The sequence below is a fragment of the Pseudomonas sp. MWU13-2100 genome, from assembly GCF_023242365.1.
GTDB lineage: Bacteria > Pseudomonadota > Gammaproteobacteria > Pseudomonadales > Pseudomonadaceae > Aquipseudomonas.
The window spans coordinates 1-57,671 of sequence record NZ_JALLIX010000025.1; the positions used below are offsets into that span (position 1 = coordinate 1).

The 57,671-nt window shown below is 63.9% G+C and carries 43 protein-coding genes and 1 pseudogene (1 of these 44 running past the window's edge); 17 read left to right on the forward strand and 27 right to left on the reverse strand.

Annotation, left to right across the window (positions count from 1 at the left end):
• Positions 1–79: 79 nt before the first annotated feature.
• Genes atuD through M5B99_RS17855 form a run of 3 tightly spaced genes read right to left on the reverse strand, consistent with a single transcriptional unit; the run spans position 80 to position 4,715 of the window.
• Complete coding sequence (gene atuD, locus M5B99_RS17845; protein ID WP_248805273.1) at positions 80–1,237, reverse strand: citronellyl-CoA dehydrogenase; 1,158 nt, start codon at positions 1,235–1,237, stop codon at positions 80–82.
• A 24-nt stretch (positions 1,238–1,261) separates the two neighbouring features.
• Entirely contained in the window at positions 1,262–2,878 is a 1,617-nt protein-coding gene (gene atuC / locus M5B99_RS17850; RefSeq protein ID WP_248805274.1) for a geranyl-CoA carboxylase subunit beta, read from the reverse strand.
• Between the two features lie 52 nt (positions 2,879–2,930).
• Positions 2,931–4,715 (reverse strand): acyclic terpene utilization AtuA family protein, encoded by a 1,785-nt coding sequence (locus M5B99_RS17855; protein WP_248805275.1) that lies wholly within the window; start codon positions 4,713–4,715, stop codon positions 2,931–2,933.
• 177 nt (positions 4,716–4,892) lie between these two features.
• Between M5B99_RS17855 and M5B99_RS17860 the strand changes: the two genes are divergently transcribed.
• Positions 4,893–5,516 carry a TetR/AcrR family transcriptional regulator gene (locus M5B99_RS17860; protein ID WP_248805276.1) on the forward strand — a complete coding sequence of 208 codons (624 nt, stop codon included), beginning with the start codon at positions 4,893–4,895 and terminating at the stop codon, positions 5,514–5,516.
• A 98-nt stretch (positions 5,517–5,614) separates the two neighbouring features.
• Entirely contained in the window at positions 5,615–6,424 is an 810-nt protein-coding gene (locus M5B99_RS17865; RefSeq protein ID WP_248805277.1) for a substrate-binding periplasmic protein, read from the forward strand.
• Between the two features lie 120 nt (positions 6,425–6,544).
• Here M5B99_RS17865 and dsbG read toward each other — a convergent pair whose 3' ends face one another.
• Genes dsbG through dsbD form a run of 3 tightly spaced genes read right to left on the reverse strand, consistent with a single transcriptional unit; the run spans position 6,545 to position 9,911 of the window.
• Entirely contained in the window at positions 6,545–7,324 is a 780-nt protein-coding gene (gene dsbG / locus M5B99_RS17870) for a thiol:disulfide interchange protein DsbG (RefSeq protein WP_248805278.1), read from the reverse strand.
• Entirely contained in the window at positions 7,300–8,169 is an 870-nt protein-coding gene (locus M5B99_RS17875) for a TlpA disulfide reductase family protein (protein ID WP_248805279.1), read from the reverse strand. Before M5B99_RS17875 ends, dsbG begins: the two co-directional genes overlap by 25 nt.
• The gene (gene dsbD, locus M5B99_RS17880; RefSeq protein ID WP_248805280.1) at positions 8,169–9,911 is read right to left on the reverse strand and encodes a protein-disulfide reductase DsbD; all 1,743 of its coding nucleotides are present in this window, start codon (positions 9,909–9,911) and stop codon (positions 8,169–8,171) included. Before dsbD ends, M5B99_RS17875 begins: the two co-directional genes overlap by 1 nt.
• 308 nt (positions 9,912–10,219) lie before the next feature.
• Between dsbD and M5B99_RS17885 the strand changes: the two genes are divergently transcribed.
• The 4 genes and pseudogenes from M5B99_RS17885 (at position 10,220) to M5B99_RS17900 (ending at position 13,534) form a co-directional block, all read left to right on the forward strand.
• Entirely contained in the window at positions 10,220–10,900 is a 681-nt protein-coding gene (locus tag M5B99_RS17885) for a response regulator (protein WP_248805281.1), read from the forward strand.
• Positions 10,897–12,222: an ATP-binding protein gene (locus tag M5B99_RS17890; protein ID WP_248805282.1), complete on the forward strand. Its 1,326-nt coding sequence runs from the start codon at positions 10,897–10,899 to the stop codon at positions 12,220–12,222. The genes M5B99_RS17885 and M5B99_RS17890 overlap by 4 nt, the downstream gene beginning before the upstream one ends.
• A gap of 146 nt (positions 12,223–12,368) precedes the next feature.
• Positions 12,369–12,614: pseudogene (locus M5B99_RS17895) on the forward strand (MgtC/SapB family protein); the annotation flags it as partial.
• 296 nt (positions 12,615–12,910) lie between these two features.
• A complete protein-coding gene (locus M5B99_RS17900) occupies positions 12,911–13,534 on the forward strand; it encodes a response regulator transcription factor (RefSeq protein WP_248805283.1) in 624 nt (207 codons plus the stop codon).
• 167 nt (positions 13,535–13,701) lie between these two features.
• Here the strand turns inward: M5B99_RS17900 and dkgB are convergent, their stop codons facing one another.
• Both dkgB and M5B99_RS17910 read right to left on the reverse strand, forming a co-directional pair.
• The gene (dkgB, locus tag M5B99_RS17905; RefSeq protein WP_248805284.1) at positions 13,702–14,505 is read right to left on the reverse strand and encodes a 2,5-didehydrogluconate reductase DkgB; all 804 of its coding nucleotides are present in this window, start codon (positions 14,503–14,505) and stop codon (positions 13,702–13,704) included.
• Between the two features lie 173 nt (positions 14,506–14,678).
• Positions 14,679–15,218 (reverse strand): PaaI family thioesterase, encoded by a 540-nt coding sequence (locus M5B99_RS17910; protein WP_248805285.1) that lies wholly within the window; start codon positions 15,216–15,218, stop codon positions 14,679–14,681.
• Positions 15,219–15,413: 195 nt separating this feature from the next.
• Between M5B99_RS17910 and M5B99_RS17915 the strand changes: the two genes are divergently transcribed.
• Positions 15,414–16,280, forward strand: a complete 867-nt coding sequence (locus M5B99_RS17915; protein ID WP_248805286.1) for a pirin family protein — start codon at positions 15,414–15,416, stop codon at positions 16,278–16,280.
• Positions 16,281–16,403: 123 nt separating this feature from the next.
• Entirely contained in the window at positions 16,404–17,846 is a 1,443-nt protein-coding gene (locus M5B99_RS17920) for a mechanosensitive ion channel domain-containing protein (RefSeq protein ID WP_248805287.1), read from the forward strand.
• Positions 17,847–17,850: 4 nt separating this feature from the next.
• On the opposite strand, the gene M5B99_RS17925 is transcribed toward M5B99_RS17920, so the two are convergent.
• The gene (locus M5B99_RS17925; RefSeq protein WP_248805288.1) at positions 17,851–19,287 is read right to left on the reverse strand and encodes a PLP-dependent aminotransferase family protein; all 1,437 of its coding nucleotides are present in this window, start codon (positions 19,285–19,287) and stop codon (positions 17,851–17,853) included.
• Positions 19,288–19,463: 176 nt separating this feature from the next.
• Between M5B99_RS17925 and M5B99_RS17930 the strand changes: the two genes are divergently transcribed.
• Positions 19,464–19,904, forward strand: a complete 441-nt coding sequence (locus M5B99_RS17930) for a carboxymuconolactone decarboxylase family protein (protein ID WP_248805289.1) — start codon at positions 19,464–19,466, stop codon at positions 19,902–19,904.
• Between the two features lie 219 nt (positions 19,905–20,123).
• Here the strand turns inward: M5B99_RS17930 and M5B99_RS17935 are convergent, their stop codons facing one another.
• Genes M5B99_RS17935 through M5B99_RS17945 form a run of 3 tightly spaced genes read right to left on the reverse strand, consistent with a single transcriptional unit; the run spans position 20,124 to position 23,105 of the window.
• Positions 20,124–20,948, reverse strand: a complete 825-nt coding sequence (locus M5B99_RS17935) for a sulfite exporter TauE/SafE family protein (protein ID WP_248805290.1) — start codon at positions 20,946–20,948, stop codon at positions 20,124–20,126.
• On the reverse strand, positions 20,945–22,204 hold the full coding sequence (locus tag M5B99_RS17940; protein WP_248805291.1) for an FAD/NAD(P)-binding oxidoreductase: 1,260 nt from the start codon (positions 22,202–22,204) through the stop codon (positions 20,945–20,947). Before M5B99_RS17940 ends, M5B99_RS17935 begins: the two co-directional genes overlap by 4 nt.
• A gap of 16 nt (positions 22,205–22,220) precedes the next feature.
• The gene (locus tag M5B99_RS17945; RefSeq protein WP_248805292.1) at positions 22,221–23,105 is read right to left on the reverse strand and encodes an MBL fold metallo-hydrolase; all 885 of its coding nucleotides are present in this window, start codon (positions 23,103–23,105) and stop codon (positions 22,221–22,223) included.
• A gap of 367 nt (positions 23,106–23,472) precedes the next feature.
• Between M5B99_RS17945 and M5B99_RS17950 the strand changes: the two genes are divergently transcribed.
• On the forward strand, positions 23,473–24,792 hold the full coding sequence (locus M5B99_RS17950; RefSeq protein WP_248805293.1) for a sigma-54 interaction domain-containing protein: 1,320 nt from the start codon (positions 23,473–23,475) through the stop codon (positions 24,790–24,792).
• Positions 24,793–24,838: 46 nt separating this feature from the next.
• Here the strand turns inward: M5B99_RS17950 and M5B99_RS17955 are convergent, their stop codons facing one another.
• Positions 24,839–25,825 (reverse strand): threonine/serine dehydratase, encoded by a 987-nt coding sequence (locus tag M5B99_RS17955; protein WP_248805294.1) that lies wholly within the window; start codon positions 25,823–25,825, stop codon positions 24,839–24,841.
• 94 nt (positions 25,826–25,919) lie between these two features.
• On the opposite strand from M5B99_RS17955, the gene M5B99_RS17960 reads away from it, so the two are divergent.
• Positions 25,920–26,792 (forward strand): LysR family transcriptional regulator, encoded by an 873-nt coding sequence (locus M5B99_RS17960; RefSeq protein ID WP_248805295.1) that lies wholly within the window; start codon positions 25,920–25,922, stop codon positions 26,790–26,792.
• A 76-nt stretch (positions 26,793–26,868) separates the two neighbouring features.
• Here M5B99_RS17960 and M5B99_RS17965 read toward each other — a convergent pair whose 3' ends face one another.
• Entirely contained in the window at positions 26,869–28,269 is a 1,401-nt protein-coding gene (locus tag M5B99_RS17965) for a VOC family protein (RefSeq protein ID WP_248805296.1), read from the reverse strand.
• Between the two features lie 353 nt (positions 28,270–28,622).
• On the opposite strand from M5B99_RS17965, the gene M5B99_RS17975 reads away from it, so the two are divergent.
• Positions 28,623–29,522, forward strand: coding sequence for a LysR family transcriptional regulator (locus tag M5B99_RS17975; protein WP_248805297.1), 900 nt, complete (start codon positions 28,623–28,625; stop codon positions 29,520–29,522).
• Positions 29,523–29,640: 118 nt separating this feature from the next.
• On the opposite strand, the gene M5B99_RS17980 is transcribed toward M5B99_RS17975, so the two are convergent.
• The 3 genes from M5B99_RS17980 to M5B99_RS17990 all read right to left on the reverse strand — a co-directional run bounded on the left by M5B99_RS17980 (position 29,641) and on the right by M5B99_RS17990 (position 32,943).
• A complete protein-coding gene (locus M5B99_RS17980) occupies positions 29,641–30,792 on the reverse strand; it encodes an MFS transporter (RefSeq protein WP_248805298.1) in 1,152 nt (383 codons plus the stop codon).
• A 204-nt stretch (positions 30,793–30,996) separates the two neighbouring features.
• The gene (locus M5B99_RS17985) at positions 30,997–32,142 is read right to left on the reverse strand and encodes a M14-type cytosolic carboxypeptidase (RefSeq protein ID WP_248805299.1); all 1,146 of its coding nucleotides are present in this window, start codon (positions 32,140–32,142) and stop codon (positions 30,997–30,999) included.
• Positions 32,143–32,580: 438 nt separating this feature from the next.
• Positions 32,581–32,943, reverse strand: coding sequence for a DUF6124 family protein (locus M5B99_RS17990; RefSeq protein ID WP_248805300.1), 363 nt, complete (start codon positions 32,941–32,943; stop codon positions 32,581–32,583).
• A 129-nt stretch (positions 32,944–33,072) separates the two neighbouring features.
• On the opposite strand from M5B99_RS17990, the gene M5B99_RS17995 reads away from it, so the two are divergent.
• The gene (locus tag M5B99_RS17995; RefSeq protein ID WP_248805301.1) at positions 33,073–33,723 is read left to right on the forward strand and encodes a LexA family protein; all 651 of its coding nucleotides are present in this window, start codon (positions 33,073–33,075) and stop codon (positions 33,721–33,723) included.
• Positions 33,724–33,874: 151 nt separating this feature from the next.
• Here M5B99_RS17995 and M5B99_RS18000 read toward each other — a convergent pair whose 3' ends face one another.
• From M5B99_RS18000 to M5B99_RS18035, 8 genes are all read right to left on the reverse strand, one after another.
• Positions 33,875–35,821: an acetyl/propionyl/methylcrotonyl-CoA carboxylase subunit alpha gene (locus M5B99_RS18000; RefSeq protein ID WP_248805302.1), complete on the reverse strand. Its 1,947-nt coding sequence runs from the start codon at positions 35,819–35,821 to the stop codon at positions 33,875–33,877.
• On the reverse strand, positions 35,821–36,636 hold the full coding sequence (locus M5B99_RS18005) for a gamma-carboxygeranoyl-CoA hydratase (RefSeq protein WP_248805303.1): 816 nt from the start codon (positions 36,634–36,636) through the stop codon (positions 35,821–35,823). The genes M5B99_RS18000 and M5B99_RS18005 overlap by 1 nt, the downstream gene beginning before the upstream one ends.
• Positions 36,637–36,784: 148 nt before the next feature.
• Positions 36,785–38,392, reverse strand: a complete 1,608-nt coding sequence (locus M5B99_RS18010) for a carboxyl transferase domain-containing protein (protein WP_248805304.1) — start codon at positions 38,390–38,392, stop codon at positions 36,785–36,787.
• 11 nt (positions 38,393–38,403) lie between these two features.
• Positions 38,404–39,567, reverse strand: coding sequence for an isovaleryl-CoA dehydrogenase (locus M5B99_RS18015; protein WP_248805305.1), 1,164 nt, complete (start codon positions 39,565–39,567; stop codon positions 38,404–38,406).
• 241 nt (positions 39,568–39,808) lie between these two features.
• Complete coding sequence (locus M5B99_RS18020; RefSeq protein WP_248805306.1) at positions 39,809–44,791, reverse strand: dermonecrotic toxin domain-containing protein; 4,983 nt, start codon at positions 44,789–44,791, stop codon at positions 39,809–39,811.
• A gap of 832 nt (positions 44,792–45,623) precedes the next feature.
• Positions 45,624–46,523 carry a hydroxymethylglutaryl-CoA lyase gene (locus M5B99_RS18025; RefSeq protein ID WP_248805307.1) on the reverse strand — a complete coding sequence of 300 codons (900 nt, stop codon included), beginning with the start codon at positions 46,521–46,523 and terminating at the stop codon, positions 45,624–45,626.
• 156 nt (positions 46,524–46,679) lie between these two features.
• A complete protein-coding gene (locus M5B99_RS18030) occupies positions 46,680–47,072 on the reverse strand; it encodes a MerR family transcriptional regulator (protein ID WP_248805308.1) in 393 nt (130 codons plus the stop codon).
• 218 nt (positions 47,073–47,290) lie between these two features.
• Positions 47,291–48,220: a LysR family transcriptional regulator gene (locus M5B99_RS18035; protein ID WP_248805309.1), complete on the reverse strand. Its 930-nt coding sequence runs from the start codon at positions 48,218–48,220 to the stop codon at positions 47,291–47,293.
• A gap of 151 nt (positions 48,221–48,371) precedes the next feature.
• Between M5B99_RS18035 and M5B99_RS18040 the strand changes: the two genes are divergently transcribed.
• Entirely contained in the window at positions 48,372–49,601 is a 1,230-nt protein-coding gene (locus M5B99_RS18040; protein WP_100943900.1) for an acyl-CoA dehydrogenase, read from the forward strand.
• Positions 49,602–49,717: 116 nt separating this feature from the next.
• On the opposite strand, the gene M5B99_RS18045 is transcribed toward M5B99_RS18040, so the two are convergent.
• Both M5B99_RS18045 and xthA read right to left on the reverse strand, forming a co-directional pair.
• A complete protein-coding gene (locus tag M5B99_RS18045) occupies positions 49,718–51,052 on the reverse strand; it encodes a substrate-binding domain-containing protein (protein WP_248805310.1) in 1,335 nt (444 codons plus the stop codon).
• Between the two features lie 230 nt (positions 51,053–51,282).
• A complete protein-coding gene (xthA, locus tag M5B99_RS18050; RefSeq protein ID WP_248805311.1) occupies positions 51,283–52,095 on the reverse strand; it encodes an exodeoxyribonuclease III in 813 nt (270 codons plus the stop codon).
• 136 nt (positions 52,096–52,231) lie between these two features.
• Between xthA and M5B99_RS18055 the strand changes: the two genes are divergently transcribed.
• From M5B99_RS18055 to M5B99_RS18065, 3 genes are all read left to right on the forward strand, one after another.
• Positions 52,232–52,882 (forward strand): GNAT family N-acetyltransferase, encoded by a 651-nt coding sequence (locus tag M5B99_RS18055; protein WP_248805312.1) that lies wholly within the window; start codon positions 52,232–52,234, stop codon positions 52,880–52,882.
• A 70-nt stretch (positions 52,883–52,952) separates the two neighbouring features.
• A complete protein-coding gene (locus tag M5B99_RS18060; protein WP_248805313.1) occupies positions 52,953–54,680 on the forward strand; it encodes an autotransporter assembly complex protein TamA in 1,728 nt (575 codons plus the stop codon).
• A protein-coding gene (locus M5B99_RS18065) for a translocation/assembly module TamB domain-containing protein (RefSeq protein ID WP_248805314.1) crosses the window boundary here: on the forward strand, positions 54,677–57,671 show its 5' portion. It continues 677 nt past the right edge of the window; only the first 2,995 of its 3,672 coding nucleotides appear in the window; it begins with the start codon at positions 54,677–54,679; its stop codon lies beyond the right edge, outside the window. Before M5B99_RS18060 ends, M5B99_RS18065 begins: the two co-directional genes overlap by 4 nt.

Below are 57,671 nucleotides of genomic sequence, written 5' to 3' on the forward strand. Positions count from 1 at the left end.
CTGTCCGGGCGCTCGAGCGTGATCCGCGACACGCCGCCCTCCAGGGCCGGACGCAAGGCCTGGCACAGCGGCAGGGCGCTCACCGATTTTTCCCCGGCAGACTGCCCATCAGCTTGCAGATGATCCCCAGCATGATTTCGTCGGCACCGCCGCCAATCGACACCAGGCGCATATCGCGATAGGCCCGGGCCACCGGGTTGTCCCACATAAAACCCATGCCACCCCAGTATTGCAGGCAACTGTCGCTGACCTCGCGCCCCAGGCGCCCGGCCTTGAGCTTGGCCATGGAGGCCTGCCGCGTCACGTCCTGCCCGTTGATGTACTGCTCGGTGGCCTGATAGACCAACGCCCGCAGGCATTCGATCTCGGTCGACAACTCCGCCAGGCGGAAATGGATCACCTGGTTGTCGATCAGCGGCGCGCCGAAGGCCTGGCGCTCCTTGCAGTAGGCCAGGGTGCTGTCGACGCACGACTCCAGCCCCTTGATCAGGTTCGCCGCGCCGAACAGCCGTTCCTCCTGGAACTGCAACATCTGCATCATGAACCCCGCGCCTTCCTGGCCGATGCGGTTGCGCTGGGGCACCCGCACATTGTCGAAAAACACCTGGGCGGTTTCCGAACTGCGCATGCCGAGCTTGTCCAGGTGCGGGCCCAGGCTGATCCCGGGGCTGTCCATCGGCACCATGATCAATGACTTGTTCAGATGCGGCTGGTCGTCCGAGGTGTTGGCCAGCAGGCACATGAAGTCGGCGCAGGGCGAATTGGTGATCCACATCTTGCTGCCGTCGATCACATAGTCAGCGCCGTCCTTGCGTGCGCGGGTCTTGAGCCCGGCGACATCGGAGCCGGCACCGACCTCGGAGACGCCGATACAGCCGACCTGTTCGCCACGGATCGCCGGCCGCAGGAACTGCTCGCGCAGTTCATCGGAACCGAAGCGCGCCAGGGCCGGAGTGCACATATCGGTCTGTACGCCGATGGACATGGGGATCCCGCCGCACCGGATGCAGCCGAACTCTTCGGCGGCGACGATGGAATAGCTGTAGTCCAGGCCCAGGCCGCCGAAGGACTCCGGCTTGGAGATGCCGAGCAGGCCCAGCTCGGCGGCCTTGCGGAAAATCTCGTGGATGGGAAAACGTCCGGCTTTCTCCCACTCGTCGACATGCGGGTTGATTTCGTGTTCGACAAACTGGCGCACGGTGCGCCGCAGGGCTTCATGTTCCTGGGTGAAGATCATTTCCTTGTGCTCCGTGATCGTTGATCAGAACCGCGCCACGCCAAAGCTGTTGGGTTGTAGCTGACGCACCTCGGCTTCCTGGCAGATATCCAGCAAATACCCCAGCAGCGTGCGGCTATCGCGGGGATCGACCAGGCCGTCGTCCCACAGGTTGGCCGTGCCGTAGAGCGCGGTGGACTGGCTGTCGAGCTTCTGTGCGGTCATCTGCTCCAGCCCGTCGAGCATCTTTGCGTCGGGCACCAGGCCGTCCTTGAGCTGCCGCGCCTCGGTGACGATGCGCAGCACCTTGCCGGCCTGGGCGCCGCCCATCACCGCGGTGCGGCTGCCGGGCCAGGCGAAGATAAACCGCGGGTCCAGGCCGCGGCCGCACATGGCGTAGTTGCCGGCGCCATAGGAGCCGCCGACCACCAGGGTCAGTTTCGGTACCCGGGCATTGGCCACCGCCTGGATCATCTTCGCCCCGTGCTTGATCACCCCCTGTTGCTCGGCTTCGGTGCCGACCATGAAGCCGGTGGTGTTATGCAGGAACACCAGCGGCGTGCGGCTCTGGTCGCAGAGCTGGATAAACTGCGCCGCCTTGCTCGCACCCTTGGGCGTGATCGGGCCGTTGTTGCCGATCACGCCGCAGGGCCGACCCTGGATCTGCAGATGGCCGCAGATCGTCTGGGCGTCGAACTCGGTCTTGAATTCGAGGAAGTTCGAGCCGTCGGCCAGGCGGGCGACGATCTCGCGCACGTCATAGGGCTTTTTCGGGTCGTCGGGGATCAGTCCGAGCAACTCGTCGATGGGGTAGAGCGGTTCGCTCCAGGTCTTGGCCGGCGTGATCGGCAGCCGATCGTTCCAGGGCAACTGGGCGATGATTTCCCGGGCGATGCGCACGCCGTCGGCATCGTTTTGCGCCAGGTACTCGGCGGTGCCGGCCACCTGGGCGTGCATCTGCGCGCCGCCGAGCTCCTCATCGGTCGCCACTTCGCCGGTCGCCGCCTTGAGCAACGGCGGACCAGCGAGGAACAAGCGGGCCTTGCCGCGCACCGCTACCACGTAATCCGAGAGTCCCGGTTGATAGGCGCCGCCCGCCGTCGCCGAGCCATGGACCACGGTGATCTGCGGCAGGCCCATCGCCGACATTCGCGCCTGATTGGCAAAGCAGCGTGCACCTTCGACGAAAATCTCCGCCGCGTAATTGAGGTTGGCGCCGCCGCTCTCGGCCAGGGTGATTACCGGCAGTTTGTTTTCCAGGGCGATCTGTTGCAGGCGCAGGGTTTTTTTCAGGCCGCTGGGGGAAATGGTCCCGCCCTTGATCGCGCTGTTGTTGACCACTACCAGCACGCGCACGCCGCAGACATGGCCGATACCGGCGATCAGGCCGCCACCGGCCAGGCTGCCGTCCTTGTCGTCGTGCAGCTTGTAGCCGGCCAGGCTGGCCAGTTCGAGAAACGGCGCGCCGGGGTCGAGCAGCAGGTTCAAGCGTTCCCGGGGCAGCAACTGACCGCGGCCGGTGAATTTCTCCCGCGCGCTTTCGGCCTTGTCCAGCAGGTTCTGTTCCAACTGGCGGATCTGCCCGAGGCCGGCGAGCATGGCCAGGCGGTGACGGGCGAAATCCTCGCCATGGCTGTCGAGCCGGGATTCGATCACGGGCATATGGGGCTCCTTGACGCTTGATCGAACAGGGATGCGCAGGACACGGCAGCCCTCAAGCCAGTCGATCGGCAATATGTTGTGGCACGGGGATCTGGATTTCCAGCAGTTGCTGGGCGAAGGCCTTGCCCTGGGGATCGATGCGCAAGCTGGCGATACCGCCGCCGCCCAGGGCGTTTTCCAGTAGAAAGTTCAGGCTGTGGCTGCCGGGCAGGTACCAGCGTTCGACACGGCCATGGAGCGGGTCGAGGACATGGCCCATCCAGTCCACCACGACTGCCGTGGTCAATGCTTCGGCGATCCACGGCAGGTATTCGGGGTGTCGCGCCATGACCCCGATATTGCTGTGATTGCCCTTGTCGCCGGAGCGCGCCACCGCCAGTTTCACCAGCGCTACATTGGCTTCGGCGCGGCCCTCCGGCCTGGGCGGTTGCAGGTCCTCGGCAACGGCTTGCAGGGCGGTCGCGGCGGGCAGGGCGACGGCATGTACCTGCCCGTCGAGATGCACGCTCAACGCGCAGGCACTTTTATCGATCAGGAAGGAAAACAGCCGGATCAATGGCGAAACCGCCGGCCGTCCGCCGAGGATCCCGGTCAACCCCGGGGCCATGCCGGTGGCGGCCTGGGCGATCTCCCGGGAAAACAGCTGCAGCGCCTGGCGTTCGGGATGACGCACCGCCAGCTTGATCACCACTTCGCGGCTGTCCTGGCGGCGGCCATGGGGGCCGTAGGTGGCTTCGCTGCCGAGCAGTTCGCTGCTGACTTCGCTGTAGGGCGGCCAGCCACGGGCGCGGAGCATTTCCGTGGTCTTGTCGAGGATCGCCTGGCTGACCCGGCGAGCCTTGGCCACCGCGTCGATCCCGGCCATCAGGCAGTTGGCGGTGCAGCGGAAGCCGTCGGGATAGGTGGCGCAGACCTTGTACTGCGCGGTCGGTGCCGAACCCCTGGCGCCGCTGACACTGACGTGATTGGCGGCCTGCTGCACCAGGCGAACCCGGGTGAAATCGCAAATGACATCCGGCAGCAGATAGGCCCTGGGATCGCCGATTTCGTAGAGCAGTTGCTCGCCCACGGTCAGCGGCGTCACCAGGCCGCCGGAACCCTCGGGCTTGCTGACAATGAAGTGGCTGTCGGCGCTGACGTCGACGATGGGAAAACCGATGTGTTCGTAGTCCGGCACCTCGCGCCAGTCGGTGAAGTTACCGCCGCTGCACTGGGCGCCGCATTCGATGATGTGGCCGGCGAGGGCGGCCTGGGCCAGCTTGTCATAGTCCTGCCAGGACCAGCCGAACTCGTGCACCAGGGCCGCACTGACCAGCGCGCTGTCGACCACCCGCCCGGTGATCAGCACATCCGCGCCCAGGCTCAGCCCATGGACGATGCCCGGCGCGCCGAGATAGGCGTTGGTCGACACACAATGTGCGGGCAACGCCGCGCCGTTGAACATCTCCTGGATGCCGTTGGCGGCCAGTTGCTGAACTTGCGGTTGCAGATCGTCGCCCAGCAACACGGCGATCTTCAACGGTATCCCGGCCGCCGTGCAGGCCGCTTGCAGGGCCGCGGCGCAGGCCTGCGGATTGATCCCGCCGGCATTGCTGATCACGCGGATATTCTGCCGGGCGATCTCACCGAGCAAGGGTCGCAGGACCTCGACGAAATCCGTTGCATAACCGGCGGCGGGGGCTTTCATCCGTGCTGCGGCCATGATCGACAGGGTCACTTCCGCCAAATAGTCGAACACCAGGTAGTCCAGGCGTCCGCCTTCGACCAACTGCGCCGCCGCGCTGCTGGTATCGCCCCAGAACGCACTGGCGCAGCCGACACGAATCCTTGCCTTCATCTGAGCCTCCTGCGCAAGTCGTATGGGTGAGACTACCAAGCAAGCGCTTGGTTTGTAAGTCCCGCTGGTCTGTTCAGCCCAAGCGCTTGCTTGGTTGTCCTGGTAGGCTTAAATTGCGCGCAACCTCCCTCCTGCGGTGGGCCGGGGGGGATGCAGTAGAGTCATGAGGAAAATGCCGTGAATGAGCAACAAGCGCTGCGTGTCATGCGCGACCTGGTCAGCGCCGGGCAACTGACCGACCCGGCCAGCGCCCGCGGAAAATTGCTGCAGACCGCGGCCCACCTGTTTCGCAGCCAGGGTTTCGACCGCACCACGGTGCGCGACCTGGCCAGCGCCATCGGCATTCAGTCCGGCAGCCTGTTCCATCACTTCAAAAGCAAGGACGAAATCCTGCGCGCGGTGATGGAGGAGACTATCGTCTACAACACCGCCCTGATGCGTGCGTCGCTGGCCGAAGCCGGCAGCCTGCGCGAGCGGGTGCTGGCGCTGATCCGCTGTGAATTGCAATCGATCATGGGCGGCACCGGTGAAGCCATGGCGGTGCTGGTCTACGAATGGCGCTCGTTGTCCGCGCAAGGGCAGGCCAAGGTCCTGGCCTTGCGCGATCTTTACGAGCAGATCTGGCTCCAGGTGCTGGGTGAAGCCCGCGATGCCGGCTATATCAAGGGCGATGTGTTCATCACCCGACGCTTCCTGACCGGTGCCTTGTCCTGGACCACCACCTGGTTTCGACCCCAGGGCAGCCTGACGTTGGATCAATTGGCCGAAGAGGCTTTGCTGTTGATTCTCAAAGACTCGTGATGTTGCTGTGCAAGTCATTAATTAACAGGTGAAAAGTTGTCTAAGTTGGGAAAAACGCCTAGTTTGATGCAACGATTTTTTTCCTGAGGTGTGTGCCTTTGAACGTCCCGCCTGTGCGCACGGTTTCCCGGATTCTGTTGTTGGCGCTCTCGGCACTGCTGGTCTTGCCGGTATCGGCGGCCCAGTTGGTTCGGATCGGCGCCGCGCATTTCCCGCCCTACACCATCCGACCCGAGCAGGGCGCCGATACCGGCCTGTTGCCGCAGTTGGCCGAGGCCTTGAACAAACTGCAGAGCGACTACCAGTTCATCCTGGTGCCGACCTCGATTCCGCGCCGCTTCGGTGATCTGCAGCAGGGGCGGACCGACATGGCGATCTTCGAGAATCCAGCCTGGGGCTGGCAGGATATTCCGCATACAGCGGTCGACATGGGGCTGGAGGATGCCGAGGTGTTTGTCGCCCAGCGTGAGCCGGATCGCGACGAAAGCTACTTTGCCGACCTCAAGGGCAAGCGCCTGGCCCTGTTCAGCGGTTACCACTACGAGTTCGCCAACTTCAACGCCGAGCCCAAGTTCCTCGCCGACACCTACAACGCCACGCTGACCTACTCCCATGACGCCAATCTGCTGATGGTCCTGCGCGGGCGGGCCGATATCGCCCTGGTGACCCGTTCCTACCTGTTCGATTACCTGCTGCGCAACCCGGATGTGGCCAAGGAACTGCTGATCTCCGAGCGGGTCGACCAGGTCTATCACCACTACGCGATCCTGCGTCCGCAAGCGCCCATCAGTGGCGAGGTGTTCGGCAAGCTGTTGCAGCGCCTGCATGACAGCGGCGAGCTGCTGAAGATATTCCAGCCTTATCGCATCAGCGTGATGCCGGTGGCCGCCGCCGCGCCGGGTCAATGACCTCTCTGTAGGAGCCTGGTCGGCGAAGGCCAATGCACGGCTTGCCGGCCCTATCGCTGGCAAGCCGATTCCTGCAGGTGTTTCAGCGTCAGGCCCCGCGTCTGGTTCCTGTGCGCCGAGTCACTTCGGCCCGAGAATCTTCAGCAGCTTGTCCGGTGACGGCGCGCCTTGCTGCTGTTGCAGGTCGCCATTTTCATCAAGATAGAAAATCGCCGGGGTGGCCGACAGTTCCAGGTCTTCCATCAGCTTCATATTGGCATCGAGCTTGGCCTGGATAGGTGCCGGGATCGTGTCCAGCGGCTTGAGCTTGCTGCCTTTGCCGGCCTTTTCATGATCGTGCAGGGCCAGTTGCGGGTCCTTGGCGGTAAACAGCGCGGCCGCCTTGGCCGCGCTGTCCGCGCGGATGATCCCGACCATGATGTGGCGCAATTGCACCTTGCCGGAATCGACCCACGGCCGCGCCTGTTCCCAGAACATGTTGCAATATGGGCAGTTCGGATCACTGAACAGATAGACGGTGCGCGGTGCATCCTGCTTGCCGTCCTCGATCCAGTTGCTCTTCTCCATCTGTCCCCAGACCTGCTTGGCCATCGGCGCATACACCAGCTTATGCAACGGCGCCTGGCTCAGGTCATTGCCGTCGGCGTCGTACAGGTTGCCGGCGATCACATGCTTGCCATCGGCGGTCAGGTATAGCGCCATGCCCCGGTTCTGGTACTGGGCGGCATAGCCGCGCAGGCCTCCCGGCGCGTCGAAGCTGCCGACGATCTTCGCGCCCTTGGCTTCGATGCTCTTGATCGGTGCGGGGAGTTCTTCGGCCTGCAATACAGGCGCTTGCAGCAGCAAGGCGCCCAGCGCGGTGCTCAGGCTCAGGTTCAGCAGGTGGCGGTTGAAGCGCATAGCGGTTTCCTTGCTGTGGTCGGTATGGCTGACGTGGATTTGGGCGGACCGAAGTTTTCCAGGGCCCGAGCCAGGCTGGCCTCGGACAATTCGCCCAGGTGAGTACCGAGCAGGCGGCCTTCGGCGTTGTACAAAAGGGTGGTGGGCAAGGCCATGGAACCGACGCTCTGGGCCAGCTTGCCGTTGCCGTCGAACAGCACGTTGTTCAGGTTCAGGCCCTGGGTCATCAGGAAGGTACTGACGCTCTGCATGCTTTCGGCCTGGTTGACGAACAGGAAGGTCACGTCCTGGCGTTCATGCTGGGCTTTTTGCAGCACCGGCATTTCCCGCCGGCATGGCGGGCACCAGGTGGCCCAGAGGTTGATCACCAGCGGGCCGCCCTGGTAGCCGCTCAATTGCACCGCCTGGCCCTGGGCATTGCGCAGGGTGATTTCCGGCAGGCGGGTGCCTTGTTCATAGAGGGTCATCGACAGGCTGGCCAGCAGCCAGAACGCCAGGCCGCTGCCCAGGCCGAAGCCCAGTGGCCGGCGCAGGGCCGGCCGCCGCAGGTAGAAGAACGCGGCGCCCAGCAGCAGAGTCAGCAACCCCGGCCAGGCGAGGAAGCCGCCGTCGCGGATATCGAGGGTCTGCAACGGGTCGTCGCGAAAATACGCCCAGTAGGCGATCACGAAACTGATCCGCGCTACCAGCATGGCCAGCATGAACAGGCCGAACAGCACCGACTCCGGGTTTTCCCCGCCTCTTTTCGCCACCCGCCAGCCCACCAGCGTCGCCAGGGCGAGGGCGAGCAGCAACAGCAGGTGGTTGATCGACAGGGCGAAGGTGCCGAGGGTCAGGGTGAGCATCAGCGAGCGTCCCGTGTGCTGTTCCAGTTCTGGAGAAAAGCCTTGGCGTCGACTTCGCCGGTGATCCGACTGGCCCGGCGTTCCTCGCCGTCCGGTGCGAGCCACAGCAGGGTCGGCGGCCCCGGCACTTCATAGCGGGCGAGCAGTTCGCGGCTGGCGGCGTTGTCGTTGGTCACATCCAGGCGCAGCAGCCGTACATCGCCCAGGGCGGTTTGCACCTCGGCTTGGGCGAACACCTGTTTCTCCATGATCTTGCAGGACACGCACCAGTCGGCGTAATAGTCCACCAGCACCCATTGGCCCCGGGCCTTGGCCGTGTCCAGTTCGCGTTGCAGGGCGGCCGGGTCATTGAGGGTGACAAAGGCATCGTGGGGCGTTATCGCGCCGTTGGCCGCCCCGGTATAGACGTGCAACGGTCGCCACAGCTCGGTGCTGCCACCCGCTGCCCCGACCACCATCAGCGAACCCCAGAGGCCGAGCAGGACGCCGATGCAGGTGCTCAGCAAGGCGGTGGGGCCCGGCTGGCGGGTCTGTTGCCAGATGCAACTGCAGGCGATGATCAGCAGCAATGCGCCCCACAGGCCGAGCCACAGGGATTCGCTGACCACCGGGCGGATCATCAGTATCGCGGTCCCGAGGAACAGGAAGCCGAACACCGCCTTGACCCTGTCCATCCAGGATCCCGGCTTGGGCAGGAAACGGTTGCCCACGGTCACCAGCAGCAACAGCGGCAAGCCCATGCCGATGCCCATGGTGAACAGTATCAGGCCACCTTCGACGATTTTGCCGGTCTTGGCGATATAGAGCAGGGCCCCGGCCAGGGGCGCGGTCATGCATGGGCCGACCAGCAGGCCGGAAAGCGCGCCGAGCACCCCGGCACCCACCAGGCTGCCGCCGCGACGGCCGCTACCGGCGTTTTCCAGGCGATCACGCAGGGCCGCCGGCAATTGCAGTTCGAAGAAACCGAACATCGGCAGGGCCAGCAGTACGAACAGCGCGGCGAAGCTGCCCAGCAGCCAGGGTTGTTGCAGCAACGCCTGCAAGTTGCCGCCGAGCAGGGCCGCGAGCATGCCCAGGGCGGCATACACCAGCGCCATGCAGATCACATAGCTGCCGGCCAGGGCAAAGCCACGCCGTGGGCTGGCGCCACTGCCCACCACCAGGCCGGCGAGGATCGGCAGCATCGGCAACATGCACGGGGTGAACGCCAGCAGCAGGCCGATGCTAAAGAAGAGCAGCAAACTCCAGCCCAGGGCACTGTGTTGCAGGCTGGCGGCCAGGGATTGGTCCTGAGCCTGAGCCTGGCCCGGCGCCGTGGACACCGGGGCCTTGCCGCCCAGATCGACGATCTTGCTCTGTGGCGGGTAACACAGGCCGGCGTCGGCGCAGCCTTGCCAGCCGACATTGACCTTGCCGGTGGCGCCGGCCGGGATCAGCAGTTCGAGCTCGCTGCGATGGACCTGCTGGTCGCCGAAGAACTCGTCGCTGTGGTGCTCGCCCTCGGGCAGCGCGGGCCGCTGGGCCGGGTCGAGGCCGTCGAGTTTCAGGCGTTTCTGATAAAGGTAGTAGCCGTCGGCGATCTGCCAATAAAGCCGGGTATCCCCGGAGGGCAGGGTTTCGGCGCTGAAGGCAAACGCCTTGTCGACGGGCAGGAATTCCGGCTTTTTTACCGCGAACGGATCGTTACCGGCCTGGGCCAGGCCTGCGAAAAGGACAAAAACAAAGGTCAACAACCAACGCATAGAAAAGCCTTAGAAACGTGGCAAGTGAGGCCAGCCTGCAAGCAGGCGATTAACCGATCATTAACCCGATATTATCCGGGTTGTGCACGGACTTTGTAGGCACCGGCTTGCCCCCGACTTGCAACTGCGCTCAACGCGGTCGGAGTGGGGGCCGGCAAGCCGGCTCCCACAGGTTGTATGGCGCTTACAAAATTGGCGCATGGCAGCTCGCCGCCGCTCCCGGTGATTAACCATTCCGGGGGCGTTGGCGGCATAATCGCCGCTTAATCCATTTGCGTTCCAATCGACACATTTGCGCAGGTATCCCCATGCATGTACTGGTTTGCGAAGACGACGAGCTGATTGCCAGCGGCATCAAGGCCGGCCTGACCGCCCAGGGCATGACCGTCGAGCATGTCGCCAGCGCCGCGGCCGCGCGGGCCATGTTGCGCGCCGCGGAATTCGACGTGATGGTACTTGACCTTGGCCTGCCGGATGAAGACGGCCTGAAACTGTTGGCGCAATTGCGCCAGAAGGGCCTGGAGATACCGGTGCTGATCCTCACGGCACGCGACTCGGTCACCGACCGGGTCGACGGCCTGCAGGCCGGTGCCGACGACTACCTGCTCAAGCCCTTCGACCTGCGTGAACTCTTCGCCCGCCTGCAAACCCTGTTGCGGCGCGTGGCCGGGCGCAGCGTCAACCTGATCGAGCACGGCGCCCTGAGCTATGACCCGAGCAGTCGCGTGACCCTGCTCGGCGGCCAGCCGGTGGACCTCTCGCGCCGCGAACAGGCGCTGTTGCAGGCGCTGCTGCACAACCGCGGCCGGGTGCTCTCCAGCGAGCAACTGAAAGACAGTGTCTACGGCTTCAGCGACGAACTGGAAAGCAACGCCTTGAACGTGCATATCCACCATCTGCGGCGCAAGCTGGGCAACGGCATTGTCGAGACCGTTCGCGGCCTGGGCTATCGACTGGGCCCGGCGGGTAACGAGGACAGCGCGTCATGATGAGCCTGCGTTTGCGCCTGAGCCTGACCATCGGCGCGGCGTTCATCCTGATCTGGGCCCTGGCCGCGACCTGGATGCTCAGCGACCTGCGGCACCAGATGATGTTCTCCCTCGACCAGCGCCTGGTAGCTTCGGCGCGCATGGTCGCCGGGTTGCTGGAGCAATTGCCGCCGATTTCGAGCAAGGGCGACGGTACCCATTTCAGCGCCGAACAACTTAATATTCCCGGCGGCATGGCCTGCCAGGTCAGTTCCCTGCGCGGCGAGATCCTTGCCCGCAGCCACAACAACCCGGAACAGGCGCTGGAGGACCGGGCCGCCGGTTTCCATGACCAGATGATCGACGGCGCGCCCTGGCGCAGCTTCACCCTGGTGCGCGGCGACGTGCACATCACCACCGCCGACCGCCAGGTGGAGCGCGAGGCGTTGAACCTCTCAGTGCTGCTGGCGGCCTCGGTGCCGGTCGGCGTGGCCCTGCTGGGTTGCCTGTGCCTGCTTTGGCTGGGGATCGGCCAGGGCCTGGCGCCGCTCAATCGCATGCGTGACGCCTTGATGCGCCGTAGCGCCGACTCCCTGGAACCCTTGCAGGTGCAGCCGTTGCCGCGCGAATTGCAGCCGCTGCTGGACACCCAGAACCAGCTGTTCCAGCGCATCGGCAAGACCATCGAGCGCGAGCGCCGCCTGACCGGCGATGCCGCCCACGAACTGCGCAGCCCGCTGACCGCGATCAAGACCCACCTGCAAGTGGCGCGCATGACCGAAGGCGCGGCCCGTGACCAGTCCCTGGCTCACGCCGAGGCCGGTGCCGACCGTCTGCACCGGACCCTCGAGCAGTTGCTGCTGCTGGCGCGGGTCGAAGGCAGCCTGTCGTTCGACGACGGCGTGCAGTGCAATGCCGAACAAGTGGCGCGGCTGGCGATCCAGGATTCGGCCAATGGCAACCGTGACCGCATCGCCTTGCACCTTGCGCCAAACTTCTCCGCGGCCCCGCTGGAAATGCCCTCGACCCTGTCCATCGCCGCCTTGCGCAACCTGTTGGACAACGCCCTGCGCCATACTCCGGGCGATGCCCCGGTGGAGCTGAATGTGGAAACCATCGGTAACCGCGTGCGCTTCCAGGTCCGCGACCACGGCCCGGGCATCGCCCCGGACGATCTGCAGCACCTGACCGAGCGTTTCTGGCGCAACAGCACGAGCAGCGGTTGCGGCCTGGGGCTGGCGATTGTCAACGCCATCGTCCAGCGTTGCGGCTGCGTGCTGCATTTCGACAGCCGTCCCGACGGGCTGCGGGTCGAGCTGACCATGCCGCTGCAGGCGGTCTGAACCTTCTCTGCTGAAAAACTCCTGATGCAAAGCATCGCCCGGGTGTGAATCCTGGCGGCGCAGGTGCGTTTGCGGAACACGAAGCACTGCCCTGTGCGGATGGGGCAGTGGGAAACGAGCTGAGCCGCAGGGGCTGACATCATTGCGTTCGCCTGATTGTCCGGCGGGCCCAGCAGAAGACCGCACTGTCGTTGCTGGAAAAGGAACTGGAACGCAGCAACTACCCGGCCAGCGACGTCGAGGTACGACCCTTCGGTGACGAAGAAGTGGAAATCGAGGCAACCCTGGCAATCACCTCGGTGGACGGCGACGAACTCGATGCGCTGGTAGCGCGGTTGTCGACCTCGAGCATGGTGCAGCAGGCGTTCTGGAGCCCGAGTACCACCGATTGACCAAGCCCTCGCCGGCACCCACGCAGGGGGATCAGTGCAAGCTACCTGGAAATGACGAGTATCTTGGGATTTTCCCTACAGATGCTCCCGAGACCTCCCGCTAAAGTGCGGACCTCGTTCAGCCCTCATCCCCTGAGCGTGACATCCATGGGTCGGAATGACCGCACTTCTACTGTCCAGCCACAGCAGGAATTGAGAGTTTTCCTATACTGTATTTCGCTATTTTCCTGCCTTTTTTTCGATGCAAGCACGTTCACGTCTCAAGCAGTGGCTGGCGTACTTCTTGAGGATTTGTAATGCGCACAGCCCTGATAGTTGACGATCACCCGTTCATTCGCATGGCCATCAAGGTCTTGCTGGAAAAGGAGGGGTTCAGGACGGTCGCCGAGGCCGATAACGGCGTCGATGCGGTGCAGTTTGCCCGGGAGTTGTCGCCGAGCCTGATTGTCATGGACCTCAATATCCCGCGGCTCGATGGCCTGGAAGCGATCAAGCGGCTCACCGACCTGCACCTGCCGAGCAAGCTGGTGGTGCTCACCGAACAGGCGCCTGAGTTCTATTCCGAGCGCTGCATGCGGGCCGGGGCCATGGGGTACATCTCCAAGACGGCCGAATTGATCGAGCTGCGCCTGGCGATCCAGGCGGTCATGCTCAACAAGAGTTTTTTTCCGCGGCTGGAGGGGCGCGCCCAAGGCCAGGGTTCCAGCGTGTCGGAGCCGGTGCTGATCGACAGCCTGAGCAACCGCGAGCTGAGCATCCTGCGCTACCTCGCCCGGGGGATGAAGAACAAGGACATCAGCGAATTGATGCTGCTCAGTGACAAGACGGTCAGCACCTACAAGACCCGTTTGATCGACAAGCTCAATCTGAAGTCGGTGGTGGCGCTGGCGGAGTTCGCCAAGCGCAACCAGTTGATCTGAACCGCCCATTCTGGCCGGAATGCATTTTTGAAGGCACCGCCTAACTTGTGGGAGCGGAGCTTGCCCGCGAAGAGGCCGTCGATATCGCTAAAAGCTTCGCGGCGGTGCGGCGATCCGACAAGCTCCGCTCCCACGGGTTTCCGGCTCCGGGGGCGGCGGGCACCGGCTCAATCCCACTGCGGTGCCAGACCCGCCGGGCTGGTCAGGCGATGGGCGCGTTCGAGGCCGGCGATCTTCAGCATATCTTCATCATTCAAATGCAGGTCCCGGGCCTTGAGATTGCTCGCCAGGTTCTCGCGTCGGGTCGACGACGGGATCACCGCATACCCCGACTGCATGGCCCAGGCCAGGGTCACTTGTGCCGGGGTCGCCTGGTGCTGCTCGGCGATCTGGCGGATGATCGGGTCCTTCAACACTTCACCATAGGCCAGGGTCATATAGGACGTGACCCGGATATCCAGGGCCTGGGCCGCCGCCACAACCTTGCGGTTCTGCAGGTAGGGGTGCAATTCGATCTGGTTGGTGGCGATCTGATCGGCACCGACGGCGGCAACCGCTTGCCGCATCAGGTCGACGGTGAAGTTGGAAATCCCGATCTCACGGGTCAGGCCCGACTGCTTGGCCTCCAGCAACGCGCCCATGAATTCGGCGACCGGCACCTGGTCCTGCGGCGATGGCCAGTGGATCAGGGTCAGGTCCAGGTGGTCGCTACGCAGTTTGCGCAGGCTTTCCTTGAGGCTGGGGATCAAGGCGTCCTTGCCGAGGTTGGCGATCCAGATCTTGCTGGTGATAAACAGCTGGTCACGGGGGATGCCGCTGGCGGCAATGGCCTGGCCGACCTCAGCCTCGTTTTCGTAGATCTGCGCGGTATCGATGACCCGGTAGCCCAGTTCGAGGCCGGTGCTGACCGAATCGATGACAACCTGGCCTTGCAGGCGGAAGGTACCAAGGCCAAAGGTGGGAACGGACATGGGGGGACTCCTGAGGTGACAGTGGGAATGAGCGGGAGTATCCCCAGCCCTATCTTTGAGAAAAAGTAGGGGTGGGGAAAAGGACTCTTTACCAGTGCGCACGAATCTGCGGAGTGTCAGGTCAGGACTCCAAGGCTTCGAGCAATGCCGCGTAGCACCCGGGTGGCGCTTGCTCAGCCTCTTGGTTGGAGAATCATGCAGGTGGTCGACCCGGTGGCATAAAGCCTTCCATCGACGTCATAGATCCGTCCTTCGGCCAGGGCGGTGGAGCGCCCGAGGTGGACGATCTGGCCCTCGGCGCGGATCGGTCCGCTGCTGCCGGTCAGGGCCCGCACATAGCTGATGCGCAGGTCCAGGGTGGTATAGCCCTGGCCCTTTTGCAGGCGGGTGTGAATGGCGCAGCCCATGCACGAGTCGAGCAGGGTTGCGGCGTAACCGCCATGGACGCTGCCCAGCGGGTTGTAGTGGCGGGTGTCCGGGGTGCCCTGGAACACGAAGCGGCCCTCGGCCCATTCGATGGGGATAAAGTCCAGCAAGCTGCCGATCGGCGGCGAGGGCAGTTCGCCGTTGCCGATGCCGTTGAAGAACTCGGCCGGCGTCAGTTGACTGACCTCGGCCAGGGTCAGGCTGCCGGGGCCTCGCAGGCGTTCGCGCATGGCCTGTTCCTCGGCGATCCATTGGGCGAGCGTGACGTCGCGGTTCGGGGTCTGCATGGGCGCCTCCTGATGAATACAAAAAAATTACGCTTGTAATATTTTAATCAATATTATGTCCAAAATATAAATTAATCCAGCACCCTGCGAACGGAGCGCTGATCGTCCCAGCAGTGGAACGATCAAGCCGTTTTTTGCCGTCTAGCGGCAAAAACCGCTTGAATCTAAGCTGTGCCCATGATTATGGAGGTACCCATGAAAAAGATTCTTGGTGTCTACACCAGCCCCAGGGGCCATTGGGTCGGCGACGGCTTCCCGGTGCGCACGCTGTTTTCCTACGACAACCTGGGCCGGCACATCAGCCCGTTCCTGCTGCTGGACCACGCCGGGCCTGCCGAATTCACCCCGACCACCCAGCGTCGTGGCGTCGGCCAGCATCCTCATCGCGGCTTTGAAACCGTGACCATCGTCTATGACGGTGAAGTGGAGCACCGCGACTCCACCGGTGCCGGCGGCGTGATCGGCCCGGGCGACGTGCAATGGATGACCGCCGCGGCGGGGATCATCCACGAGGAGTTTCATTCCGAAGCTTTTGCCCGGCGCGGTGGCCGATTGGAAATGGTCCAGCTGTGGGTCAACCTGCCGGCCCGGGACAAGTCGGCGCCGGCCGGTTACCAGGGCATTCTCGACCGCGATATTCCCAGGATCGCCCTCAAGGACCAGGCCGGCAGCCTGCGCCTGATCGCCGGTGAATTCGACGGCCGGCAGGGGCCGGCGCGGACCTTCACGCCGATGGATGTGTGGGATATCCGCCTGGCCGCGGGGAAAACCCTGGCGCTGGATCTGCATGAAGGGCGCAGTACGCTACTGGTGGTCCTGCGCGGCAGTGTGCGGGTCAATGCCGAGCAGCTGGCACAGCCGGGGCAACTGGTGGTGTTCGAGCGGGCCGGTAGCGATGTGTCGTTGCACGCCGATGACGATGCGCTGGTGCTGTTGCTCAGCGGCGAGCCGATCGACGAGCCGATTGTCGGCCATGGCCCCTTCGTGATGAACAGCGAAGCCGAGATCCACCAGGCCTTTGCCGACTTCCAGGCCGGGCGCTTCGGGCAAATGCACGACTGACCGGGGTATGCGGCCCTCGCTCCTGCGGGCCGCCACACCGCGACCAATATAAAGCTATAACTCCATGAAGCCGTTCTGTGCGATCTTCGCCTCGCCGACGGTTTATTTTCATGGAGTGGCTCGATGCTTGACCTGTTGTCTGAACATCCCCTGTCCTGCGCTTTTCTGCTGATTGTGGTCGATTTGTTGTTGTGGCACCTGATGGGCAGCAAAAGCGACACCTGGAAACTGGCGGTGCGCCTGACGGTGTTCTCGCTGTTCAGCCTGCTGCTGTTCAACGAAGGCATGAACCCATTGCAGACCGCACCTTGGCCGGATGACATCCCCCGGCACCTGGCGGCCACCGGTTTGCAGATCGGCTGGTGGCTGTTCGGCGCGCGGACCCTGACGGTGCTGCTCGGCACGGTGATGATGCAGCGGGTCGGGCATGCCGGTCGGCTGGTGCAGGATGTGCTCGGGGCGATCATCTTCCTGATCGCGATTGTCGCGGCGGCGGCCTATGTGCTCGACCTGCCGGTCAAGGGCGTGCTGGCGACCTCCGGGGCCCTGGCGATCATTGTCGGCCTGGCCTTGCAGAGCACCCTCAGCGACGTGTTTTCCGGGATTGTGCTGAATGCCACCAAGCCCTATCAGGTCGACGATTGGGTGTCCATCGACGGCACCGAGGGCCGGGTCGTCGATATCGACTGGCGCGCCACGCGCCTGCAAACCTCCCAGGGCAGCATGGCGGTGGTGCCCAACTCCCTGGCGGCCAAGGCCAAGATCGTCAACTTCAGCCGGCCCAGTGATATGCATGGTCTGTCTATCAGTGTGCAGGTCAGCCCGCATTCCCGGCCCCAGGTGGTGATCGATGCCCTGGAGCGCGCCATGCTCGGCTGTCGCGCCTTGCTGCCGACCCCGGCGCCCTGCGTGACGCTGAAAAGCTCCAGCGCCGAGGGCGCCGAATACGAAATCAATGGTTTCGTGGTGTCCATGGGTGAGAAGCGCGAAGTGCGCAATCAGCTCTACGACCTGGCGTTCCGCCATTTGCGTGCTTCGGGGGTGAGCCTGTTGTCCAGCGGCGAGAGTGCCACGCCGGTAAATTTATCGCGCCCGCGCAGGTTGTTGGAAAGCTCTTCGATTTTCTCCACCTTGCGTTCGGAGGAGAAGGATACGTTCAGCGAGAACATGCAGGCGCAGACCTTCCGTGCCGGCAGCGAGATCATGGCGCGCGGCGAGGTCAGTGATCATCTGTTCATTATCGAGTCCGGCGTGGTCTCGGTGACCCTGTTGCGCGGCGGTGTGCCGCTGGAGGCCGGCCGGATGGGGCCGGGCGAGGTCATCGGCGAGGCCGGGGTGCTGGCCGACATGGCGGTGGTGGCGGATTTCACCGCCAAGACCGACTGCGTGCTGTACCGCATTGAAAACGAGTACCTCAAGCCGTGCCTGGAAGCCCGGCACGACATCGGCGAGGCCATGAAGAGCCTGCTCGACCGGCGCTTGAACGCGGTGCAGAACTTCACCCGGGAAGTGCCCAAGCCGGCGGAGAAACGCGGGTTCATGCAGTGGTTGCGCAGTCGTACCTAGGGCTTCAGTCCCTGGGGGCCAGCTGTTGCAGAAGCGCCCACAGTCGATCCAGCGACGGCTGGATATCCAGGCTGTCGATGCAGCCGTAGCCCATCAGCAGGCCGTTGCGTGGCGCGGCGGCGGCGTAGAAGGGCGCCAGCGGGTAGAGCCCGATTTCGGCTTGTTTCGCCAGTTCGATCAGCCGCGGGACGTCCAGTGTGCCTTTGGCCAGGATCGCCAGATGGAAACCGGCGTTGGAGTGGATGCGCTCGAACCAGGGCGCCAGGTCGCCGTCCAGGCGCTCGATCAGGCGCTCGCGACGGCTGGCATAGGCGCCGTGGCAGCGGCGGATATGCTTGAGCAAGTAGCCGTCTAGCATGAACTTGGCCAGGGCCCACTGGGTCAGGGTTGCGGTGTGCCAGTCGGTCAGCTGCTTGGCGCAGATCAGCGCCTTGAGCAGGCTGGGCGGGGCCACCAGGTAGCCCAGGCGCAACTCCGGCAGCAGGCTCTTGGAGAAGGTCCCGACATAGGCCACCAGGCCGTGGTGGTCGAGGCTTTGCAGGCAGTCGGCGGGTCGGCCCTCGTAGCGGAATTCGCAGTCGTAGTCGTCCTCGATGATGATTGCCCCCAGTTCCCGTGCTCGTTCCAGCAAGGCCAGGCGGCGTGCCGGGCTCATGGGCATGCCGAGGGGGAACTGGTGCGCCGGGGTGACATAGATCAGCCGCGTTCCGTCGGGAATCAGCTCCACTCGCAGGCCCTGGTCGTCTACTGGAACCCCCACCACCCTGGCGCCCTGGGCGGCAAACAGCAGGCGCGCCGGCGGGTAGCCGGGGTCTTCCACCGCCACCGTGCAACCCGGCTCCACCAGTACCCGGGCGACTAGGTCGAGGGCCTGTTGCGCGCCATTGGTCACCAGCAGGTCGTCGCTGCCGCAGCGCACCCCACGGGAGAAGCCTATATGTCGGGAAATGGCTTCGCGCAGCATCGGCAAGCCTTCCGGTTGGCTGTACAAACCGCGGGACTGCGCGCCCTGGCGCAAGGCGAAAAGCACGCAGCGGCGCCACTCCTCCTCGGGAAACTGATGCTTGCCGGTGGCCCCGCCGAGGTAGTCGTAGCGCAAGGTATGGGGCGGGTGATGCATCGGCAGGGTGGCCTCGCGCCAATGCTCGATCACTGCGGCCCCGGCCAGTTCATCGGCCTGGATCTGCTGCGTGGCGTGGGGCACGTGACGGTTGACGAAGGTGCCGGCCCCGACCCGGCCGACCAGCAGGTTGTCGTAGGTGAGGTGGCTATAGGCGTCGGCGACGGTCTTGCGCGACACCCCCAGTTGTTCGGCGAGCAGCCGGGTCGGCGGCAGGCGCGTGCCTGCGGTCAGGGTGCCCTGGTTGATGGCATCGCGCAGCTGTTCGGTGATCTGTTTGGCCAGATCGCGGGTGCCGTTGAGGCTGATGTGCAATTCCATGTCGCGGCTCGGCAGGAGGGGGGAGGCGGATTCGCGTCGATGGGCGCAGTCTAGCCTGCCGGCGGGGGCTTAGAAACGCCTGGATTGGTATCCCGATCTTTACCGTAATTGGCTATTTGTCCTGCAGTCGGGCGGGCTTACCTTAGCGCCATTCCCCACTTGCCAGGAGCAACACCATGCAACCTCGTATCGATTTCTATACCGCTTCGCCGGATGCTCTCAAAGCCATGCTGGCGCTTGAAAACGCGGTGAACAAACTGCCGTTGGAGAAATCGTTGCTTGAACTGGTCAAGCTGCGTTCCTCCCAGATCAATAGCTGCGCCTTTTGTGTCGATATGCACACCACCGATGCGCGCAAGCTCGGTGAGACCGAACGTCGTCTGCACTGTCTGTCGGTCTGGCGTGAGACACCGTTCTTCACCCCGCGCGAACGCGCCGCGATCGCTTGGACCGAGGCTCTGACCCAGCTCTCGCAGACCCATGCGCCGGATGAAGACTACGCCTTGCTGAGTGCCGAGTTCAGTCCGGCGGAAATGGTCGACCTGACGCTGGCGATCAATACCATCAACAGCTGGAACCGTCTGGCGGTAGGATTCCGCAAGCTGCCGGCGGAATAAAATATCGGCTTGATGGCTGCCCGCTGACCTGTAGGTGCCCGGCTTGCCGACGATGGAGGCCTTGAGGCCGCCAAAATCGTCGCGGCGGTGCGGCGATCCGACAAGCTCCGCTCCCACATTGGGGCTTCGGTTGTAGGCGAACTCTCGGTTTGACACAAAACATTGTGGGAGCAGGATTCATCCGCGGAGCGGCCCTCAAGATCGCCAAAAGCCTTGGGTCTAGAACGAAAGCCCCAGCGCCTCCGCTGCCAATAGCACCGCCGCGATCACTCCGACCAGCGCGAACAGCTGTTGCAGCCGCGGCCCGGCCAGGCGCCCGGCCACTTGGCGCCCGAGCACCAGTCCGAGCACCGCTCCCGCCGCAAAAGGTCCGCCCACCGACCAGTGCATCGCTCCGGACAGTGTGGCCGTGACCACGCTGCCCAGTGATACCAGGGCGATCACCGCCAGGGACGTGGCGACGATGCTCCGGCTGTCCAGGTTGGTGTAGCGTGTCAGTGCCGGAATGATGACGAAGCCGCCACCGACCCCGAGCAACCCCGACAACAATCCCGAGAGCATGCCGGTGACGGTCAGCGCCCGGGCGCAGGGCAAGGTCCAGCGCAGCCGGCCTTGCAGGGGATTGAGCACGCACGGCTGAAAGCCCGGTCGCGGCGCCGGCTGCCCGTGCTGCAACTCCCTGTGTGCCTTGAGAAAGATCCTGCTGCAGGCGTAGACCATCACCAGCGCAAAACCCAGGGCCAGCGGTTCGTTGGGCAGATGATGGGCGAGCCACAGCCCCAGGGGCGTCAGCAATATGCCAACTCCGGCGATACAGGCCGCCGCCCGATAACGGACAACGCCCTGGCGCAAGCCGAGCAAGGCCCCGACAGCCGCCGCCAGGCCCACCGCGAGCAAGCCGATGGGCGCGGCCTCGACCATCGACAAACCCAGTCCGAACACCAGCAACGGCACCGCGAGGATGCCACCGCCGGCCCCGGTCAGGGCGAGGATCGCGCCAATCAGTGTGCCCAGTCCGGCACCCAGGAAAAGATGTTCGTTCATGCTTGGGTCTTGGCCGTCATCAATGTCGGCCGTGCCAGCCATTCACGGCCCTTGAGCATGCCGCGCCAGTACAACGGCGGCAGGATCCGTTCCTTCAACCACCAGGCCAGGCGCGTCGGTTTGCGCCCGTCCAGCAGCCAGGGGGCGAAGGTCGGGGCCAGCTTGCCGCCATAGGTGAATTCGGCAAGGACGATCTTGCCGCGCTCCACCGTCAGCGGGCACGAACCATAGCCGTCGTAGTTGGCCTGCCGGGGCAAGCGGCCGAGGGCCACCAGCACGTTGTTGGCCACCACCGGCGCCTGCTTGCGTGCGGCGGCGGCGGTCTTGGCATTACTGGTATTGGTCACATCGCCCAGGCCGTGGATATTGGCGAATTGGCGGTGTCGCAGGCTGGCCGGATCGACATCGACCCAGCCGGCGGCATCGGCCAAGGGGCTGGAGCGGATGAAGTCCGGGGCCACCTGCGGCGGCACCACATGCAGCATGTCGAACGAGCGGACCAGGGTTTCCCGGGTGCCGTCGGCCAGGGTCCGGGCGAAGGTCGCCTGCTTCGCCGGGCCGTTGACCGCCACCAGGCTGTGGCCGAATTGCAGGTCAATGCTGTATTTGTCGATGTATTCCATCAGCGCTGGCACATAGTCGGCCACGCCGAACAGCACGGCGCCGGCGTTGAAAAAACGTGCGTTGATCCGCGCCAGGCGTCCGCTCTTGAGCCAGTGATCACAGGACAGGTACAGGGCCTTCTGCGGCGCGCCGGCACATTTGATCGGCATCGGCGGCTGGCTGAACAGGGCTTCGCCCTCGTTGAGGGCCTGCACCAGTTTCCAGGTGTAGGGCGCGAGGTCGTAGCGATAGTTGGAGGTCACGCCATTGCGCCCGAGGGTTTCTTCGAGCCCGTCGATGGCCGCCCAGTCGAGTTTCAGACCGGGGCAGACGATCAGCTGTTCGTAGCCGACCCGGCTCTGGTCGGTGAGCACCACTTCGTGACCGTGGGGCCCGAAGGCGCTGACCGCCGCCTTGATCCAGCGCACGCCACGGGGAATCAGCGAGGCGATGGGCCGGGCAGTCGATTCGGGACGGAACACTCCGGCGCCGACCATGGTCCAGCCGGGTTGGTAGTAGTGGGTGTCGGCCGGGTCGATAATCGCGATATCCAGGTCCGGCGCCCGGGCCAGCAGGCTGGCGGCCACGGCGATACCGGCCGCGCCGGCGCCGATGATCAGGATCTGGTGATGGGAAACAGCAGTCGAAGGCATGGGGACGAGTCCTGGTTCAGAGGGCATTGAGCGGGATTTTCAGGTAGCGCACGCCGTTGGCTTCCGGCTCGGGCAACTGGCCGCTGCGCATATTGACCTGCACCGCCGGCAGCATCAGTACCGGCATGTCGAGGGTGGCATCGCGGGCCTCGCGCATGCTGACGAAGGTGTCTTCGTCGATGCCCTCATGGATATGGATATTGTTCGCGCGCTGTTCGGCGACGGTGGTCATGTAGCGCAGTTCGCGACCGCCGGGCAGGTAGTCGTGGCACATGAACAGCCGGGTCTGCGCGGGCAGCGCCAGCAGTTGGCGGATCGAGCGATAGAGGGTGCGCGCATCGGCGCCGGGGAAGTCGCAGCGGGCGGTGCCGTAGTCGGGCATGAACAGGGTGTCGCCGACAAAGGCGACGAGTTCGCCGCCGGACTCGATCAGGTAGCTCATGCACGCCGGGGTATGTCCTGGCGTGTGCAGGGCCCGGGCTTTCAAGGTGCCGATGCTGAACTCGGCATTGTCGCCGAGCAGTACATCGAACTGGCTGCCGTCGCGGTGGAAGTCGCTGCCGGCATGGAAGAGTTCGCCGAACACCTGCTGGACCACGGTGATATGGCTGCCGATGGCGACCTTGGCGCCCAGCTGTTCCTTCAGGTAGGCCGCCGCCGAGAGGTGGTCGGCGTGTACGTGGGTTTCCAGGATCCACTCCACCCGGGCGTCCAGTTCGTGGACCCTGGCGATCAATCGGTCGGCCGAGGTGGTGCGGGTGCGTCCGGATTTGGGGTCGTAGTCGAGCACGCTGTCGATCAACGCGCAGCGGCGGGTGCTGGTGTCCAGCACCAGGTAGCTGATGGTCCAGGTGTCGGGGTCGAAAAAGGCTTCTACGGCTAACTTGTCGCCAAAGGTCATTGTGTACTCCGGATGTCGTCGGCGGGTATGGGGCTCACACGGTCCTGCAGGAGCAGGGCCTGGTCCGGGCGGCGTTCCGATGAAGCTTTTGGCGTTATCGAAGGCCCCTTCGCGAGCAAGCTCTGCTCCTGCAGGTCAGGTGACGCATTTAATATCCCGTACCTGTCTGTCAGAGAATTCAATAAGCATGCCAGGCTGAAAATTTGCTGTTTGATCGTTATTACTGATTTATGTCAACGCATTCGCCGAAGTTTTATGATTCGTAGCAGTCTGCCAGATAAAATGGCGGTTATTTTGGCGGTTCGTGGCAGTCAATGGCAGAAAGCATCGGCATGCATTAAACTCCTGCCTCCACCCGGGAGTTGCCATGACCATCCTTGCCTCTGACCTTGCCCGGCCCGATATGCGGGCCCTGGTGTCGTACCTGGAGCATGACCTCCAGCCGACCATCGTCCTCGACACCGACTACAATATCGTCGCCGCCAACACCGCTTACCAGCGGCAGTTCGGGGTGGAGGGCCGTCCCCATGTCGGCGCGAAATGCTTTCGGGTCTCCCATCAGTTCGCGGTGCCCTGCGACCAGGCCGGTGAGCATTGCCCCATGCGCAAGGCCCACGAAAGCCGCCTGCCCGAGCGGGTCCTGCATATTCACCACACGCCCCGTGGCCCCGAGCACGTCGATGTGGAACTGCGTCCGTTACTCGACGGTCAGGGCGAAGTGGTCGGTTATGTCGAACGCTTGAACACCGTCACCGCAGCCTCGGTCCAGCCGCAGCATCAGGGCCTGGTCGGTCGCTCGGCGCCGTTCAAGGAAGCGTTGAGTGCCTTGCAACGGGCGGCGCCGTCGCCGATTCCGGTGTTGCTGCAAGGCGAGTCCGGCACCGGCAAGGAACTCTTTGCCCGCGCGCTGCACGAGGGCAGTCCACGGGCCGGCGGGCCGCTGGTGGTGGTCGACTGTACCGGCCTGACCGAAACCCTGCTGGAGAGCGAACTCTTCGGTTATGAAAAGGGCGCCTTCACCGGCGCCTTGCAGCGCAAGATCGGCCTGGCCGAGGCGGCCCACGGCGGCACGCTGTTTCTCGACGAGATCGGCGAGGTGCCGCTGGCGATGCAGGTCAAGCTGCTGCGCCTGATCGAGTCCGGCAGCTTTCGCCCGGTGGGCAGCCTGCGCACCGTGCACTCGGACTTCCGCCTGGTATGTGCGACCCACAAGCCGCTCAAGGACATGGTCGCGGCCGGCAGTTTTCGCCAGGACCTGTTCTACCGCATCAGCGCCTTTCCGATTCGCCTGCCGGCCTTGCGCGAGCGCGGCGACGACCTGCCGTTGCTGATCGACAGCCTGTTGCAACGCCTGGCGCCGACCGCGGTGCCGCGTATCGACCCGCCGGCAATGAAGGCCCTGGGGTTGCATGACTGGCCGGGCAATATCCGCGAACTGCGCAATGTGCTGGAGCGGGCACGGCTGTTTACCGACGATGGGGTGATCCGAGTGGCCGACCTGCCCGCCGAACTGCGCCGTGAAACAGTGCAGGTGACACCGCAGCGGCGGCGTGGGCGCAACGAATTGGAGCAGTTGGCCCACGCCCTGGCGATGTTCGACGGCTCGCGCAGCGAGCTGGCGAAAACCCTGGGTATGAGCGAACGCACATTGTACCGGCGCTTGCAGGCGCTGGAGGGGAAGGCCTGACCCATCCAGCCCAGTGCGCAAACTGTCACTCCAGCAGCGGCGCCGTTCAATCATCCGTCAGCAGTGCATTGGCGAACAGGGCCGGGTCGGCGTTGCCCCCCGACAAGACCACTACCGCGCAGCGGCCTTCCAGCGCGATGCGCCCGGCCAGCAGCGCCGCCAGGCCGACCACGCCACCCGGTTCGACCACCAGCTTGAGGTTTTCGAAGGCCCATCTCAGGGCGAAGCGGACCTCGGCATCGGTCACCGTCAGCGCGCCGCGTAGCAGCCGGCGATTGATCTCGAAGGTCAACTCGCCCGGTGTGGCGGTCAGAATCGCATCGCAGATCGAATGGCCGCCCGGCGCGATACTTTGCCGGCTGCCCGCGGCCAGCGAGCGACCGGTATCGTCGAAGCCCTCCGGTTCCACCGCATACAGCGCAATCTCGGGAAACCGACTGTGCAACGCCACGCTGACCCCGGCAATCAGGCCGCCGCCGCCGCAGGGTACCAGGGCCACGTCGGGACGCAGGCCCAGCGCCTCGGCCTGACGGGCGATTTCCAGTCCCAGGGTACCCTGGCCGGCCATTACCCGCGGGTCGTCGTAGGGCTTGATCAGCACTGCGCCGCTTTCGGCGATCAGCGTCGCGGCGATGGCCTCGCGGTCTTCGGTCTCGCGGTCGAACAGTACCACTTGCGCGCCATATTCGCGGGTGCGGCGGATCTTCAAGGCGGGAGCATCCCTGGGCATCAGGATCGTCGCCCGCATGCCTGACAGCTTGGCCGCGCAGGCCACGCCCTGGGCGTGGTTGCCGGAGGAGAAGGCCAGCACGCCCCGGGCGCGTTCTTCGCAACTGAGACTGGCGAGGGCGTTGTAGGCGCCACGGAACTTGAACGAGCCGGTTCTTTGCAGTACTTCCGGCTTGACCAGCACTCGGCCCTGGCAGTGTTCATTCAGGCTGTGGAATTCCAGCAAGGGCGTTTCCACGGCCTGCCCCTGGATACGAAGGGCGGCCTGTTCGATATCGGCCAGTTGAATGGACTGTGAAGTCATGTCGTGCTCCTGGGTGGGCAAAGGTCTAATCTGCGGTTTTCCACGACCCTTGAAAAGCGCTTGTTCATGGTGTTGAACAACGTAAAATCCGTGGATGGACACTCAATTTCTCGAAACCTTCCTGGCGGTGATCGACTGCGGCTCCATCGCCGCGGCGGCGCGCCAGTTGGACCTGGCGCCGACCACCGTGGCCCAGCAGATCAAGGCCCTGGAAAAACAGCTCGACACCGCTTTGCTCAGGCGCAGCGGCCCTACCGTGAAGCCGACCGCGGCGGCCCATCGGATTATCGAGCGGGCGCGGTTGATTGTCCGCGAAGCCCGCGACCTGCGGGCCAGTGCCTGCAGTGGCGTGCTGCCGGTCGGGCCCTTGCGGTTGGGGGCGACCCAATATGCCTTGATGCAATTGCTGCCGCCGGCGCTGCATGAGTGGCGTCGGCGTTACCCCGAGATCGAGATCTATATCGAGCCCGGCAACTCCCAGGAATTGCTGGAGCAGGTGGTGAGCGGCGACCTGGATGCGGCGTTGATCGTGCACCCGTTGTTCGCGCTGCCCAAGAGTTGCGAGTGGCTGGCGCTGGTGGAGGAGCCGTTGGTGCTGATCACCCCGGCGACGCTGCAGGTCGAGGATGTGCTGGCAACCATCGTCGAAGAGCCTTTTATCCGCTTCAGCCGCAAAGTGGTCGGCGGCAAGCTGGTGGAGGCCTATCTGCAGGGGCATGGCCTCAAGCCCAAGTCCCAGTTCGAGCTGGATGGCATCGACATCATCGTCAAGTTTGTCGCCGAGGGGCTGGGGGTGGCGCTGGTGCCGGATCGGCCGGCGGCCAATCACGAGGCGCAAGGCGTGCGCCGCTGGGAAGTCCCGGGGCCGAGGTTGTTTCGCACCCTGGGGATTGTCTGGCTGCGGGCGTCGGTGCGGGCGCCGTTGGTGGTGGCGTTGAACGGGTTGATGGCCGAGCAGGCGCGATAATTCTCGACTGATCATCGAGGGAAGACCGAGAAGCCGCTCGGCTCCTACAAGGTTATGCAGCGTTCGCAACAGTGTCTCAGACCAGCGGCGCGATATTCAACCGGGTCGAACACGCCAGCAGCGAACGCCGCTGCGTTGCGGCATACAGTTGCAATTCATCGATGGTTTCACGGCCCAGCGCCTGGTGGAACTGCTCCCGGTTGGCGTTGCCGGCATAATGTGCTTGCGCGTCGTCCCCCAGGTTCGACTGGAAGATCCCGGCCGCGCTGACCGGCAGGAAGTCCTCATACACCAACGGTTCGAAACTCACCTGGCCGGCGGCGATCAAGGCTTCCAGTTCCCGCAATGGCAATTCGCTGCTGCGCGCGGCGATGCCTTTCTCGGTCGGGAAGTAGCGGAAGTACGCCAAACCCTGCTTGCGCATCTCGCTGTAGTTGTCGGGGAAGGCCTTGAAGGTGTTCTCCATGATCTGCTCATAACGCGCGGCATTGGCCTCGCTGGGAAAGTCGCCGAGCTCCTCGCGGGCGGCATTCAGCAAGCGGTCGTAGAGCGCCCGTCCCTTGGGCGTCAGCGCCGCGCCGCGTTGTTCGATTTCGCCGAAACGGGCCGAGTGGCTGCCGGTTTCGCCGGCGTCCTGGCCGATGAAGGTGATGGCTTCCTCCAGCGCCTTGAAGCTGGTCTGGCGCAACAGGATCGGGCATTCGCGGCGGGGCGGGCCTTCGATCACCGCCTTGGGGGTGATGCCTTTGCCTGGCATGGCCGCCTGCACCGCATCGATGTCAAGGGTGCGTGGGGTCAGGTGATTGATATGCGGTCCCTTGAATGCCACCACGTCGGCGATCAGGCGATGCTGGGCGTTGAGCTTCTTGTATTCGGCCAGCGACACCGTCGCGCTGTTGTGCCAACGGAAGGTTTCCAGGGCCTGCTGGACGAACTCGGCGGCATCGGCGCAGTCGAGGCCACCATTCATTTCGGCCTTTTCGATCAGCTCGAGGGTGCGCGGGGTGAAGATATTGCGCCGGCTGAGGATCCACTCGGCGAATTCCCGCAGTCCGTCTTCCTCGATCAGTTCCAGGCGCAACAGCGAGGTGAAGACGCGGAACGGGCTGACCTGCAAGGCCGTTTCATGCACCGCGCGAAAAGCCGTGGAATGCACCGGCACGCCCGCCGGGGTGAGGTCGTAATAACCCACCGGTTCCATGCCCATCACCGCGAACAGCCGGCACAGGGTCGCCAGTTCCGCCGCCGTGCCGACACGAATGGCGCCGTGGCGCTCCATGTCCAGGCGGCGGATCTCCCCGGTCTGCCTCAGGCTTTCGGCCACCTGGGCGTTGTGGCTCAGCACCTGCTCGTTGATCTGTGCGACCAACTCCATCAGCGCGCCGTACAGCGGCACTTCGGTCTTGTACATCTGCGACATGGCACGGGAAAAATTCGCGCGGATTTCGTCGGGGTGGGCGAAGACAGCGGTGCTCATGGGGGTGGTACTCCGCAAAATCGGGATGGCTGGACTTGGGCTGGATTCTGCGGCTGGTGGGGGGCGGGTTCAAACGAATTAAGGTCCAGGGATCATTCCAAAAAGGACTGACCTGGGCGCACCTCGCGGCTGGCGGGGCGAATCCGGGCAACATTCGCCAGGGTCGGTAAAGTGGTCCTGTTGGACTTCTGGACCTGCGAGTGCAGCAACTGCCTGCATACACGGCCTTGTGTGAATCAATGGACGAAAACCTATGCCAAGGACGGGTTGGTGATGGTCGCGACACCCAGGGGATGATGGGCACCGATAATGTATTAATCTAGGCGCCTTCATTTGCAGGCAGTACCAACCGGATGAATATCAACAGCACCGATCTCAATCTGCTCAAGGTCTTCGAGGCCCTGCATGACGAGGGCAGCGCCAGTCGCGCGGCGTTGCAGCTCGGGCTGACCCAGTCCGCGGTCAGCGCCGCCTTGAATCGCCTGCGCGCGATGTATGGCGATCAACTTTTCGTGCGTACCGGCCGGGGCCTGTCGCCAACCCTGATCGCCAACCAGCTCAAGCCGGTGATCTCCGATGCCTTGAACAAATGTCGCCAGAGTTTTTCCCTGGTCCAGCCGACCCTGGCCAGCTATGAGGGGCGCTCGGTGACCATCGGCCTGTCCGACGACTTTGAAATTGCCCTCGCTCGCCAGTTGATCGAAACCATGGCGCAACGGGCGAAAAACCTGCGGCTGATCTTTCGCCAGACCCACAGTCAGATCGCGGTCGATGCCTTGATGGAGTGCCAGTTCGATCTGACCATTACCGCTGGCGGCATCCCCAATCGGCTGCTGGGTCGGCATCTGCTCGGGGAGGGCGGTTATGCCTGCCTGGTGGATCGCGCCAGCCTGGACGACAGGAGCGTCTTCGATCTGGAGGACTATGTGGCCCGCGAGCACATCCTGATTTCATCCGGGGGCTTTATCGGCATCGTCGACGAGGGTCTGGCGGCCCGGGGGCTGAGCCGCAAGGTTGTCACCGCCACCACGCATTTCGCCGCATTGCCTTTCCTGCTGAAGGGCTCGTCGGCGGTGGCGACCTTGCCCACCCATGCTGCCCGGGCGATCGCGCAGCTATGTGATATTCAAATGCTCCCCTGTCCCATCGACCTGCCGCACTATCCCATCGAGCTGGGCTGGCGCACCCATGCGCAAACGGATGGCGCGGTGCAGCTGGTCAAGCAGGCGATTATCGACAGCTTCGCGCTCTGAAGCGCCGGCGGCGCCGCTCCCACAGTCTTTCTGAGTCAGGCCAGCATGTTGTGCACGATGCCGGACCAATGTGGGAGCGGAGCTTGCCCGCGAAGGCATTTTTGGCTGCGCCGCCTTTTCAGGTCCGCAGAATCCTTCCGCTGACCGCCACCCCCACCAGCATCCCCACGATCACCAGGAAGGCCAGGTTCAACGAACTGGCATGGGCGACAAAACCGATCGCCGCTGGTCCCGCCAGAATCCCCGCATACCCCAGGGTGGTAATTGCCGGCACGGCGATGCTTTCCGCCATGACCCTCTGTTTACCCACGGCGGTGTACAGCACCGGCACGATATTCGAGCAGCCGGCGCCCACCAGCGCATAACCGATCAGCGCCGCCTCCCAGGCCGGCACCAGCGTGGCCAGGCTCAGGCCGGCCGCGGCGGTGAGTCCGCCGAAGACGATCACTCGCTGTGCCCCCAGGCGGCGCACAATAGCATCGCCGGTCAGCCGCCCGAGCGTCATGGTCAGGGCAAAGGCCGCGTAGCCGAGGCCGGCGTAGGCGTCCGCGACCTGGCGTTCGGCGCTGAGAAACACCGCGCTCCAGTCGAGCATCGCACCCTCGGCAAGGAACACCACGAAACACAGCAGGCCGATAAACAGCACCACCCCATGGGGCACGGCAAACGCGGGACCGGTGCTTTCACTGCCGTAGGGCAACAGGTGCGGGGCGGCCTTGAACAGTGCCGCCAGCAGGAACAGGATCACCACGCCCATCGCCCCCAGGGGCGACAGCCCCAGGCCCAGCAGCGCGCTGACCCCGGCGGCGCCGGAGATCCCGCCGAGGCTGAACAACCCGTGAAAACCCGACATCATGGTCTTGCCGCTGGCGCGCTCGACGATCACCGCTTGCAGGTTGGCGGTGGAGTCCACCGCGCCGAGCCCGGCGCCGAACAGAAACAGGCCGGCCACCAGCCAGGGCAGCGAACTGACCGTGGCCAGCAGCGGCAGCGCGAGGCAGATCAGCAAGGTACCGACAGTCAGCACCCGCCGACAACCGAAACGCGAGGCCAGGGCGCCGGCCACCGGCATGGCGATGATCGAACCGACCCCGAGGCACAACAGCAACAGCCCCAGGGTGCCTTCATCGAGCCCGGCGCGGGCCTTGGCATAGGGCACCAACGGCGCCCAGGCGGCCACGCCGAAACCGGCGATAAAGAAGGCGATACGGGTCGACATCTGTTCCAGGCGTCCCGGTTTGACCGGGGCGTGGACGGTGAGGGCAGTCATGAAAAATCCTTGGCGGGCCGGCGGACAGCGCTGTGCAAGGCAACATCCTTGCACATCGTGTCCGGCGCGGCGAGGCCAGGGACCGGTTTTGTAACCGCTCGGTCAGGCTTTGCGCCGGGTATCCAGGCTCAAGCACCCGCCACCGAAGGCGACAACCTGCGGTCGGCCATGGTCATGTCCGCCCCGGCACGCCCCTGTGCAGTCTCAGCGCAACTGTTCGACGATAGCCGCGACGCTGCTGAGCAGGTCCTTGCCCAGTTGCTTCGAGCGCTGGCCGGACCAGCCGGTGCGCGGGTCCGGGGCGTCGTCGTTGTCCTTGAAGGGCATTTCCAGGGTCAGCGACAGGCAGTCGAAGCGCTGGCCGACACTGTTGCAAGCCAGGGTCATATTGGCCTGGCCGGGCAGGCTGCGGGCGTAGCCATGGGTGGTCTGGAAATCCACCGTGAGTGCGCTCAGATGACTGCGAAAGCGGCTTTCCAGCTCGGCGATACGCGGCGTGTAGCCGGGATTGCCTTCGCAGCCGGCGGTGAAGATGTAGGGGATTTCCTCGTCGCCATGGATATCCAGGAACAGATCGACGCCATGCTGGGCCATCTGCTGCTGGACGAACAGGACTTCGGGGCTGATTTCCTGGCTGGCGTTCTGCCAGGCGCGGTTGAGGTCCTGGCCCATGGCGTTGGTGCGCAGATGCCCGTGGAAGGCCCCGTCCGGGTTCATATTGGGCACCAGGTACAGGTCGGCGCGGGCCAGCAGGTCGCGCAGTTCGGTGTCGTCCTGCTGTTGCAGGCGTTCGATCACGCCTTCCATGAACCATTCGGCCATATGTTCGCCCGGATGCTGCTGGGCGATGAGCCAGATCTTGCGCCGGCCTTCGGCGCCACTGCCTTTGCGCAGCAGCTGGATGTCCCGGCCTTCGACACTTTTGCCGATGGCCAGCAGTTCGGTGCCGGCGTGGCTCAGGGCCTGCTCGATCAGCCTGTCATGGCGCTCGCGGCTGTAGGGTTCGAAGTAGGCGAACCAGACTTGCGCCTGTTCGGCCACCAGGCTGATATGCAGGCTTTCACCGTCGAAACGGGTGTCGACACGGAACCAGTTCTGGTGATCGTAGGAGGCGACGGCGCGGTAGCCGGTCCAGGCCTTGTTGTAGGAGGACTGGCTGGCATTGCTCAGTTCGAAGGCATAGGTCTCGCCCGTTCGCAGGCCTTCAACCTTGAAATGGAACCACTGGAAATGCTGGCTGCGGGTATCCGGCTCGATGGCCAGGAGCAGGTGGTGCGGGTTGCTGGTGTCCAGCGCCTGGATATTACCGCTGTCGAAGTTGCTGCTGATTTTGAGAGGAGATAGAACCACGGACGAGTACCCGGAGAGGCTTTTTGTGGCTGCTACTGTACACCCCGATGAGATATTAGCCGAGGCGCGAGGTCATGGGGTGGCTGGAGAGGGGGCCGAAGCTTTTATTGGGGGATGTTCCCTTGCTGTCATCGCCGTCATCACGACGGTTCATCCAGAGGGCGGCGCACCAGTCTTCATTAGCCTGAAGCCAAGCCAGTGAGTAAATCGGGTGCAAAAAAAGACCCGGCAAAAAGCCGGGTCAAAAACCGTGATTAGCCTGATGAGGGGATAACCCAGGAGTCCGACCTGAGGTCTCCGGGATTATCGACTGATCTCGCGATCAGATGCCTGCAATAATAATCATTATCATTTAACGGTCAAGTCTTTTCCCGTTCCCCGCGGGTATTATTTTTCCTATTCCCTCCCGGGGCCGGTGGTTGCCTGGCCGCGGCGTGTTCACGTCGTGCCGGTCTGTATCTGCACGACGCGGTCCACCAAGGCCTTGGCCATGTCGATCATGTACACCACCGAACAACCCAGGTCGCGGTTCGCTCCGTTCGCGGCTTCGTAGGCGGCCGCCGCCGCGCAACGCAGCAGATCGGAGGCCTGGATCATGGCTTCCTCGATATCCAGGTCGTCGCGTACGGCAAAGAGCTTCTGGTAGAGGGGTTCATCGCTGGTATTCGCCGCGCAAGGGGCTTTTGAAACGCCTGGTTTCAAATAATAGTCGAGTGCTCGTTGGGCGGCGGCGCGATCCTTGAGGGACGCGAGCGGGCTTTTCGAGTCGGTTCGAGGGCTATCTGTCGTGATGGAAGTCATGAAGGGCCTGCCTTTCAGAGGAAGTTCAAGTCAGCCTTTGAAGGTTAGTACTATTGGTATTGCGTTGCTCGTCACAAACAATACATTTTGTGTATTGAGTGGCGAAGTACTGTCCGTATTGTTCCGTCCATGGATAAATGGATAGCATTGGTGAAGGCCAAGCTCGAAGAGCTTCGTCTTTCGCAGGAAAAACTTGGCGAACGCCTGGACATCACCCAGGGCGGCGTTGGTCATTGGCTGAACAAAAGGCGCAAGCCTGATCTGGTGATGATGAACAAGGTCCTCCAGGCGCTGGGCCTGGGGCACCTGGAGGTGGTCCTGTTGATTCGTGACCGTACGGTGGCGGCCCAGGCCCCTGAAGAACGTGACGAACAGGTCTACGATATCACCTCGGCGTTTCGCTACCCGGTCAGCGACTGGCAGGCGGTCGCCACGTTGCAGGATTCGGCCCGGGGCGAGTACGTCGGGCGTTATGAAGTGACCGATCATTACGCCCCGGCGGCGTTCTGGTTGCAGGTGGTGGGCGATGCGATGACGGCGCCGTCCGGCACCAGTGTGCCCGAGGGCATGATGGTGCTGGTGGACCCGGATCGGGAGGTCGAGGTCGGCAGCCTGGTGGTTGCCCGTTTGCACGAGGGCGAGGAGGCGATTTTCCGTCAGTGGATGGAGGAGGGCGGGCAACCCTACCTCAAGCCGTTGAACCCGACCTGGCCGAAGATTCCGGTCACCGAGGATTGCTGCGTGATTGGCGTGGTGGTACAGGCGACCGCGAAATTCTGAAGGCCGGCTCCGTTCGTGACGCGTTCACCTGTGGGAGCGGAGCTTGCCCGCGAAGAACCATGACGCGGTGCACCTGATACACCGCAGCGCATTCTTCGCGGGCAAGCTCCGCTCCCACAAAAGCCGTGCTCACACACACGCTTGGTTGCAGTCAGGATTCCAGTTCCACCAACGCGCTGCCTTCGCTGACCATTTCGCCTTCCTGACAATACAGCGCCTTGATCACGCCCGCCTGGGGCGCACGGATGCTGTGTTCCATCTTCATCGCCTCCAGCACCACCAACTGGGCCCCGGCCTCGACGCTTTGCCCGACCGTCACCAGCACCCGCACGATGCTGCCGTTCATCGGCGCGCCCAGGCCACCCTGATGGCCGTGGCCGCTGTCGACGGCGGCAATCGGGTCGAAGCGAGTGATCTTGTGGCACTCGCCCTGCCAGTCCAGGTAGAGCCCGTCGGCACTGCGGATCACCCGATGCCGACGGCGAACGCCGGCCTGTTCCGTCGACAGGTATTCCCCGTGCAGTTCAAACCGGGTGTCCAGCGTCAGGCCGACGGCCCGGTCCTCGCCGTCGCAGCTCAGGTGCACCACGCTTTGCGCTGGCAGTCCGCTGCGAAAACCGTTGCCCTGGGCCCAGGGTGAGGCCGGGTCGTCCGCCCTTACGCCAGGGGCCTGGCCCTGCATGAAGGCCTGGGCGGCCGCCTGCCAGAACTCATCGGTCCGCGCCTCCGGCTGCGGCAGCAGGTCTTCCTGATAGCGCGGAATAAAGCCGGTATCCAGCTCTGCCGCGGCAAACGCCGGATGGGCGACGATCCGCCGGAGGAAGCCGAGGTTGGTTTTCAGCCCGCCAATCACGAACTCGTCGAGCATCGCCAGCAAACGCAGGCGCGCCTGCTCGCGGGTCTCGCCCCAGGCGATCAGCTTGCCGAGCATCGGGTCGTAGAACGGCGAGACGCTGTCGCCCTCGGCCACGCCGCTGTCAACCCGGCGCCCGGCTCCCGGCGCCGACTCGCGATAGAGCTCCAGGCACCCGGTGGCCGGCAGGAAATCATGGCCCGGGTCTTCGGCATACAGACGCACTTCGATGGCATGGCCGTGCAGCGGTACCTGCGCCTGGGTGATCGGCAGCACTTCACCGCAGGCCACGCGAATCTGCCAGGCCACCAGGTCGAGGCCGGTTATGGCTTCGGTGACCGGGTGCTCGACCTGCAGGCGGGTGTTCATCTCCATGAAGAAGAAGTCGCCACGGGCGTCCAGCAGGAACTCCACGGTGCCGGCACCGACATAACCGATGGCCTGGGCCGCGCGCACCGCTGCCTCGCCCATGGCCTGGCGCAGTTCCGCGCTCAGCCCCGGCGCCGGGGCTTCCTCGACGACTTTCTGGTGACGGCGCTGGATCGAGCAGTCGCGCTCGTTGAGGTACAGGCAGTGGCCGTGCTGGTCGGCGAACACCTGGATCTCCACATGGCGCGGCTTGAGCAGGTATTTCTCCACCAGCATCCGCGAATCGCCGAAGGACGATTGCGCTTCACGCTGGGCCGAGGCCAGGGCTTCGGCTAGCTGGCTGACGTCCTCGACCACTTTCATGCCCTTGCCGCCACCGCCGGCGGTGGCCTTGAGCAGTACCGGGTAGCCGATGCGCTCGGCGGCGGCGCGGAAGGTCTCCAGGTCCTGCGCGGTGCCGTGATAACCCGGCACCAGCGGTACTCCGGCGGTTTCCATCAGGGCCTTGGCCGCGGACTTGCTGCCCATGGCATCGATGGCGCTGGCGGGCGGGCCGAGGAAGACCAGGCCGGCGGCCTCGATGGCCCGGGCAAAGCCGGCGTTTTCCGAAAGGAAACCGTAACCGGGGTGGATCGCCTGGGCGCCGCTGGCCTGGGCGGCGGTGATCAGCTTGTCGATCTGCAGGTAGCTCTCGGCGGCCTTGCTGCCCCCCAGGTCGACACGGATATCGGCTTCACGGCTATGCCGGGCGTCACGGTCGACGGTGCTGTGCACGGCGACGGTGGTCAGGCCCAGGGCCTTGGCGGTGCGCATCACCCGGCAGGCGATTTCGCCGCGATTGGCCACCAGGATGGAAGTGATCACGGGCGTGTTCATCAGCGCGGCTCCTTGGCGGTGGACTCGGCTTGCCAGCTCGGCGGGCGTTTTTGCAGGAAGGCCCGCAAGCCTTCCTGGCCTTCGGCACTGACGCGGATGCGGGCAATGGCGTTTTCGCAATAGCGGCGCCGCGCCGGACTGAGCTCACCGCTGCCGATTTCGCGCAGCAGTTCCTTGCTGACGCGCATGGCTTGCGGGCTGTTGAGCAACAGATTGGCAGTCCAGGCTTCGACCTGCTGCTCCAGTTCGCTGGCCGGACAGGTTTCGGACAACAGGCCCAGCTCGCGGGCCCGCAGACCGTTGAAGCGCTCGGCGGTCAGGGCGTAGCGGCGCGCGGCGCGCTCGCCGATGGCCTGGACCACGAACGGGCTGATCACCGCCGGGGCCAGGCCGATGCGCACTTCCGAGAGGCAGAACTGCGCATCGTCGCTACCGATGGCCATGTCACAGGCACCGACCAGACCGAGGGCGCCGCCATAGGCCGCGCCCTGGACCACGGCCAGGGTCGGGATTTTCAACCTGGCCAGGTTGTACATCAGTTCGGCCAGTTCGCGGGCGTCGTCGAGATTGGTGGCGTAGTCGAGTTGGGCCGACTGCTGCATCCAGGCCAGGTCGGCGCCGGCGCTGAAGTGCCGGCCACGGCCGCGCAGCACCAGGAAACGCAGGGCGGCGTTGCCCTGGACTTTGTCCAGGGCGAGGATCAGCTCGCGGATCATCTCGGCGTTGAAGGCGTTGTTCTTTTCTTCGCGGCTCAGCCACAAGGTGGCGAAGCCCCGGGGGTCGATCTGCAGTTCGAGGGTGTTGAAGTCGGTCATGGTGTCGGGTCCTGTGCAGCTTTTGTTGGCGCTGGATTGCCACTGGTGAGGATGTTGTCCTTGCCGCCGCCATCGCCGGCAAGCCGGCTCCTACAAGGGTTGGCGTTTTCTCCGAGCGTCTGGGCAGGCGCGAACCGGCGGCTGACGGTCACATCCGGAACACGCCGAAGCGGCTCGGTTCGATCGCCGCATTGAGCGCGGCCGAGAGTGCCAGGCCAAGGATTTCTCGGGTCTGGGCCGGGTCGATGACGCCGTCGTCCCACAGCCGGGCACTGGAGTAGTACGGGTGCCCCTGGTGTTCGTACTGGTCGAGGATCGGCTGCTTGATCTCGGCTTCCTGTTGCGCCGAGAAGTGCTCGCCATTGCGCTCGTGCTGCTCGCGCTTGACCTGCACCAGGACCCCGGCGGCCTGTTCGGCGCCCATGACGCCGATTCGCGCGTTCGGCCACATCCACAGGAAGCGCGGGTCATAGGCCCGGCCGCACATGCCGTAGTTGCCGGCGCCGAAGCTGCCGCCGATGATCACGGTGAATTTCGGCACCTTGGCACAGGCCACGGCGGTGACCAGCTTGGCGCCGTGCTTGGCGATCCCGCCGGCTTCGTATTTCTGGCCGACCATGAAGCCGGTGATGTTCTGCAGGAACAGCAGCGGGATGCCGCGCTGGCAGGCCAGTTCGATAAAGTGCGCGCCTTTCTGCGCGGCTTCGGCGAAGAGGATGCCGTTGTTCGCCAGGATCGCGATGGGATAACCGTGCAGGTGGGCGAAGCCGCAGACCAGGGTGGTACCGAACAGCGCCTTGAATTCATCGAACACCGAGCCGTCCACCAGCCGGGCAATGACCTCGCGCACGTCGAATGGTTGCTTGGCGTCAGCCGGCACCACGCCATATAGCTCGTCGCCGCTGTACAGCGGCGCGATGGGCGTGCGTTGCTGCAGTTCACCGAGCTTGCGCCAGTTGAGGTTGGCAATGCTGCGCCGGGCCAGGGCCAGGGCGTGCTCGTCGTTCTCGGCGTAATGGTCGGCCACGCCGGAGATCTTGCAGTGTACATCGGCACCGCCAAGGTCCTCGGCACTCACCACTTCACCGGTGGCGGCTTTGACCAGCGGCGGACCGGCGAGGAAGATGGTCGCCTGCTGGCGGACCATGATCGCTTCGTCAGCCATCGCCGGCACATAGGCTCCGCCGGCGGTGCAGGAGCCCATGACCACGGCGATCTGCGGGATGCCCTGGGCGCTCATATTGGCCTGGTTGAAGAAGATCCGCCCGAAGTGCTCGCGGTCCGGGAACACTTCATCCTGGCGCGGCAGGTTGGCGCCGCCGGAGTCCACCAGGTAGATGCACGGCAGACGATTCTGCTGGGCGATGGTCTGCGCCCGCAGGTGTTTTTTAACGGTGAGCGGGTAGTAGGAACCGCCTTTGACCGTGGCATCGTTGGCCACGATCATGCATTCGACGCCTTCGACGCGGCCGATACCGGCAATCACCCCGGCAGCCGGGACGTCTTCGCCGTAGACCTCGTAGGCTGCCAATTGGCTGATCTCCAGGAACGGCGAACCGGGATCGAGCAAGCGGTTGATCCGTTCCCGAGGCAGCAGTTTGCCCCGCGAGGCATGCCGTTCCTGGGCCTTCGGCCCGCCGCCTTGCTGGACCTGAGCCAGCAGGGTACGCAGGGCCACGACCTGTTCGAGCATCGCCGCGCGGTTGCCGGCGAACTCGCTCGAACGCGGATTGAGTTGCGTGTGCAGGATTGCCATGTGCGCGCCCCTCAGCGGGTTTCGTTGAACAGTTCGCGGCCGATCAGCATGCGGCGGATCTCGCTGGTGCCGGCGCCGATTTCATACAGTTTGGCGTCGCGCAGCAGGCGTCCGGCGGGGAACTCGTTGATGTAGCCGTTGCCGCCAAGGATCTGGATCGCGTCGAGGGCCATCTGGGTCGCGCGCTCGGCGCTGTAGAGGATCACCCCGGCGGCGTCCTTGCGGGTGGTCTCGCCGCGTTCGCAGGCCTGGGCCACCGCATACAGGTAGGCGCGGCTGGCATTGAGTTGGGTGTACATGTCGGCGACCTTGCCCTGGATCAGCTGGAATTCGCCGATGCTCTGGCCGAACTGCTTGCGGTCGTGGATATAGGGCACCACCAGGTCCATGCAGGCCTGCATGATCCCGGTCGGGCCGCCGGAGAGCACCACGCGTTCGTAGTCGAGGCCGCTCATCAGCACCTTCACGCCGCCATTGAGGACGCCGAGGATATTTTCTTCCGGCACTTCGACGTCATCGAAGAACAGCTCGCAGGTGTTGGAGCCGCGCATGCCGAGCTTGTCGAACTTGTTGCTGCGGCTGAAGCCTTTCCAGTCGCGCTCGACGATAAAGGCGGTGATGCCGTGGGCGCCCTTTTCCGGCTCGGTCTTGGCATAAATCACATAGGTGTTGGCGTCGGGACCGTTGGTGATCCAGGTCTTGCTGCCATTGAGCACGTAGCGCTCGCCGCGTTTGTCGGCGCGCAGTTTCATCGAGACCACGTCGGAGCCGGCGTTGGGTTCGCTCATGGCCAGGGCGCCGACATGCTCGCCGCTGATCAGCTTGGGCAGGTACTGGGTTTTCTGCTGGTGATTGCCGTTGCGGTTGATCTGGTTGACGCAGAGGTTGGAGTGGGCGCCGTAGGAAAGGGCGACCGAGGCCGAGCCGCGGCTGACTTCTTCCATCACCAGCACATGGGCCAGGTAACCCAGGCCGGCGCCGCCGTACTCTTCCGGGACCGTGATGCCGAGCAGGCCCATGTCGCCGAACTTGCGCCACATGTCGGCGGGGAACAGGTTGTCCACGTCAATCTGCGCGGCCCGCGGCGCCAGCTCCCGGGCGACAAAGGTCTGCACCTGGTCACGGAGCATGTCGAGGGTTTCACCGAGGGCGAAGTTCAGGGTCGGATAGCTCATGAGGCACCTTTTGTTATGGGTTGAGCAAGGCGTTGGTGTGGGGCGTTATTCACCTTTACGTTAACGTAAAGGTGATGGCTCCGACTGTCAATCGGACATTTTTGCCGGACGGTCCCGTCCCGGGTGCGGTCCGTGTGGGAGCCGGCTTGCCGGCGATGGGGCCGGCAAGTCCGGCATCGATCTTGCGGACGTCATCGCCGGCAAGCCGGCTCCTACAGGGGCGGTGTCTGGCCTGAGGGATTCAGCTCGCCAGCCCGTGCTCGCGTAACGCCGCTTCGGTCAGGCGCTCCAACTCGTCGTTGTACTCACGTGCGATGGCTTCATAGAGGGCCTGGTATTCGGCGTCGGTCATGCTCCGGGCAAACACCTCCGACTCGGGCTTGCCCAGGGTCGCGGCCGCCGCTTTCATCGCTGCTTCCAGCCTGGCCTTTTCATCCGCCGACAGCTTGCCGTTGTTGAACCAGCGTTCCTCTGCCGTTTGCAGATCCACCAGTGCATCGCTCTTTTGTTCGCGCAGCGTCTCTTTCTGGCTGAGCTCCTGCAGGTACTGGATCTCCAGGTAGTCCTTCCAGAATGCCTGCTTGACGATCTGCCTGACGGCATCCCCGGGTTGCGATTCCTGTTGCAGGATGGCCAGGTAAGCCTTGTCCAACTGGCTCTGACTGACACGGGCAACGTCCTCGTAAACCATCTTCGAAGCCTGCCAGGGCAGTACCAGTCGCTCGGCCAGACCGACGCGATAGGCCAGGTAGATTTCCGCTTCGTCGGGATCCGCGCCCTCGGCCCTGCGCTTGGCGATCAGTGCCCGGGCGTGCCCGTTGACGCGATCCAGGCGTGCCTTGCCCTTGGCCAGTCGCAGCAGTTTCAATTCGATCCGTTGGGCCTCCGGTTCGGCATAGGCCTCATACAACAACACGTCGAAGCCCATGTCGCTGAAGGCCACGGTCATGCCGTCGACACAGGCGTCCGGTTGCGGCGCGCTGGCCTTGAGGAAGAGCTTCTCGCGCAGTGCGGTATCCTCGACTGCGGCCCGGACCATGCGCCGGACCTTGTCCACGAGGGCCGGGCGGGTGACCTTGTCCTCATAATCGGCGGATTGTTCCAGGTCGCTGATCACCCGGAAAAATGCTTCGGACTGATCGACCGGCTCCTCGGCGGCCAGGCGCGTCCAGGCATCGCGAAAGGCCTGCTGTTCCTCGGGCGCGAGCCTGTACAACCAGGCACTCTCATCCCGTTGCACGGTGCCACGGGAGCCCCAGCGGTCATGCGCCGGTTCGTCGTCGCTGCTCAGGTCGGCTTCCGGGTCCGAGTCGGTCGGCAGGTCCAGGCCCAGGTCGATATCGGTTTCGGCATGGTAGCTCGCGACGTCGTCCAGGGCGCTGGTCCCGATGGGGTTGCCATGGAGGTTGAGGGTACTGGCGATTCGTTGGCCCCGTTGGCTGAGATTCAGCAGCGTGCTCGGCACCGTGGTGAGCTGGTTCGTACCCAGGTCCAGGCGGGCCAGGGCCGGCAGCCGCTCGTAGCCGGTCGGCCAGGTGGCGAGCCCACAGCCGTGCAGGTCGATGCGGGTCAGACCGAGCAGCGTGGAGAAATCCGGTGTGCGCCCCAGTCCCGGATTGTTGGCCAGGTTCAGATCCGTCAGACGGGTCATCGCGGACAGCAGCGCGGCGGTTTCTTCGCTCAGGACGATATTGTTGTTGCTCAGGCTGAGGTGGGTCAGCCGGGTCATCGAACCCAGCGCCGATGGCACCTCGGTCAGGGCTCCGCCACTGAGGTACAGCCGGTTCAACTGCGGGAAATGGCCGAGGAAGCTGTTCAACCCCGTGGTGATATCCGGGTGGGCCAGGCTCAGGTACAGCTCGGTGACATGGCTGAAGTCGGCCGTGAGGACCGGCAGCCGAGCGTCGCGGTCGTAAAGGACAATGTTGAGCCGGTAACCGTCCAGGGTGGCGCGTTGGCCGGGTTCCCGGCGCCAGCATTCCTTGAAGGTTCTGGCGATATGGCTTTTGAGCATCACTGTCTCCGCGGGAGCCGGCGGTGTGCCGATCCAGGCTTCGAGTTCCGTGCACAGGGTGTTGTACTCGCTCTCCAGTTGTTCGAGGCGTTGCACCGCCGCACCTTCGTTCAGCCCGCGCAATTGGAGGAAGGTCTCGACCGCCTGCCAGGAATGCGTGGGGTAAAGGCATTGGGCAAGCTCGGTGAAGGCCGAGGAGCGACTGCCCAGGGGCCGGCCGCCGACGCCGCGACCGCTGAGTGGATAACCGAGCCGGCCGTCGGCCAGGCGCATCGGCGGAACGTAGCCGGGCTTGATCGGCGGCAGGCCGAGGCGTGTTCCCAGCTCCTTGGCGCTGGGCAAGGGTTGCTTGAGCACTGTTCGTTTCAGCTTGCCGGCCTCGTGGGTGCCGGGAAATCCCAGGGCCTTGCGCTCGGCGTCGGGCAGGGCGTGCAGGACGCTGCCGTACAGGTCGTCGGGGCCGTGCAGTTCCTGGCCGAGGGCATCATGGGCTTCGTAGAGATCGCCTTTTTTGACCAGCACCTTGTGAATCGTCGCCTGCTCCGGACCGAGGCTGTCGAGCAAGCGGCCACTGAAGGACAACTCGCGTATCTCCAGGCGCACCTGCTTCGACCAGCCCGGCAGCTTGCCGAGTTGGCCCAGGATGATCCTGTCGGTGTCGGGGTTGCGCGCCGCATCGAGGTAAAGTCCCTCCACGGCCCGCCCCAGGCGCAGGTTACGGCCGTAGTGCCGGGCCTCCTCGGCGAGCCGCAAGGGCACGCGTCGCGCCTCGACCAGCAGCTTGTACTCGGGCGGACTGGCGTGCCGGAGCAATTCCTCGGCGATGCTGCCCGGCAGGCTCGGAAAGTCGCGCCGGATCACGGCGACGGCAGGGTTCTCGGACTGGGTTCGATAGCGATAGTGCGAATCGAACAGTGCTGCCCGGCGGTTGGCGGCCTGTGCCGCGAGTTTGCGCCTGAGCGCCACGGTGCGGGCGTCCAGGCTGATGGGGCCGGCACCGAAGTCTTCGCCCAGCAAGCCGCGAATTTCCGCTTCGTCGAGTTTCTCCAGAACGTTGCGCAGCAGCTGGTTGGCATCGAGTCCTGGCCAGCCGAGGTCGATGCGTTGCAACGCTTGCACCTGGCCGGCGGGGTATTCCTTCAGCGGCACACCGTGTCGATCCAGCAGCCGCAGTACCTTCGAACGCGGCCAGACCGCTTCGCTGGTGAGCAATTGCAGTTCCATGTGCAGTTCGTCCAGCGAAGGGTTGGCCGCGCCACCGCTTTGCAGGCGTTGCACCAGGCGCTTGAGGTCCTGGTCGAGCTTGAAACGGGTCACGCTGTCGTCGAGCAGGGCCGGGGGCCGCTCGCGGTCCACCAGCAGCCGTCGCAGGACATGCTCGTCGACCCCGCTCAATCGCAGAACCTGGTCCGCGGACGCCGGGTCGAGGCTGGCGGCGTCCGGGCTCAACCGGGAAAACAGCTGCGGTTTGCGCCACTGCCAGGGTTGTTCGAACTCATGGAGCCAGGTGCCCTTGCCATTGTGATGGACCAGCGGCGCATAGGCGTCAGGGTTGTTCGGGTGTTGCAGGTGGAAGCGGTTGGCCGTGGCACCGGGGTTGATCTGGTAATGGCGACCGTCCAGGCCCAGGTAGGTCTTGCCCTGATAGTGATAGAGCCCGGCGGCATCGGGCTGCAGTTCCGGCATGGCGGGCAGGGCGTGTTCATAGGGCGTCAGGTCGGCTTTCCAGAGTGCCTGTTCGCCTTGCCGCGGCTGGACCGGCTTGAGTCCTTCAATGAACGACGAACCTTCAAAATCCATGGCCAGCGCGGTTCCCAACCCCAACAGTTCGAGATTCAGCAGCACCCCGAGAAAGCCGAGTACCGCTTGCTCTTTCTCCTCATGGCGCCATTCTTCGATCCCGTTGTAGAGCTGCACGACCAATTGCGCGGCGGCGACCGCGAGCATGGCTTCGCCGAGCCCCGGTACCAGGAACAACAGGTTGACCGTCCAGTTCAGCAATGAGTGCAGGCGCGCCGTGCGGGTTTTCTTATCCTCGTCGTCGGTGGGCACCGCCGTGACCTGGGCATCGTCGAGCATCTTCACCACTTGCAGGGTGCAGAACTCGCGCAAGGCGTTTTCTCCCAGCGGGGTTTTTTCCAGGTTCAGGTTGGCGTTCGGGTCGGACTTGCGCTGTCCACTGGTTGGGTCGACGGGGCTCAGGCGCTCATTGAGGGTGTGGAACAACAGCGGTTGCGTGCGCAGGTGAACATAACGCTTGAAGACACCCTGATGGCTTTTATCCCGCAGGTGTTCCCTGAGTTCATCGTGGAAGGCCGTGAAGGAGGGGTAGCGCTTGACGGCCTGATGCGCATCGCCCGAGCGATAAACCACGCAGGGCGTGGCGCCGGCGACCGGGGTGCTTTGTTCGATCAGCAGGACGCCCTTGAGCACCGCGCCCCAGTCGCCGCTGCCGGGGTTGGGGAAGTCCAGCAAGGTCAGATAGCAGCATTGCACCGGGTGCTTGTTCCAGCGCGCTGCCTGGGTCGGGTCGAGCAGGCTTTGCAGCATCTGGTAGGCCGACAGGTCCAGGGCGCCTTTCATCAGGGCGATCTCCGCCTGCACTGCCAGCTCGTCGCGTTCATGTTGCTCGAAGAGCTGGTTATAGACCGGGCTTGGACGACCTTGATGGACGGGCAGGAGAAAGCTTTCCACGTGTTGCTTGTACTGGCCACCGAGGTCGAGCTGGCGACAGAGGGCGGCGAAGTCAGCCGGCGTGATGGGGGGGTTCAGGACGCCGGTGGTCTTGCGCAGGATCGCCGAACCGCGGTCGAAGCCGAAATGGCCGGTTTCGCTGCTTTCGAAATTTTGCAGGGCGGCTTGCAGCAGGCTCTGCACGATAACGTTTTCCTGGCGTGGTTGGCCGAGGGTGGCCGCCGCAAGGATATGGACGTGCTTGAGCTGGTCCTGGTGAATGTCCAGGCCGGGGCCATAGCGTTCCTCCAGGGCCCGGGAGAGCAGGGGGGCGGCAAAATCCCCGGCGCTTTTGAAACCGTGCAGATGGCGCGCCAGCGCGGCTTTGGAGGTCTGGCTCTGCCTGACGCGGGCGGCAAAGGCCTGGCGTCGGATCAGCGAGGCCTGGGTTAGCCACGACGGCAGCCGCTTCATGATCAGGCGATGGTTTTTGAGGGAGCGTGGTGGTGTGGCGGGGGCGGGTTGCTCGGTGCTCATGACGATGGGCTTTTTCTGTGAATGGAGTGTTCAGCTTATGCCCGCCGTCAGCGGATAAAAGTTTAAAAAACTGAGCTGAATCATAAGGTTGGGATCAGTAATCTGGTTGCCGAAAATAGCCGGATATGGGCGTTGGTCTATCGTCTTGTGCTAGGGCTAGGACGCGTCAGTCAATGAATGGAGATGTTGAAAACGCCGCGTGCGAAGGTTTCGCAGGTCATTGTGTGAAACCCGATGCGTTATTCGAATGGGCCAGTGCATTCGTTGCACCGTGCGGTAGCTGTGCATTCAGAGGGGAGGGGAATCGCACAAACACGAAGGGGAGCCGAAGCTCCCCTTGAATGTGTTGTTGTATGCTCTTTTTTTATTATTGAGGGGCGGTCTGTTGTTGTTTTTGTCAACCGTGACCCTTTCTCGCCGTTTAGGTGACCCCCATCCGGGGTCAAAGAGCAAACGTATTTTTTTGAGCGCTGATCTGCTTTATCAGGTGATCCAACCAGTTCGGGAGCTACCTTGAGGTAGTTTTATTGTTCTCTGTCCGGTTGCAGGTGACCCGAGGGTTCCCTGAAAGCACACCTTCTCCAAAAAAATCTGTTAGCTGCGTCTCTGCCGTGTTGTTTTTGTTATGTCAGAGTCGGTACGTCTTATTTTTATGGGTTTGCCGCTTTTTATTCTTGTTATGCAGGAGATATAGCAGGTGGCGTGCCAACTTTTTAAAATCCTTTAAAATCAATGTCTTGATATTTTTTGCGAACCTTTGGCCAAAGGCGATGTCGTGAATCTGTTTCCGTGTTACTCGTTTGTGTTTCCAAACGGTAACACCCGGACACATTCACACCGCCTGCCGTGCCTTGGCAACCCGTGAGCCAGTAACACGTCCCAGCACGGCACAGATTTCCTGACCGGCCAGGAGCAGCTGGTCAAGGTCGACACCGGTGTGGATGCCCAGGCCATTGAGCATATAGAGCACGTCTTCGGTGGCGACGTTGCCACTGGCGCCCTTGGCGTAGGGGCAGCCGCCGAGGCCGGCGATGGAGCTGTCGAAGACCTGGATGCCCTCGAGCAGGCTGGCGTAGAGATTGGCCATGGCCTGGCCGTAGGTATCGTGGAAATGTCCGGCGAGCTTTTCCCGTGGGACGCTGGCCGAGACCACCTCGAACATCCTCCGGGTGGCGCCCGGGGTGCCGGTGCCGATGGTGTCGCCGAGGGACACTTCGTAGCAGCCCATGGCATACAGCTCGCGGGCCACGGCGGCGACCTGCTCGGCGGCGACCGGGCCTTGATAGGGGCAGCCGAGCACGCAGGACACGTAGCCGCGCACTGTCACGCCGTGTTGGCGGGCGGCGTCCATGATCGGTACGAAGCGTTCGAGGCTTTCGCTGATGGAACAGTTGATATTGCGCTGGGAAAAGGCTTCGGACGCGGCGGCGAACACCGCGACTTCCTTGACCCCGGCTGCCAGCGCATCTTCGAAACCGCGCAGGTTGGGCGCCAGGGCACCATAGGTGACCCCCGGCTTGCGCTGGATCCGGGCAAAGACTTCGGCGGAGCCGGCCATCTGCGGCACCCATTTGGGCGAGACGAAGCTGCCGACCTCTATATAGCCCAGGCCGGCGTCGCTGAGACGGTCGACCAGGCGCACCTTGTCGGCCACGCTGATGGGTTGGGCTTCGTTCTGCAGGCCGTCGCGGGGGCCGACTTCGATCAGGCGTACGTGGGTGGGTAGGGACATGGGGATACCTTGCGCAAAGTGGTCAGTACTGATGCGGTCCCCCTGTAGGAACCGGCTTGCCGGCGATGAGGCCCTTGAGCCTTGCAGTGCCTGGGACACCATCGCCGGCAAGCCGGCTCCTACAGGGGCGGTGTTTACAAGATTATGTGATAGTGCCTAAAGGGCCCGGGTTTCCAGGGTCTGCAGGGCTTGATGGCAGCGCTCCTCGGCGGTGTCGAGTTCCAGTTGCATCTGCTCGATATCCAGCAGTTGCTGTTCCAACTGCGCACGGCGCTCGGTGATTTTCGCCAGCATGCTGTTGAGCTGCTTCTGGTTGCCGCTGGTGGGGTCGTAGAGCTCGATCAGTTCGCGACACTCGGCCAGGGAAAAGCCGATGCGCTTGCCCCGCAGGATCAGTTTCAGGGTCACCTTGTCCCGGGCCGAGTAGATGCGTTCCAGACCCTTGCGTTCAGGAGTCAACAGACCTTGCTCTTCATAGAAGCGAATGGCCCGGGTGGTGATGTCAAGCTCGCGGGCGAGGTCGGAGATGCTGTAGGTCTGGCTGCTCATGGAAGCGCTCGAGAAAGGTCATGGCGCTAAGCTAAAGGCTGCTTGACGTATACGTCAAGCTTGCCGGTAGTACGCGGTTCCTCTTGTGGCGAGCGGGGCTTGTGTGGGAGCGGAGCTTGCCCGCGAAGCTTCTAGCGATCTTGAGACCGCCTTCGCGGGCAAGCTCCGCTCCCACAGGGCATGCGTTCAGATTCAAGTGAACAGTGCTTTCTTCTGGCTCAGGCCTTGTCGAGCTTCTTCTCATGGGCGGTGACCTGCTGGCACAGTTCGATCATCTGTTCGCGCATCCAGCGGTTGGCCGGGTCCTGGTCGGTGCTTTCGTGCCAGTAGAGGTGGGTTTCCACCGGTGGCACGTCGTTGACCGGCAACGGGAAGTAATGCAGGTCATGGCGGCGGGCGAAGCGCTCCGGCACGGTCATGACCATGTCGGTCTGTTGCAACACCTGCGAGGCCATCAGGTAATGCTGCGAGCGCAGGGCGATCTTGCGCTGGATGCCCATCTTGCCCAGGGCCAGGTCGACATAGCCGAGGCCGTTGCGTCGGCTGGAGATATGGATATGGGTCAGTCCCATATAGTCATCCAGGGTCAGCTTGTCCTTGCCCGCCAACGCATGGCCCTTGCGCATGGCACACACATAACGGTCTTCCATCAGCTTGACATGACGCACCTGCGGGTCGGTGTTGAGCGGCGCGTCGACGGCAAAGTCGATACGCCCGGCGGCCAGTTCCTTGGTGGTCTCGCGGCGCTTGGAGAGGAAGCTCTCGATCGCCACCGTCGGCGCCAGGCGGCGCAGGCGCTGGAACAGCGGCGGCAGGATCACTGCCTCGGTCAGGTCGGTCATGCTGATGCGGTAGGTCTTGTTCGCCTGCAACGGGTTGAAGATCCGGCTTTCCTGGACCGAAACGCGCAGCAGCGACAGGGCGTTGCGCACCGGGCCGATGATGTTCTGCGCCATTGGCGTGGGCACCATGCCCTGGGCGGTACGCACGAACAGCGGGTCGTTGAAGGTCTCGCGCAACCGCGCCAGGGCGTTGGACACCGCCGGCTGGGTGATGCCGACGATCTGCCCGGCGCGGGTCAGGTTGGCCTCGGTATAGATGGCGTCGAAGACGATGAAAAGATTGAGGTCGACCTTGCTCAGATTCATTTCGCGGCGCTCTTATTGTTAGGGTTCGATCAGCCGATCATATATCGGTGATGAATGTTAATACACGGCGAGAATAGCTTTGGTAAATTTTCGTAGCTGCACTAGCATCGATTCCATGACCCCGACCACCTACTCAAGAAGGTAGCTGCCCATGGATTTCGCCTATTCACCCAAGGTTCAGGAACTGCGTGAGCGCGTGACCGCGTTCATGGACGCTTATGTGTATCCGGCCGAACCGGTGTTCGAACGCCAGGTCGCCGAAGGCGATCGCTGGCAGCCCACTGCGATCATGGAAGAGCTCAAGGCCCGTGCCAAGGCCGAGGGGTTGTGGAACCTGTTCCTGCCGGAGTCCGAGCTGGGTGCCGGCCTGACCAACCTGGAATACGCGCCCCTGGCGGAGATCATGGGGCGCTCGCTGCTCGGGCCTGAGCCGTTCAACTGCTCGGCGCCGGACACCGGCAATATGGAAGTGCTGGTCCGTTACGCCAATGAAGAGCAGAAGCAGCGCTGGCTGGAACCGCTGCTGCGCGGTGAGATCCGTTCCGCGTTCGCCATGACCGAGCCGGATGTGGCTTCCTCCGACGCCACCAACATGGCCGCCCGGGCCGAGCGCCAGGGCGATGAGTGGGTGATCAACGGCAAGAAATGGTGGACTTCCGGCGCTTGCGACCCACGTTGCAAGATCCTGGTGTTCATGGGCTTGAGCAACCCGGACGCGCCGCGTCACCAGCAGCACTCGATGATCCTGGTGCCGGTGGATACCCCGGGGGTGAAGATCGTTCGTCCGTTGCCGGTGTTCGGTTACGACGATGCGCCCCATGGTCACGCCGAGGTGCTGTTCGAGAACGTGCGGGTGCCTTATGAAAACGTGCTGTTGGGCGAGGGCCGTGGTTTCGAGATTGCCCAGGGTCGCCTTGGCCCGGGCCGGATTCACCACTGCATGCGTTCGATCGGCATGGCCGAGCGCGCGCTGGAGCTGATGTGCAAGCGCGCGGTCAACCGTACCGCGTTCGGTCGGCCGTTGGCGCGTCTGGGTGGGAATATCGACAAGATCGCCGACTCGCGGATGGAGATCGACATGGCGCGTCTGTTGACCCTGAAGGCGGCTTTCATGATGGACACCGCCGGCAACAAGGTGGCGAAAAGCGAGATCGCGCAGATCAAGGTGGTGGCGCCGAACGTGGCCTTGAAGGTAATCGACCGGGCCATCCAGATCCACGGTGGGGCCGGGGTTTCCAACGATTTCCCATTGGCCTACATGTATGCCATGCAGCGCACCCTGCGCCTGGCCGACGGCCCGGATGAAGTGCACCGGGCGGCGATCGGCAAGTACGAGATCGGCAAATATGTGCCGCGCGAGATGATGCGTTCGGAGCGCTAGGCAGAACGGAAACACGGTCTTGTGGCGAGCGGGCAAGCCCGCTCGCCACAAATGTTGCTCAGATCTCAAATGTCGGCCAGACCTGAGAGGGTTGCCAGGCTCCAGGCAATCATCCTTCAGTAAACCCAGACCTCGACCCGACGGTTCTTGATGCGGCCTGCATCCGCGGTGTTGGCCGCCACCGGCATCTGTGCGCCGAGGCCCTGGATATCGCGAAACACTACGCCGCCCTTCACCAGTTCCCGACGTACCGCCATGGCCCGCAGCTTGGACAGCAGGGCGGCGCGGGCCGGGTCGTTCTTGGTGTCGCCAAAGCCCACCAGGGTCACCTGTTTGTTCAGCTTGCCCTGGGCATGCAAGTAGTCCAGGACCCGCAGTACATCCTGGCGGGCCTTGTTGTCCAGACTGGCGCTGCCTTCCTCGAAGCGAAAATTCACTGACAGCCGTTGCGCCTCTTTCGCCAAGGCCTGGTATTCCGGCGACATGGCCGGGCTGGGAGTGACTGAAATGGCCTGTACTGTCTGCGCGACAAAACCGTTGCTGGCGACAATCGCCTGGCCCGCCGGACTTTGCGTGAAACGCACCAGGGAGGTGGCCCAGGGGTTCTGGCGGTTGGGCGGCAGGTAGAAGAACAGCCGCCGCGACAGCGGATAATCCTCGGTGGCTATCAGGCTGGCGAGCGGCAGCATCGCTTGCGAATCGCCGTCGACAATGGCCACGGCCTTGGCCTGGCGTACATAGGGCAGGCCGATAAAGCCGATGCCCTGGTGATCCTGGCTGACCGCATCGGACAGCTGTTCGCTGGATTCGAAGCGCTTGGCACCGGCGGCCAGGGACTTGCCGCGCCGGGCCAGCACCAGCTCCTTGAAGGTGTCCCAGGTCCCGGACTTTTCGTCGCGAGCATAGAGGTGAATGGCGCCGCCGATCCCGCCCAGTTCTTCCCAGGTTTTCACTTCGCCGGAAAAGATTCGCGCCAGGTCGTCGGTGTTCAGACGGGTCAGCGGGTTTTGCGGGTGCAGGATAATTGCCACGCCGTCGATGGCGATCACTTGTTCGGCGTCGGGACTTTTCAGATCGCCGAGGTCGGCAAGGTCCGTCAGTTCCGCGTCCTTGATCGGGCGTGAGGCGGCGGCGAGGTCCGCGGTGCCGGCTTTCAGGGCAGTGAAACCGGTGCTGGAACCATGGGCGGCGACTTCGACCCGCACCCGGCGGCCTTGCTCGGTGGTGGCGAGTACGCGCTGCTCGTTGTCCCTGCCGGTATGGGCCAGGTGTACGCCATGCAGGCCCTGTTCCTCGAGCCAGCCCTTGACCAGCGCCGGCCCGAGGTCGGCGCCGATGGTGTTGGAACCCTGGATGCGCAGGGCCGGACCGTCGTCGGGCGGCGCCGGCAGGGCCGCCAGGGTCAGGGCGGGCAGGCCGCAGAGGATCAACAGTGAGCGCGCGCGCAGCATGGGGCCTGCACCTTTAATGGGCCGAAGTGCTGCAAGAATAAGTCAGTCAGGTTTCAGATGGATGACAGGGTGGGGTGAGCAGTCTGTAGCGGTGCTGGTGTTTGTTCTGGCCTCTTCGCGGGCAAGCTCCGCTCCCACAGGACCGAGTCACACCGCAAACTCTCGGTCAGCCCCGGACATTGTGGGAGCGGAGCTTGCCCGCGAAGAGGCCCTCAAGCCCGAACGCCGGATCAGCTCAGCTCAAGCCAGATCGGTGCATGGTCGGAAGGTTTTTCCATGCCGCGCAATTCATAGTCGACCCCTCCGGCCTTGACCCGTGGCAGCAGACCGTTCGAGGCCAGGATCACGTCGATCCGCAGGCCACGCTTGGGCTCGTCTTCAAAACCACGGCTGCGGTAGTCGAACCAACTGAAGCGGTCATTCACCTCGGGGTGCAGGTGCCGGAAGCTGTCCACCAGCCCCCAGTTTTTCAGGCGGGCCAGCCATTCGCGCTCTTCCGGCAGGAAACTGCATTTGCCGGTTTTCAGCCAGCGTTTGGCATTGTCGGCGCCGATGCCGATATCGCAGTCTTCCGGGGAAATATTGATATCACCCATCACCACCAGCGGCTGGTCATGCTTGAACCGGCTTTCCAGCAGATGTTGCAGGTCCTGGTAGAAGCGTTCCTTGGCCGGAAACTTGGTCGGATGGTCGCGGCTTTCGCCCTGGGGGAAATAGCCGTTCATGATGGTCACCGGCGTGCCGTTTTCATCGGCGAAGCTGCCCCAGATAAAGCGCTTCTGGGCTTCCTCGTCGTCGCCGTCGAAGCCTTTGTGCAGGCTCAGCGGCGCCTGGCGCGAGAGCAGCGCCACGCCGTAATGGCCTTTCTGACCATGGAAATGTACGTGGTAACCCAGGGCTTCGACTTCGGCCTGTGGGAATTGATCATCGGAAACCTTGGTTTCCTGCAGGCCGATAACGTCCGGCTGATGTTTTTCGATCAGCGCCGCCAGCTGATGGGGCCGGGCGCGCAGGCCGTTGATGTTGAACGAGACGATCTTCATGGGCGGCAGTCCTGGCAAAACAGCGATGCTAGCCGACAAGTCTGGTGACGGCCAGCGTGGCGGGAGTTCCGTTGCACTGCTAACGTTGCTCTCAGATCGTCGCGGTAGTGCGCCGCGGCCAGAGAGGTTGACGCCCATGCCGGATATGCCAGAGATCATGGCCCAGGTCCATCTGCTCGACGGTGGTTATTCACGCGAAGCACGTTCCCTGTTGTACCAGGCCTATCGGCATGAACCGACTTTCGCCTATCTGTTCGAGGCCGAACGCCCGGGCTACGAGCAACGGGTCCGAGCCACGGTGCGCGAGCGGGTCAAGCAGCACTTTGTCGAGGATTTGCCGGCGATTGGCTTGCTGGTCAATGACCGCCTGATCGGTATCGCCCTGATCGCCCCGCCCCAACGTCGCCTGGATATCACCGAGAGCTGGGTCTGGCGCATGCGCATGGTGCTGAGCACCGGCTTTCGTTGTACCCGCCGTTATCTGGAATACCAGCAGGCGGTGCTGGCCTGCCTGCCGTCGAATTCGGTGCATCTACTGCCGTTGCTGGGTATCCACCCGCAGTTCCAGGGCCAGCACTATGGCGAGCAACTGCTGATGGCAGTGCACAACTGGTGTGCCGAGGACCCGCATTCCCAAGGCGTGGTGCTCGATACCGGTAACCCGCGCTACCTGGAGTTCTACAAGCGCCAGGGTTACGAGGACATCGGCGAGGTGGCGGTGGGACCGATCCGCGAACACGTTTTTTATCACTCCAACCCTCAGGTGTTACAAACAGCAATGGCTTGACTGTCGAACTTTCCGGTCGGTTTCGCGTTCTATGACGGCCCTAACCCAGCCCGTGATAGCATCCGCGCCTATGATGTTTTCTATAAGATTGACCGGCGGTTTGCTTCTGCTTTGTTGCAGCATGGCGGCCCTGGCGCAAAGCGAACTCGATGTACGGGTCAAGCCGGCGAATGACGAGTTGAAGGCCAATGTGGAAGGCTACATTGGCAGTCTCGGTAATCGTGGTGAGAATGCCCTGCGGCGTTTCAGCCGCGGCGCACAGGAACAGGCACGCAAGGCCGCCCAGGCGCTCGGCTATTATCAGCCGCGGATCGAGACCGAAGTCGAGGCCGGCAAGACACCCAGACTGATCCTCACCATCGACCCCGGCGAACCGGTGCACCTGCGCAACGTCAGCGTGCGCATCGAAGGGCCGGCCGCCAGCCTCAAGGCCTTCCGGGTCCCCAAGGGGGACGCCCTCAAGCCCGGTGCCGTGCTCAACCACGGGCACTATGAGGACGCCAAGCGGTTGATCCTCAACCAGGCCTCGCGCTACGGATTTTTCAGCGGGCGCTTTATCAGCCAGAAGCTGATCGTCGATCCCCAGGCGGGTGTCGCCGATATCGAGCTGATCTATGACAGCGGTCCGCGCTATTCCCTGGGGCCGGTGCATTTTGCCGGCGACACCCCCTTCGACGAAGACCTGCTGCACCGCATGGTGCCGTTCAAGGCCGGTACCCCTTACGATTCAGAACTGATCGCCGAGCTCAACCAGGCCCTGCAATCGAGCGGCTACTTCGAAGGCGTGCGGGTGGACGCCGCGCCGATGGCGGCCAAGGACCAGGTGATCCCGGTCGAGGTCCAGCTCGATACCCGCAAGCCGCGCACCATGGGCCTGGGCCTGGGCTATTCGACCGACGTCGGGCCTCGGGTCAAGGCCAACTGGACCCGTCACTGGGTCAATGCCCAGGGCGACAGCTACGGTATCGAAAGCGAGATTTCCGCGCCCCGGCAAAACATCGGCATCTGGTATGACCGCCCGCTGGACCCGCCGCTCACGGACAAGCTGCGTTGGGCGGCCGGCTACCAGTATGAAGAAATCTCCAACACCGACAGCCTGAGTCAATTGCTCACCGTCGGCCCGGAATGGCACAGCAAGTTGCCCAGCGGCTGGCAGCGGGTGATCTCGCTCAAGTGGCAGCGCGAGGAGTATCGCCTCGGCGAGGATACCGGGACGAGTACCTTGCTGATGCCGGGCATCAATTACTCCTACCTGCGCAGCGACAATCGTATCGATCCGCACAACGGCTATCGCCTGGAGTTCGACGGCAAGGTCGCCAAGGAAGGCCTGGCCTCGGACAATAACCTGTTGTACGGCACGGCCACGCTCAAGGGGTTGACCACGGTCTGGGATAACCATCGCTTCCTTGGCCGGATCCAGTTCGGTGGCAGCGCCACCAACGGCTACCAGAGCGTGCCGCCGTCCCTGCGTTTCTTCGCCGGTGGCGACCAGAGCGTGCGCGGCTACGACTACCAGAGCCTGTCTCCGAAAAACGCCGAGGGCGAGCGGACCGGCGGGCGCTACATGGTCGCTGGAAGTCTTGAGTACCAATATTCCATCGCCGAGAAATGGCGGGTCGCGACCTTCGTCGACCAGGGCAATTCGTTCAATACCCTGGAATTGCCGAGCCTCAAGACCGGCGTCGGCATCGGTGTACGCTGGGTTTCGCCGGTGGGGCCGATCCGCCTCGACCTGGCCCATGCGCTGGACGATCCCGGCGGTATCCGTTTGCACTTTTCCATGGGGCCTGAGTTGTGACGCGTGGTTTGAAAATACTCGGCCTGGCGCTTGTCTCGCTGATTCTGTTGTTGCTGGTGTCCTTGAGTTTGCTGCTGGGCACCCAGGCCGGCAGTCGCTGGGCGTTGGCGCAAGTGCCGGGCTTGAGCGTGGAAAATTTCCACGGCCATTTGGCCGGCCAGTGGACTGCCGATCATCTGCTCTGGCAACAGGGCGCCAATCGGGTTGAATTGCAGCAGCCGCGCTTCAATTGGTCACCGCTGTGCCTGACGCACTTTGTCCTGTGCATCGATCAGTTGGACGTCGAGCGGGTCGACCTGCGCTTCGAGCCGGGTGCGCCTGCCGAGAGCGGGCCGCTGAGCTTGCCGACGCTGAAACTGCCGGTGGCGATCGAGTTGCGCCAGGTGCGTATCGGCAGCCTGTGGCTCGACGGCAGCGAGCAGCTCAAGGAGTTGCAACTGGCCGCGCATTGGACTGCGAAGGGGTTGCAGATCGATACCGTGCACTTGCGGCATGACGACCTCAGCCTGGACCTGTCCGGGCTGCTGCAACCGAGCGGCGACTGGCCGCTGGAGGCCGAGGGCAAGCTGCTGTTACCGGCTCCGGGCGGTGTGCCCTGGGCCCTGGCGCTGGAGGTGCAGGGCGATTTGCTCAAGACCCTCAAGCTCAAGGCCAACAGCAGCGGTTATCTGCAGGGCCGGCTCACGGGCGAACTCGAGGCCCTGGCCGAGCACCTGCCGGCCCGGGTGCGGATCAGCGCCGATGGCTTCAAGGCCAGCGCCGAGCTGCCGGATACCCTGCAACTCAATCAACTGGAGCTCACCGGCAGCGGCAACCTGAAAGACGGCTACCAGCTCCAGGGCAAGGCCGTGCTGCCGGCCGAGCAAGGCCCCGTCGACCTGAACCTGCAAGCTCGGGTCGATGCGCAGGGGGCGCAGATCGCCGCGCTGGACCTGACGGCCGATGCCAGGCAGCGGCTGAAGCTCAGCGCCGAGCTGGACTGGCAGAAGGGCTTCAGCGCCGACGCCAAGGTCGACTGGCTGGACTTCCCCTGGCATCGCCTGTACCCGTTGATCGAGGAGCCGGCGGTCAAGGCGCGGACCCTGGTCGGCGAAGTGCATTACCGCGATGGCAACTACCTGGGCTACGTCCAGGCCGATCTCGACGGCCCGGCGGGCAAGTTCAGCCTGCTGACGCCGTTCAGTGGCGACCTGAAACAGATCGCCCTGCCGCAGCTCGAACTGACCGCGGGGCAGGGCAAGGCCAGCGGGCACCTGAACCTGCAATTCGCCGATGGTATCGCCTGGGACACCGCGCTGGACCTGAGTGCACTCAACCCGGCGTATTGGCTGGCGGAATTGCCCGGGACCCTGGCCGGGCCGCTGCGCAGCAAAGGCGAATTGAAGAACCAGCAGCTTGTCCTCGAGGCCAATATCGACCTCAAGGGCAAATTGCGCGGGCAACCGGCGCAGCTCCAGGCCAAGGCCGGCGGTAAAGGCGAGCAATGGACCCTCAGTGCCCTGGACATTCGCCTCGGCGACAACCGCATCCAGGGCAGCGGCAGCCTGCAGCAACGCCTGGCCGGGCGGCTCGACCTCAATCTGCCGCGCCTGGGCCAGCTCTGGCCGCAGTTGCGCGGGCAAGTCAAGGGCCGGGTCGAACTCGCCGGTACGCTCAAGGCGCCGCAAGGCAAGGTCAGCCTGCACGGCCAGCAACTGGTGTTCGCCGCCAACCGCCTGCACGATCTCAGTCTCGAAGCCGATCTGGACAGTGCCCAACGCGGACGGCTGGACCTCAAGGGCGACGGTATCCAGGCCGGCGACACGGCCCTGGGCAGCCTGATCTTGCACGGGCAGGGCGATCTCAAGCGCCAGCAGGCGCAACTCGCTCTGCAAGGCCCGCTGCTGAAACTGGCCCTCGACCTGGACGGCGGGCTCGACAAAGGCAACTGGCGCGGTCGCCTGGTTTCGGGCGATGTGCAGACCGGCGGCCAGGACTGGAAGCTGCAGAACCCGGCCAAACTCGAATACCTCGCCGATGGCCGGCTGAACTTCGGCAGCCACTGTTGGTTGTCGGGGGAGGCCAGCCTGTGTGGCGAGGACCAGCGGCTGATGCCCGAGCCGCGCTTGCGTTATCACCTCAAACAGTTCCCCCTGGAAAGCCTCGGGCAATGGATGCCCCGCGACTTCGCCTGGCAAGGCCGGCTGAACGCCGACCTGCAACTGGACCTGCCGGCCAGCGGCCCCAAGGGCCAGATCATGATCGATGCCAGTGGCGGTATCCTGCGCATCCGTGAGCGGCGCAAATGGCTGGATTTCCCCTATGAGACCCTCAGGCTGACCAGCAACCTGACCCCGCGTCGGGTCGATACGGTCCTGGATTTTCGTGGTGGCAAACTTGGCGAACTGATGCTCCAGGCGCAGATCGATCCCCTGGCGAAGAACAAGCCCCTGAGCGGCGATTTCCGCCTCAGCGGTCTCGACCTCAGCGTGGCCCGGCCTTTCGTGCGCAAGGTCGAGACCCTGGCCGGGCGCCTGGATGGCAGTGGGCGCTTGTCTGGCGGCCTATTGGCACCCAAGGTCGACGGTAACCTGACCTTGAGCGGCGGCGAGGTTTCCGGCTCGGAGGTCCCCACCACGATCAAGGACTTGCGGGTGCAGGCGCAGATTGCCGGGGAAAGGGTCCAGCTCAACGGCAGTTGGACCGGTGGCGACGCCGGGCACGGCAGCCTGGCTGGGCATATCGACTGGACCGATGCGCTACAGCTGGAATTGGCGATCAAGGGCTCGCAGTTGCCGGTCAGTGTCGAGCCGTATGCGGCGCTGGAAGTCGCGCCGGACCTGACGGTGTCAATGCACGGTGACAAGCTGGCGATTGCCGGCAAGGTGCATGTGCCCAAGGGCGCGATCACCGTGCGCGAGCTGCCGCCGTCGACGGTCAAGGTCTCCGACGACACGTTGATCGTTGGCCAGCCGACCACAGAGGGCAAGGCGGCGCTGGCGATGTCCATGG

What these genes read in the sequence shown, in the direction of transcription:
- atuD (WP_248805273.1), bottom strand. Translation starts at nt 1,237, where the DNA reads ATGATCTTCACCCAGGAACATGAAGCCCTGCGGCGCACCGTGCGCCAG.
- atuC (WP_248805274.1), bottom strand. Translation starts at nt 2,878, where the DNA reads ATGCCCGTGATCGAATCCCGGCTCGACAGCCATGGCGAGGATTTCGCC.
- M5B99_RS17855 (WP_248805275.1), bottom strand. Translation starts at nt 4,715, where the DNA reads ATGAAGGCAAGGATTCGTGTCGGCTGCGCCAGTGCGTTCTGGGGCGAT.
- dsbG (WP_248805278.1), bottom strand. Translation starts at nt 7,324, where the DNA reads ATGCGCTTCAACCGCCACCTGCTGAACCTGAGCCTGAGCACCGCGCTG.
- M5B99_RS17875 (WP_248805279.1), bottom strand. Translation starts at nt 8,169, where the DNA reads ATGCTCACCCTGACCCTCGGCACCTTCGCCCTGTCGATCAACCACCTG.
- dsbD (WP_248805280.1), bottom strand. Translation starts at nt 9,911, where the DNA reads ATGCGTTGGTTGTTGACCTTTGTTTTTGTCCTTTTCGCAGGCCTGGCC.
- M5B99_RS17885 (WP_248805281.1), top strand. Translation starts at nt 10,220, where the DNA reads ATGCATGTACTGGTTTGCGAAGACGACGAGCTGATTGCCAGCGGCATC.
- M5B99_RS17890 (WP_248805282.1), top strand. Translation starts at nt 10,897, where the DNA reads ATGATGAGCCTGCGTTTGCGCCTGAGCCTGACCATCGGCGCGGCGTTC.
- M5B99_RS17900 (WP_248805283.1), top strand. Translation starts at nt 12,911, where the DNA reads ATGCGCACAGCCCTGATAGTTGACGATCACCCGTTCATTCGCATGGCC.
- dkgB (WP_248805284.1), bottom strand. Translation starts at nt 14,505, where the DNA reads ATGTCCGTTCCCACCTTTGGCCTTGGTACCTTCCGCCTGCAAGGCCAG.
- M5B99_RS17910 (WP_248805285.1), bottom strand. Translation starts at nt 15,218, where the DNA reads ATGCAGACCCCGAACCGCGACGTCACGCTCGCCCAATGGATCGCCGAG.
- M5B99_RS17915 (WP_248805286.1), top strand. Translation starts at nt 15,414, where the DNA reads ATGAAAAAGATTCTTGGTGTCTACACCAGCCCCAGGGGCCATTGGGTC.
- M5B99_RS17920 (WP_248805287.1), top strand. Translation starts at nt 16,404, where the DNA reads ATGCTTGACCTGTTGTCTGAACATCCCCTGTCCTGCGCTTTTCTGCTG.
- M5B99_RS17925 (WP_248805288.1), bottom strand. Translation starts at nt 19,287, where the DNA reads ATGGAATTGCACATCAGCCTCAACGGCACCCGCGATCTGGCCAAACAG.
- M5B99_RS17930 (WP_248805289.1), top strand. Translation starts at nt 19,464, where the DNA reads ATGCAACCTCGTATCGATTTCTATACCGCTTCGCCGGATGCTCTCAAA.
- M5B99_RS17935 (WP_248805290.1), bottom strand. Translation starts at nt 20,948, where the DNA reads ATGAACGAACATCTTTTCCTGGGTGCCGGACTGGGCACACTGATTGGC.
- M5B99_RS17940 (WP_248805291.1), bottom strand. Translation starts at nt 22,204, where the DNA reads ATGCCTTCGACTGCTGTTTCCCATCACCAGATCCTGATCATCGGCGCC.
- M5B99_RS17945 (WP_248805292.1), bottom strand. Translation starts at nt 23,105, where the DNA reads ATGACCTTTGGCGACAAGTTAGCCGTAGAAGCCTTTTTCGACCCCGAC.
- M5B99_RS17950 (WP_248805293.1), top strand. Translation starts at nt 23,473, where the DNA reads ATGACCATCCTTGCCTCTGACCTTGCCCGGCCCGATATGCGGGCCCTG.
- M5B99_RS17955 (WP_248805294.1), bottom strand. Translation starts at nt 25,825, where the DNA reads ATGACTTCACAGTCCATTCAACTGGCCGATATCGAACAGGCCGCCCTT.
- M5B99_RS17960 (WP_248805295.1), top strand. Translation starts at nt 25,920, where the DNA reads ATGGACACTCAATTTCTCGAAACCTTCCTGGCGGTGATCGACTGCGGC.
- M5B99_RS17965 (WP_248805296.1), bottom strand. Translation starts at nt 28,269, where the DNA reads ATGAGCACCGCTGTCTTCGCCCACCCCGACGAAATCCGCGCGAATTTT.
- M5B99_RS17975 (WP_248805297.1), top strand. Translation starts at nt 28,623, where the DNA reads ATGAATATCAACAGCACCGATCTCAATCTGCTCAAGGTCTTCGAGGCC.
- M5B99_RS17980 (WP_248805298.1), bottom strand. Translation starts at nt 30,792, where the DNA reads ATGACTGCCCTCACCGTCCACGCCCCGGTCAAACCGGGACGCCTGGAA.
- M5B99_RS17990 (WP_248805300.1), bottom strand. Translation starts at nt 32,943, where the DNA reads ATGACTTCCATCACGACAGATAGCCCTCGAACCGACTCGAAAAGCCCG.
- M5B99_RS17995 (WP_248805301.1), top strand. Translation starts at nt 33,073, where the DNA reads ATGGATAAATGGATAGCATTGGTGAAGGCCAAGCTCGAAGAGCTTCGT.
- M5B99_RS18000 (WP_248805302.1), bottom strand. Translation starts at nt 35,821, where the DNA reads ATGAACACGCCCGTGATCACTTCCATCCTGGTGGCCAATCGCGGCGAA.
- M5B99_RS18005 (WP_248805303.1), bottom strand. Translation starts at nt 36,636, where the DNA reads ATGACCGACTTCAACACCCTCGAACTGCAGATCGACCCCCGGGGCTTC.
- M5B99_RS18010 (WP_248805304.1), bottom strand. Translation starts at nt 38,392, where the DNA reads ATGGCAATCCTGCACACGCAACTCAATCCGCGTTCGAGCGAGTTCGCC.
- M5B99_RS18015 (WP_248805305.1), bottom strand. Translation starts at nt 39,567, where the DNA reads ATGAGCTATCCGACCCTGAACTTCGCCCTCGGTGAAACCCTCGACATG.
- M5B99_RS18020 (WP_248805306.1), bottom strand. Translation starts at nt 44,791, where the DNA reads ATGAGCACCGAGCAACCCGCCCCCGCCACACCACCACGCTCCCTCAAA.
- M5B99_RS18025 (WP_248805307.1), bottom strand. Translation starts at nt 46,523, where the DNA reads ATGTCCCTACCCACCCACGTACGCCTGATCGAAGTCGGCCCCCGCGAC.
- M5B99_RS18030 (WP_248805308.1), bottom strand. Translation starts at nt 47,072, where the DNA reads ATGAGCAGCCAGACCTACAGCATCTCCGACCTCGCCCGCGAGCTTGAC.
- M5B99_RS18035 (WP_248805309.1), bottom strand. Translation starts at nt 48,220, where the DNA reads ATGAATCTGAGCAAGGTCGACCTCAATCTTTTCATCGTCTTCGACGCC.
- M5B99_RS18040 (WP_100943900.1), top strand. Translation starts at nt 48,372, where the DNA reads ATGGATTTCGCCTATTCACCCAAGGTTCAGGAACTGCGTGAGCGCGTG.
- M5B99_RS18045 (WP_248805310.1), bottom strand. Translation starts at nt 51,052, where the DNA reads ATGCTGCGCGCGCGCTCACTGTTGATCCTCTGCGGCCTGCCCGCCCTG.
- xthA (WP_248805311.1), bottom strand. Translation starts at nt 52,095, where the DNA reads ATGAAGATCGTCTCGTTCAACATCAACGGCCTGCGCGCCCGGCCCCAT.
- M5B99_RS18055 (WP_248805312.1), top strand. Translation starts at nt 52,232, where the DNA reads ATGCCGGATATGCCAGAGATCATGGCCCAGGTCCATCTGCTCGACGGT.
- M5B99_RS18060 (WP_248805313.1), top strand. Translation starts at nt 52,953, where the DNA reads ATGATGTTTTCTATAAGATTGACCGGCGGTTTGCTTCTGCTTTGTTGC.